At 43.8% G+C, this 45,492-nt stretch carries 58 protein-coding genes and 1 tRNA gene (1 of these 59 only partly in view); 37 read left to right on the top strand and 22 right to left on the bottom strand.

Annotated elements, in window-relative coordinates; translation table 11 throughout:
- Nucleotides 1–57: 57 nt before the first annotated feature.
- Nucleotides 58–384, bottom strand: coding sequence for a hypothetical protein (locus B0G85_RS08075; RefSeq protein WP_100379925.1), 327 nt, complete (start codon nt 382–384; stop codon nt 58–60).
- Between the two features lie 81 nt (nt 385–465).
- Nucleotides 466–1,068 carry a hypothetical protein gene (locus tag B0G85_RS08070; protein WP_100379924.1) on the bottom strand — a complete coding sequence of 201 codons (603 nt, stop codon included), beginning with the start codon at nt 1,066–1,068 and terminating at the stop codon, nt 466–468.
- Between the two features lie 217 nt (nt 1,069–1,285).
- Between B0G85_RS08070 and B0G85_RS08065 the strand changes: the two genes are divergently transcribed.
- Nucleotides 1,286–1,361 (top strand) — tRNA-Phe (locus B0G85_RS08065).
- Nucleotides 1,362–1,545: 184 nt separating this feature from the next.
- Nucleotides 1,546–2,400 (top strand): alpha/beta fold hydrolase, encoded by an 855-nt coding sequence (locus B0G85_RS08060; RefSeq protein ID WP_157799302.1) that lies wholly within the window; start codon nt 1,546–1,548, stop codon nt 2,398–2,400.
- Nucleotides 2,401–2,538: 138 nt separating this feature from the next.
- Here B0G85_RS08060 and B0G85_RS08055 read toward each other — a convergent pair whose 3' ends face one another.
- A complete protein-coding gene (locus B0G85_RS08055) occupies nt 2,539–3,495 on the bottom strand; it encodes an alpha/beta hydrolase (RefSeq protein ID WP_100379922.1) in 957 nt (318 codons plus the stop codon).
- 362 nt (nt 3,496–3,857) lie between these two features.
- Between B0G85_RS08055 and B0G85_RS08050 the strand changes: the two genes are divergently transcribed.
- Entirely contained in the window at nt 3,858–4,133 is a 276-nt protein-coding gene (locus B0G85_RS08050; protein WP_100379921.1) for a cupin domain-containing protein, read from the top strand.
- A 70-nt stretch (nt 4,134–4,203) separates the two neighbouring features.
- Here B0G85_RS08050 and B0G85_RS08045 read toward each other — a convergent pair whose 3' ends face one another.
- Both B0G85_RS08045 and B0G85_RS08040 read right to left on the bottom strand, forming a co-directional pair.
- Complete coding sequence (locus B0G85_RS08045) at nt 4,204–5,025, bottom strand: energy transducer TonB family protein (protein ID WP_198508759.1); 822 nt, start codon at nt 5,023–5,025, stop codon at nt 4,204–4,206.
- A gap of 3 nt (nt 5,026–5,028) precedes the next feature.
- Complete coding sequence (locus tag B0G85_RS08040; protein WP_100379920.1) at nt 5,029–5,709, bottom strand: ArsR/SmtB family transcription factor; 681 nt, start codon at nt 5,707–5,709, stop codon at nt 5,029–5,031.
- Between the two features lie 34 nt (nt 5,710–5,743).
- Here B0G85_RS08040 and B0G85_RS08035 point away from each other — a divergent pair, with 34 nt between their 5' ends.
- Nucleotides 5,744–6,169 carry a hypothetical protein gene (locus tag B0G85_RS08035; RefSeq protein ID WP_100379919.1) on the top strand — a complete coding sequence of 142 codons (426 nt, stop codon included), beginning with the start codon at nt 5,744–5,746 and terminating at the stop codon, nt 6,167–6,169.
- Nucleotides 6,170–6,289: 120 nt separating this feature from the next.
- A complete protein-coding gene (locus B0G85_RS08030; protein ID WP_100379918.1) occupies nt 6,290–6,904 on the top strand; it encodes a class I SAM-dependent methyltransferase in 615 nt (204 codons plus the stop codon).
- A gap of 537 nt (nt 6,905–7,441) precedes the next feature.
- Here B0G85_RS08030 and B0G85_RS08025 read toward each other — a convergent pair.
- Nucleotides 7,442–8,401 carry a sodium-dependent bicarbonate transport family permease gene (locus tag B0G85_RS08025; RefSeq protein ID WP_100379960.1) on the bottom strand — a complete coding sequence of 320 codons (960 nt, stop codon included), beginning with the start codon at nt 8,399–8,401 and terminating at the stop codon, nt 7,442–7,444.
- An 87-nt stretch (nt 8,402–8,488) separates the two neighbouring features.
- Here B0G85_RS08025 and B0G85_RS08020 point away from each other — a divergent pair, with 87 nt between their 5' ends.
- From B0G85_RS08020 to B0G85_RS07980, 9 genes are all read left to right on the top strand, one after another.
- The gene (locus B0G85_RS08020; protein WP_100379917.1) at nt 8,489–9,385 is read left to right on the top strand and encodes a LysR family transcriptional regulator; all 897 of its coding nucleotides are present in this window, start codon (nt 8,489–8,491) and stop codon (nt 9,383–9,385) included.
- A gap of 478 nt (nt 9,386–9,863) precedes the next feature.
- A complete protein-coding gene (locus tag B0G85_RS10280; protein ID WP_157799301.1) occupies nt 9,864–10,091 on the top strand; it encodes a hypothetical protein in 228 nt (75 codons plus the stop codon).
- 84 nt (nt 10,092–10,175) lie between these two features.
- On the top strand, nt 10,176–10,667 hold the full coding sequence (gene pal / locus B0G85_RS08010; protein WP_100379915.1) for a peptidoglycan-associated lipoprotein Pal: 492 nt from the start codon (nt 10,176–10,178) through the stop codon (nt 10,665–10,667).
- A 16-nt stretch (nt 10,668–10,683) separates the two neighbouring features.
- On the top strand, nt 10,684–11,187 hold the full coding sequence (locus tag B0G85_RS08005) for a hypothetical protein (RefSeq protein WP_100379914.1): 504 nt from the start codon (nt 10,684–10,686) through the stop codon (nt 11,185–11,187).
- Between the two features lie 281 nt (nt 11,188–11,468).
- Nucleotides 11,469–11,675, top strand: a complete 207-nt coding sequence (locus tag B0G85_RS08000) for a hypothetical protein (RefSeq protein WP_198508758.1) — start codon at nt 11,469–11,471, stop codon at nt 11,673–11,675.
- A 203-nt stretch (nt 11,676–11,878) separates the two neighbouring features.
- Nucleotides 11,879–12,694: a 4-hydroxy-tetrahydrodipicolinate reductase gene (locus tag B0G85_RS07995; RefSeq protein WP_100379912.1), complete on the top strand. Its 816-nt coding sequence runs from the start codon at nt 11,879–11,881 to the stop codon at nt 12,692–12,694.
- Nucleotides 12,695–12,950: 256 nt separating this feature from the next.
- A complete protein-coding gene (locus tag B0G85_RS07990) occupies nt 12,951–13,148 on the top strand; it encodes a BrnT family toxin (RefSeq protein WP_232725991.1) in 198 nt (65 codons plus the stop codon).
- Nucleotides 13,149–13,153: 5 nt separating this feature from the next.
- Entirely contained in the window at nt 13,154–13,363 is a 210-nt protein-coding gene (locus B0G85_RS07985; protein ID WP_028818794.1) for a BrnA antitoxin family protein, read from the top strand.
- A 306-nt stretch (nt 13,364–13,669) separates the two neighbouring features.
- On the top strand, nt 13,670–14,983 hold the full coding sequence (locus tag B0G85_RS07980) for an alpha/beta fold hydrolase (protein WP_100379911.1): 1,314 nt from the start codon (nt 13,670–13,672) through the stop codon (nt 14,981–14,983).
- Between the two features lie 102 nt (nt 14,984–15,085).
- Here B0G85_RS07980 and B0G85_RS07975 read toward each other — a convergent pair whose 3' ends face one another.
- Nucleotides 15,086–15,394, bottom strand: coding sequence for a helix-turn-helix domain-containing protein (locus B0G85_RS07975; RefSeq protein WP_100379910.1), 309 nt, complete (start codon nt 15,392–15,394; stop codon nt 15,086–15,088).
- The gene (locus tag B0G85_RS07970) at nt 15,391–15,714 is read right to left on the bottom strand and encodes a type II toxin-antitoxin system RelE/ParE family toxin (protein WP_100379909.1); all 324 of its coding nucleotides are present in this window, start codon (nt 15,712–15,714) and stop codon (nt 15,391–15,393) included. The genes B0G85_RS07975 and B0G85_RS07970 overlap by 4 nt, the downstream gene beginning before the upstream one ends.
- 228 nt (nt 15,715–15,942) lie before the next feature.
- Between B0G85_RS07970 and B0G85_RS07965 the strand changes: the two genes are divergently transcribed.
- The 13 genes from B0G85_RS07965 to B0G85_RS07905 all read left to right on the top strand — a co-directional run bounded on the left by B0G85_RS07965 (nt 15,943) and on the right by B0G85_RS07905 (nt 27,061).
- The gene (locus B0G85_RS07965) at nt 15,943–16,185 is read left to right on the top strand and encodes a type II toxin-antitoxin system Phd/YefM family antitoxin (protein WP_100379908.1); all 243 of its coding nucleotides are present in this window, start codon (nt 15,943–15,945) and stop codon (nt 16,183–16,185) included.
- Nucleotides 16,179–16,445: a Txe/YoeB family addiction module toxin gene (locus B0G85_RS07960; protein ID WP_232725990.1), complete on the top strand. Its 267-nt coding sequence runs from the start codon at nt 16,179–16,181 to the stop codon at nt 16,443–16,445. The genes B0G85_RS07965 and B0G85_RS07960 overlap by 7 nt, the downstream gene beginning before the upstream one ends.
- Nucleotides 16,446–16,894: 449 nt before the next feature.
- Nucleotides 16,895–18,193: a serine hydrolase domain-containing protein gene (locus B0G85_RS07955; protein WP_100379907.1), complete on the top strand. Its 1,299-nt coding sequence runs from the start codon at nt 16,895–16,897 to the stop codon at nt 18,191–18,193.
- 155 nt (nt 18,194–18,348) lie between these two features.
- Nucleotides 18,349–18,687, top strand: coding sequence for a c-type cytochrome (locus B0G85_RS07950; protein ID WP_157799300.1), 339 nt, complete (start codon nt 18,349–18,351; stop codon nt 18,685–18,687).
- A gap of 193 nt (nt 18,688–18,880) precedes the next feature.
- Nucleotides 18,881–19,885: a sulfurtransferase gene (locus B0G85_RS07945; protein WP_100379905.1), complete on the top strand. Its 1,005-nt coding sequence runs from the start codon at nt 18,881–18,883 to the stop codon at nt 19,883–19,885.
- Nucleotides 19,886–19,987: 102 nt separating this feature from the next.
- Complete coding sequence (locus tag B0G85_RS07940) at nt 19,988–20,866, top strand: DMT family transporter (protein ID WP_232725989.1); 879 nt, start codon at nt 19,988–19,990, stop codon at nt 20,864–20,866.
- A gap of 222 nt (nt 20,867–21,088) precedes the next feature.
- The gene (locus B0G85_RS07935) at nt 21,089–22,414 is read left to right on the top strand and encodes a cytochrome ubiquinol oxidase subunit I (protein ID WP_100379903.1); all 1,326 of its coding nucleotides are present in this window, start codon (nt 21,089–21,091) and stop codon (nt 22,412–22,414) included.
- Nucleotides 22,411–23,427, top strand: a complete 1,017-nt coding sequence (locus B0G85_RS07930; protein WP_100379902.1) for a cytochrome d ubiquinol oxidase subunit II — start codon at nt 22,411–22,413, stop codon at nt 23,425–23,427. The genes B0G85_RS07935 and B0G85_RS07930 overlap by 4 nt, the downstream gene beginning before the upstream one ends.
- An 80-nt stretch (nt 23,428–23,507) precedes the next feature.
- Nucleotides 23,508–24,191 carry a haloacid dehalogenase type II gene (locus B0G85_RS07925; protein WP_100379901.1) on the top strand — a complete coding sequence of 228 codons (684 nt, stop codon included), beginning with the start codon at nt 23,508–23,510 and terminating at the stop codon, nt 24,189–24,191.
- 440 nt (nt 24,192–24,631) lie between these two features.
- Nucleotides 24,632–25,186: a peroxiredoxin gene (locus tag B0G85_RS07920; protein WP_100379900.1), complete on the top strand. Its 555-nt coding sequence runs from the start codon at nt 24,632–24,634 to the stop codon at nt 25,184–25,186.
- A 115-nt stretch (nt 25,187–25,301) separates the two neighbouring features.
- Nucleotides 25,302–25,823, top strand: coding sequence for a superoxide dismutase family protein (locus B0G85_RS07915; protein ID WP_100379899.1), 522 nt, complete (start codon nt 25,302–25,304; stop codon nt 25,821–25,823).
- A gap of 163 nt (nt 25,824–25,986) precedes the next feature.
- The gene (locus tag B0G85_RS07910) at nt 25,987–26,739 is read left to right on the top strand and encodes a transporter substrate-binding domain-containing protein (RefSeq protein ID WP_100379898.1); all 753 of its coding nucleotides are present in this window, start codon (nt 25,987–25,989) and stop codon (nt 26,737–26,739) included.
- Between the two features lie 82 nt (nt 26,740–26,821).
- Nucleotides 26,822–27,061 carry an Hc1-related histone H1-like protein gene (locus tag B0G85_RS07905; protein WP_100379897.1) on the top strand — a complete coding sequence of 80 codons (240 nt, stop codon included), beginning with the start codon at nt 26,822–26,824 and terminating at the stop codon, nt 27,059–27,061.
- 44 nt (nt 27,062–27,105) lie between these two features.
- On the opposite strand, the gene B0G85_RS07900 is transcribed toward B0G85_RS07905, so the two are convergent.
- The 4 genes from B0G85_RS07900 to B0G85_RS07885 are packed head-to-tail and all read right to left on the bottom strand — an operon-like array spanning nt 27,106 to nt 28,961.
- Nucleotides 27,106–27,750 carry a histidine phosphatase family protein gene (locus B0G85_RS07900; RefSeq protein WP_100379896.1) on the bottom strand — a complete coding sequence of 215 codons (645 nt, stop codon included), beginning with the start codon at nt 27,748–27,750 and terminating at the stop codon, nt 27,106–27,108.
- A 27-nt stretch (nt 27,751–27,777) separates the two neighbouring features.
- Complete coding sequence (locus tag B0G85_RS07895; RefSeq protein WP_100379895.1) at nt 27,778–28,173, bottom strand: GNAT family N-acetyltransferase; 396 nt, start codon at nt 28,171–28,173, stop codon at nt 27,778–27,780.
- Nucleotides 28,170–28,679 carry a sulfurase gene (locus B0G85_RS07890; RefSeq protein WP_100379894.1) on the bottom strand — a complete coding sequence of 170 codons (510 nt, stop codon included), beginning with the start codon at nt 28,677–28,679 and terminating at the stop codon, nt 28,170–28,172. Before B0G85_RS07890 ends, B0G85_RS07895 begins: the two co-directional genes overlap by 4 nt.
- A 54-nt stretch (nt 28,680–28,733) precedes the next feature.
- Nucleotides 28,734–28,961, bottom strand: coding sequence for a hypothetical protein (locus B0G85_RS07885; protein WP_100379893.1), 228 nt, complete (start codon nt 28,959–28,961; stop codon nt 28,734–28,736).
- 126 nt (nt 28,962–29,087) lie between these two features.
- Between B0G85_RS07885 and B0G85_RS07880 the strand changes: the two genes are divergently transcribed.
- Both B0G85_RS07880 and B0G85_RS07875 read left to right on the top strand, forming a co-directional pair.
- A complete protein-coding gene (locus B0G85_RS07880) occupies nt 29,088–29,315 on the top strand; it encodes a DUF2798 domain-containing protein (protein WP_100379892.1) in 228 nt (75 codons plus the stop codon).
- Nucleotides 29,316–29,326: 11 nt separating this feature from the next.
- Nucleotides 29,327–29,575 (top strand): hypothetical protein, encoded by a 249-nt coding sequence (locus B0G85_RS07875; RefSeq protein WP_100379891.1) that lies wholly within the window; start codon nt 29,327–29,329, stop codon nt 29,573–29,575.
- Nucleotides 29,576–29,577: 2 nt separating this feature from the next.
- Here the strand turns inward: B0G85_RS07875 and B0G85_RS07870 are convergent, their stop codons facing one another.
- The 4 genes from B0G85_RS07870 to can are packed head-to-tail and all read right to left on the bottom strand — an operon-like array spanning nt 29,578 to nt 33,613.
- Complete coding sequence (locus B0G85_RS07870) at nt 29,578–31,197, bottom strand: peptide chain release factor 3 (RefSeq protein WP_100379890.1); 1,620 nt, start codon at nt 31,195–31,197, stop codon at nt 29,578–29,580.
- 59 nt (nt 31,198–31,256) lie between these two features.
- The gene (locus tag B0G85_RS07865) at nt 31,257–31,994 is read right to left on the bottom strand and encodes a pseudouridine synthase (RefSeq protein WP_100379889.1); all 738 of its coding nucleotides are present in this window, start codon (nt 31,992–31,994) and stop codon (nt 31,257–31,259) included.
- Between the two features lie 58 nt (nt 31,995–32,052).
- Nucleotides 32,053–32,940, bottom strand: coding sequence for an LpxL/LpxP family acyltransferase (locus tag B0G85_RS07860; RefSeq protein WP_100379958.1), 888 nt, complete (start codon nt 32,938–32,940; stop codon nt 32,053–32,055).
- 7 nt (nt 32,941–32,947) lie between these two features.
- Nucleotides 32,948–33,613 carry a carbonate dehydratase gene (gene can / locus B0G85_RS07855; RefSeq protein WP_100379888.1) on the bottom strand — a complete coding sequence of 222 codons (666 nt, stop codon included), beginning with the start codon at nt 33,611–33,613 and terminating at the stop codon, nt 32,948–32,950.
- Nucleotides 33,614–33,635: 22 nt separating this feature from the next.
- Between can and B0G85_RS07850 the strand changes: the two genes are divergently transcribed.
- Nucleotides 33,636–33,932, top strand: coding sequence for a DUF167 domain-containing protein (locus B0G85_RS07850; protein ID WP_100379887.1), 297 nt, complete (start codon nt 33,636–33,638; stop codon nt 33,930–33,932).
- A 3-nt stretch (nt 33,933–33,935) separates the two neighbouring features.
- Here the strand turns inward: B0G85_RS07850 and B0G85_RS07845 are convergent, their stop codons facing one another.
- A complete protein-coding gene (locus B0G85_RS07845; protein WP_198508777.1) occupies nt 33,936–34,832 on the bottom strand; it encodes an aspartyl/asparaginyl beta-hydroxylase domain-containing protein in 897 nt (298 codons plus the stop codon).
- A gap of 165 nt (nt 34,833–34,997) precedes the next feature.
- On the opposite strand from B0G85_RS07845, the gene B0G85_RS07840 reads away from it, so the two are divergent.
- Entirely contained in the window at nt 34,998–35,363 is a 366-nt protein-coding gene (locus B0G85_RS07840; protein ID WP_198508757.1) for a DUF8785 domain-containing protein, read from the top strand.
- Between the two features lie 109 nt (nt 35,364–35,472).
- Nucleotides 35,473–35,757 carry an HU family DNA-binding protein gene (locus tag B0G85_RS07835; RefSeq protein ID WP_100379884.1) on the top strand — a complete coding sequence of 95 codons (285 nt, stop codon included), beginning with the start codon at nt 35,473–35,475 and terminating at the stop codon, nt 35,755–35,757.
- A gap of 93 nt (nt 35,758–35,850) precedes the next feature.
- On the opposite strand, the gene rodA is transcribed toward B0G85_RS07835, so the two are convergent.
- From rodA to B0G85_RS07810, 5 genes are read right to left on the bottom strand one after another with little or no spacing between them, the layout of a single operon-like run.
- Entirely contained in the window at nt 35,851–37,002 is a 1,152-nt protein-coding gene (gene rodA, locus B0G85_RS07830; protein WP_100379883.1) for a rod shape-determining protein RodA, read from the bottom strand.
- Nucleotides 36,984–38,891, bottom strand: coding sequence for a penicillin-binding protein 2 (mrdA, locus tag B0G85_RS07825; RefSeq protein WP_100379882.1), 1,908 nt, complete (start codon nt 38,889–38,891; stop codon nt 36,984–36,986). The genes rodA and mrdA overlap by 19 nt, the downstream gene beginning before the upstream one ends.
- Before the next feature lie 8 nt (nt 38,892–38,899).
- A complete protein-coding gene (mreD, locus tag B0G85_RS07820; RefSeq protein ID WP_100379881.1) occupies nt 38,900–39,424 on the bottom strand; it encodes a rod shape-determining protein MreD in 525 nt (174 codons plus the stop codon).
- On the bottom strand, nt 39,421–40,350 hold the full coding sequence (mreC, locus tag B0G85_RS07815; RefSeq protein ID WP_100379880.1) for a rod shape-determining protein MreC: 930 nt from the start codon (nt 40,348–40,350) through the stop codon (nt 39,421–39,423). Before mreC ends, mreD begins: the two co-directional genes overlap by 4 nt.
- A gap of 24 nt (nt 40,351–40,374) precedes the next feature.
- Nucleotides 40,375–41,418 (bottom strand): rod shape-determining protein, encoded by a 1,044-nt coding sequence (locus B0G85_RS07810; RefSeq protein ID WP_100379879.1) that lies wholly within the window; start codon nt 41,416–41,418, stop codon nt 40,375–40,377.
- A 61-nt stretch (nt 41,419–41,479) separates the two neighbouring features.
- Between B0G85_RS07810 and gatC the strand changes: the two genes are divergently transcribed.
- The 5 genes in view from gatC to B0G85_RS07785 are tightly spaced (at most 28 nt apart) and all read left to right on the top strand, a layout consistent with a single transcriptional unit that may run on beyond the window.
- Nucleotides 41,480–41,773 carry an Asp-tRNA(Asn)/Glu-tRNA(Gln) amidotransferase subunit GatC gene (gene gatC / locus B0G85_RS07805; RefSeq protein WP_100379878.1) on the top strand — a complete coding sequence of 98 codons (294 nt, stop codon included), beginning with the start codon at nt 41,480–41,482 and terminating at the stop codon, nt 41,771–41,773.
- On the top strand, nt 41,770–43,287 hold the full coding sequence (gatA, locus tag B0G85_RS07800; RefSeq protein WP_100379877.1) for an Asp-tRNA(Asn)/Glu-tRNA(Gln) amidotransferase subunit GatA: 1,518 nt from the start codon (nt 41,770–41,772) through the stop codon (nt 43,285–43,287). The genes gatC and gatA overlap by 4 nt, the downstream gene beginning before the upstream one ends.
- Nucleotides 43,287–44,756 (top strand): Asp-tRNA(Asn)/Glu-tRNA(Gln) amidotransferase subunit GatB, encoded by a 1,470-nt coding sequence (gatB, locus tag B0G85_RS07795; protein ID WP_198508776.1) that lies wholly within the window; start codon nt 43,287–43,289, stop codon nt 44,754–44,756. Before gatA ends, gatB begins: the two co-directional genes overlap by 1 nt.
- A 28-nt stretch (nt 44,757–44,784) precedes the next feature.
- Nucleotides 44,785–45,459, top strand: coding sequence for a DUF484 family protein (locus B0G85_RS07790; RefSeq protein WP_100379875.1), 675 nt, complete (start codon nt 44,785–44,787; stop codon nt 45,457–45,459).
- Nucleotides 45,440–45,492 carry the beginning of a tyrosine recombinase XerC gene (locus B0G85_RS07785; protein WP_100379874.1) on the top strand. It continues 949 nt past the right edge of the window, so 53 of the gene's 1,002 nt are visible here — the first part of the coding sequence; its start codon is at nt 45,440–45,442; its stop codon lies beyond the right edge, outside the window. The genes B0G85_RS07790 and B0G85_RS07785 overlap by 20 nt, the downstream gene beginning before the upstream one ends.

Genomic DNA, 45,492 nt, shown 5'->3' with positions numbered 1-45,492 from the left:
TGAACTCTTCAGTAAATCGTTGACGCTTACTCATAACACCTCCTAATAACCTAAATATTAGGCTAGAAAGTGTCTACAGAAGTGGTAGCGATTCAGCTCTCTATTGGCTAACCTTTGTAATGCTTCTTCAGCCCTATGCTTGGCAATTAAATACCTAGCCCCCGTTTTGCCAGTTACCCATATACGTAAGTAGCGTTTACCAGTCCTAATGTCTACATACCATTCAATATGCTTCCATTTAATATTGAGGCTTTCTTTACCGCTACGCATGCCAGTTGCCGCAAGCAATTCAATATAGTCACGGCTAAGTAGCCGCATTTCTTTTGCCAACGCACTATGCCCGCCTAAGCTGTAGTCAGCTAAAAAGTTAAGTAAGTATTCCAATTCACTCCGACTAAAAGCGGGGCGTGCAACACCTTTAGCGCCTCGTCTGCTTATATGTGCCAGTGGAACTTGTGCACTTATCTAGCCACGCTGTACTGCTGTGCCAATTATTCTGTTGTATGCACTTGAGTGAGTAGCTAAGGTGCTAGCTAGCGGTACTCGCTTCATTAAGTTATTTCGCCATATTTCATATTCACGCATGTGCTCACTACTAATATTCTCTAAATAGCGTTGTCCAAAAAATGGAATGAAGTACTTATTAATGACTCGAATGTAGTCGATATTTGTCATGGGCTTAATACCCGCTTGAGACTCTGCCTCTAATTCTTTAATTGTGGCTTTGGCAATAGCTTCAAATTTTCTGCGTATGTGGCTTATACCCATACGTTCCCGAAAGCGTGCCTCGTCGTATATTTCACAAGCCGCACGGCTAGCAAATTCAAGGTTGTAATGCTTGGTAGAAACAGAGTGCCACTTCTTGTCATACAGCCTAAAACGAGCTTGCCATACAGTGCTTCTTTCCCGCTTATAAAGCACTACTTCACCGTCCCTTAAATGGACGGTACTTAGTGTTGCCTTTTGCGTGGGCACTACATAGAGCTTTTGTAGATTGCTTTGTCGTTGTTGTATTTCTTCTGTACTTAACAGTTGAGTAATGCTTAAAACTTGTGAATTCTTTCGCATTGCGGACGCCAAAAATGTAAGCGTAGTTTCACCTTACAGGACTGGGCAAGCGAAATTTTTAGTGCGAGTGCGGTACAAACGAAAAAGTGTTTGGGCTACTGAAATTACGGTACAGCTAGCGTTTACGGGCATAGTCGGGCACATTTACGCAGAAGAAAACAAAGTCAGTGCAGTTTCTAGCAGAGTACAAACAGTTTCATTTATAATTCTTACTCTTGGCCTGGTAGCTCAGTCGGTAGAGCAGAGGATTGAAAATCCTTGTGTCGGTGGTTCGATTCCGCCCCGGGCCACCAAGATCTCGGAATAGCCCACATGTTGGGCTATTTTTTTGGTTCTATACCGGGCACATGGTTTACACACGGTCCTCTCATTCGCTGTCTAGCGAATCTCTAGACTAGTCCAACTATAAAAATGTCGTTTTAAACGACAAAATACTGATACGATCCTCTATAGCCATTTAAGCGATACAGAGATGCCATGAACAGAAATATATTGAGACTGGTTTGTGCCATCATTTATTTAGCGATGGGGCATGCACATGCTCAAACTATTAACCCCATTCTCATTGAGGTAGATGCTGGCCGTGAGATGGGATTATTTTCAAAGTCACCAGTTGTTCAAAGGGCGATTCTTCTAAAATCAGCAGTTCCTTCTGATACAGCACTACTTTTTTATCGCGGCTGGTCAGGTATTGCGAATATCAAAACAGAGAATGATTGGCAGCGAAATTTAAATTATCTTCGAAACAATGTGGACTTATTTTCTCAAGCGGGAATATCACTTGTAGTAATGGATTGTCCAAGTGATGAAAACTCTGTTGCCCCTGGTAATACTCCTATCGGGTGCAATGACGACTATCGGTCATCGATAAAACATGCTGATGATGTCAGAAAAATCATTGCTGTATTAAAAGAAAAATATGGCATGAAGAAGATTTTCGTAATGGGACATAGTTATGGAACTATTTCTTCAAAGTGGCTTGGTAAAAATCTGGGAAATGAAATACAGGGAAGTATTCACTCCGCCTCTATGACTCATGCGAATACCCGAATGCGGGCTTATGGTTATTCAGTAGAGTCATTTGATATGACCGCCATAAAAGCTCCTGTCTTAAACATTCATCATGGTGATGACCAATGTGTCCACACTCCGTATGCCACTGTAGTCGCTTACTCTAAAAATAATCTAATTACCGTCAAGGGTGGTGAGGGCACAGGAGATGTTTGTGGTGGAACCCACTTACATTCTATGGGCGGTAGAGAAGAGCTTAGTTCAAAAGCAATTATTCAGTGGATTAAAACAGGGCAAGTTCAAACTACTATTGGAGAATAGCCATTTAGATGCTATTGATCCTACAAGTGGGGATGTCTTACTCTGTCTCTAGACTAGATCGGCGATAGAAATGTCGTTTAAAACGACAAATATCAATTTATCCTTGCGTTGGTCAAGCGTCAATTTAAACGACAATCACTACACAAGATCCATCATTGCTAATGTCGCTTTAATCACTTGATTATTATTTTCAGTAAACAAAGAAGGCATTTGGTAGTGATTGTGATTAGCCACTCGGTATGAGCCTGCAAGTCGGCTATGTGATCTTAATTTCTTTGCCCATATCTCTGATTGCATTTGCATATAGGGGCTTTCTAATGCTCCATAGGCAACGATGACGGGACAGGTAACATTCTGTGCATAATCCACAGGACTAAATTGTTTGATATCTGCAGGCTTAAGTTTCAAATACTGCTGTCGGATAGAAAGTGAGTCTGGATATAAGTTTGTCCAACCGCTAAGCACGACACCACCTTTAAATAGGTTGGCAGGCAACCCTTGTTTTTGCCATTCAGTCACTAGCATCATGCTGGTTAAATGGCCGCCAGAGGAGTGGCCAGATACGTACATCTTATTTTGATCCGCTCCAATTTGTTTGGCATTTTTAAAGACCCATTCAATAGCCCTACGGACTTGACCCACCATCCCTGAAATCGTATTTGGTGGAATATTATCAAAACCAAGAACTACGCAAATAGCATTGGATTGTAAAAATGGGGCAGCTAGAGATGAGTAAGCATCTTTAGTGCCAACATTCCATTCGCCGCCATGAATAAAAATCATCACTGGCAGGTCCTTTGCGTTTGCTGGGGCAAATACATCTAACTTTTCCGCATTAGACGATCCATAGGCGAATGTTTTAGGTGGGTGCTGGGCTCTGAATTTTGAGCTTTTTTCGGAAAAATCAGTTGCAAACCTCTGAAGTTCGGGCGCAGAAGGTAAGTACGGGCCTTGATTTAGCTGATCATTTAACTGACTGTAAGTCCAGTCCATGAAGACTTTCTTCTCTTGAGCCATTAAACCAAGAGTTGGCATTGCCGCAAGTACTGAGCCAGCGATTATGAATGTTCTACGTGAAATATTATCAGTTGTCATAAATGACCTTTTTTATGTATACATGTCATCTTATCAGTGTAAGTGAGGGCCTATCCTATCAAGCCTCGGTCGATAGGGGATATGTAATCCTGATGCCCTGGTCGATTCCGCCCCGGGCCACCAAGAATCACTAAGCTCTCAGAAATGAGGGCTTTTTTATTTCTAGCTACCCTACGGAAATCTCACTCGCCGTCAGGCGGATGAATGATTTCCTTATGCTGTTTGATCCTAAGTCTAGGATTTCGAATCCTGCTTACACCACTAAACTTTTTCTCCACCCACACAGCAATAAGCAATCCTTGGGCCGGTCAAAATTGGCTGTTCTTCATGACATAAAAATATGGCTAGATTAAAATATGTACATGAATCAAGAAAAATTTATTGAAGTATTAGCAAAAGAAGGCTTTCCTGAGTCAATCATTGTTGAGAAAGAGCCTCATGGCTATATTGATCAACATGCCCACACGTATGAGGCAAAGGCCTTGGTGCTCAGTGGCCAAATAGACATTGCCATTGATAGAAATCGAGCCATATATCTCGCCGGCGATGTATTTCATCTACAAGCAAATCAAATTCACTCAGAGTCTTATGGATCTAAGGGTGTTAAGTATTTGGTGGGGCGGAAAGAACTCGGCTAGTTTGAAATGTCGTTTAAAACGACATTTATAGATACTGATGTATGCGTATATACGAATATATCTATAGTGATTATTTCTGAAGATTAGGTTTGCTAGAACGCCATTGTTCTATCTGTCTTTGATTGCTTGCCGCTTCACCCTCAATAGAGTCTTGCGGTAACTGCTTTAGGCACTCTGCTAGTGCTTGGGGATCTAGTTTTTCTGGTGGCTTTGTTTTAGCAACTGTTTGAGCTGATTTACCATCCCAAGCAAATGGATTGATAAATTGGGGTGGATCAGGAATACAGTCATCTCTATACAGCGGCGTGTCATCGCTCGCAAAGGGTGAGAAAGAGATAGTTCTTTCAAAAACCAGCGGTTTCCCATTAGGGGTAGGTGGTAAGGCTGGCATTTTACTTACCGCATCACGAGCAAGCTTTTCAGCAACACGAGATGTTGACCACAAAGTGTCTATGGACACTAACTGGCCATTAGGGGCAATCTCAATACGAAAGCGCACTTCGCCTTGATCGGGTCCTTCAACAGCAGTACCCATCATGCTTCGTACTTGTTTGCCCCAAGAGTGTCTATAGCCTTTACTATTTTTAAGCGTGTATTGGCTAGCAAATGCCCATTCTTGCGCAGTGGGGGCAGATGGGGCCGCTTGTGTGGCGGGGACTGTATTGGTTAATGTACGTACAGTACGTACCGTAGGTACAGGGGTAGTTTTTTGTTGCGGTGGTTCGGGTTGCTCAAGCTTGATAACTACAACCGTTTGCTCTATTTTGTTGGGTGTCTTTGATTTGGGTGGAAGATATAGGATGAGTAAGCCAATATGAAGGCTTATAGAAATAGCTAGCGCGGTTTTAAAAGCAGATCGCGGGCTTTGAATCAGTCTATTAAAAAAAGCCAAGTCTTAGTCTTCTTGCTTGACGAGCTTGATTTTTGTATTAAGCCAATTTGGAATACCATCTTCAGTACGAACTGCTTTAAATCCTCTAAGTCGCAGCCTTTTTACTGCCTCATAAGACAAGATACAGTTAGCCCCTCTACAGTAGGCAACAACCATTTTTGATTTGGGCAAGTCTTTAAGGCGCTCTTCTAACTCTTCAAGGGTGATATTGATTGCGCCACTTAAGTGAGAGTAAGCATATTCGTCTTGGGGACGAACATCTAGTAAGGTAATTTCACCACGCTTAGCCAATTTCAGAACTTGATCTACTGGCAATCCATCAAGGCTGTCTTTTGACGTCAGATACTTCTCTACTAATTGATCTACCTCATCAATATGTCGTTGACCCACTTGCTGTAACTTGAGAAACAGCTCGATGACATCAGTGTCGCTAATTTCATAAACAATAGATTTACCTTGCCTCGTTGTTTGAACAATGCCCACTTGTTTTAATACTTGTAGATGTTGTGACACATTAGCAATGGGTAAATTAACCTTCTTTGCTAGATCCTCAACAGCGGTAGGGCGCTGAATGATCAACTCGAGTAGATCAAGTCGAATTTCAGAACCTAGGGCTTTTCCGAGTTTGGCAAATTGTTCAAACAGTTTTTGCTTGAAGCTTGGCTTTAATATGGGCATAATCATTCAATCATTTTATTGAATATAAAGGGGTGGGTAAATGGTTAAATCACTTATCGCAGGAATGCTCTCACTATTGTCGGCGATCTGCCTAGCAAACACTCCAGTGCCACAGCAGATTAACGGACAAAAGGCATTGGTGTTTATCAACCAAGATCCCCCGGGCACACGATGTAATACCAATATTCAAATTGCCGCAGAAATTGCTAATGCGTATAGATTACCTATTTTAATTCTTCCACAAACAGCCGTTCCTCCGTTAACACCTGCTCCATCTGTTTGGTTCAATGGGGAGAATATTGCCGCTTCTGGAGGCGCACACAATGGAATGGTCAGCTATCAAATCATTGCTGACATTCTTGAGTTAGAAGGTACTAATAAACAAAAGAAACAGGGCAAGCTGTTTAACGATAGCGTGAGACCTGAGTTTGATAAATTAAAGTCAACGATTAAAACAGGCAGTTAAACAAAAAAGTATTGTTGAAGTTTGTGACTGCCTTGGCGATCACAGCAGTTATCAAGAGTGGAGCAATAAGAGTGATCGATGTCTATAAGTAAGTAGCCAAAACGTTAAAAGGATCGCATTATGGATAACAAGGCGCATTGGGATAAAGTTTATGGAACTAAAGCGTCAGAGTCAGTCAGCTGGTATGCGCCCCATCTTCAAATTTCCCTTAATTTTATTCATGAGGCTGGCGGTGATAAAAATACAGCCATCATAGATATTGGTGGTGGTGAAGCTACGCTGGTTGATGATTTATTGGCTCAGGGCTACGCAGACATCAGTGTTCTCGATATCTCTCAAAAAGCAATTGATGTCGCTAAGGAGCGTATTGGAAAAGATGCTGAAAAAGTCCATTGGTATTGTGCTGACATTACTCTGGCAACACTACCCCAAAACTACTTTGATATTTGGCATGACAGGGCAGTATTTCATTTTTTGACACAAGCAGAGCAAAGAGCCAAATATGTAGAGCAGGTCATTCGCTCTGTAAAGCATGGTGGTCATGTGATTATGGCTACCTTTGGTCCTGAGGGTCCAGAGCAGTGTAGCGGCCTAGACGTGATGCGGTATGACGCGGAGCATCTACATACTGAGTTTGGCAAGACATTTACATTAATCAAAAGCTCTACAGAGATTCACCAAACTCCAATGGGGACTACTCAGCAGTTTCTTTATTGCTTTTGTAGGATGGAGTGAAGATACTCAATTAATAATATGTCGTTTTAAACGACAAATATTATTTCAATCCTTGCGTCAGTCACTGGATCATATTTTTCTGTATCAGCACAAATCAAACATGTGCCGGTCAATTAGTTTCGCAAAATCAATCACTTAGATACTGCTGTAGAAACGGCGTGTAGTACGAAGTTTTCACACGGTGGTGTAACTCTTTGAGATCCAAGCGAATTCGGTCTATCGGAGGATGCTTGAAAATCCTTGTGTCGGTGGTTCGATTCCGCCCCGGGCCACCAAGAAACACTAAAACCACCTTCGGGTGGTTTTTTCATTTGGGCCTATACCGAGCACATGGTTTACACACAGTCTTCCCACTCGGATCCAGCGTTGCTAATTCTCATGCTTGAAATCCTAAGGGTGGGGATGTCCTACTCTGCTTCTAGACTAGGCCCTCGATAGAAATGTCGTTTAAAACGACAAATATCAATATATCCCTGCATCAGTCGATGTCGTTTAAAACGACAATCTCAGCAAATAGATCTTAAAGGTTTTAATAGCTCAGTTAAATTTCTGAGCCATCCAAATATATGCTGGAATTCCAAGAATGATGTTGAGTGGAAACGTTATCCCAATAGAAAGCCCAAAATAAATCGACGGGTTCGCTTCTGGAATGGCGTAACGCAAAACTGCTGGTACAACAATATATGATGCGCTAGCTGATAAAACCATTAGCAAGATAGTGTCAGAAGTTGTGACCCCAAATAGAATACACAGTCCTAAGGCGATTACCGCATGTACTAATGGACTAATCGTCGCATAAGCTATTAAAGCGGTTGAATTCTTGGAAGCATCTTTCAAATTTTTAGCAACCATCAGACCCATATCTAGCAGGAAAAAAGCCAGCATTCCTTTAAATAAATCCCCGGAAAAAGGTTGCATCATGGTTTTACCAGCTTCACCGCTAAGGAAGCCCACCACCATCGCGCCTAAAAGTAATAAGTGTGCCCCATCGGTAAATGACTCATGCAATATGGCTTTTAATGATGGTCTTTTTGTTCCCGAGGTCTCAGAGTTATGCCTGAGCATATTCGCCAGGAGAACGACCATGATGATTGCTGGTGATTCCATTAAAACCAATGCTATTGCCATGTAACCGTTTGGGTTTAGTTGACTTTGCTCCATGTATTGAATGGCGGTTACAAATGTCACTGCGCTAACAGAACCATAAGATGCGGCAATTGCGGCTGCATCAAACTTATCAATTTTATTTTTTAGGAATAGATAGCCTATTGTTGGTACAAGAAAAGCCATCGCGATCGCAATAGTCATACTGAGGGCAATTTCCGAATTTAGGCCTGTCTTAGCAAGAGCAAACCCACCTTTAAGTCCAAGCGCCATTAACAAGTAAAGCGATAAAAATTTAGCGATGGAGCGTGGAATTTCAAGATTAGAGCGAATCAGACCAGCAAAACAGCCAAAGACAAAGAAAAGGATTGCAGGATCAAGTAAGTTTTTCATGGGTTCTCCAAATTTAGGAGCAATCTTAGAGATCCCTATGCATAAAGTAAAATCGATATTAATAGACTTATATATAGGTAAAAACTGATGAATATCACCTTCAGACAATTAAGGCTCTTTTTGGCTCTTGCCGAGACTGGAAGCGTGAGTGCGGCGGCGCGGATGGTCCACGTTACTCAGCCCACTGCCTCGATGGGATTAAAAGAGATAACGGATGCTATTGAAGTGCCGCTCTACGAAGTGGTTGCCAGAAAAGTGCATTTAACTCAGATGGGTCAGGAATTGGCTAAAACGGCCAGAGCTATTTCTACTCAGTGGGAATCCTTTGAGCAAGAGGTTCATGGAGTCAAAGGATTAATGCAGGGCAAGTTAAAGGTTGCAGTGGTGAGTACTGCTAAGTATTTCATTCCTAGAATATTAGGTGCCTTTTGTGCGAAGTATCCTCAAATAGATATTTCTTTAGAGGTCCTTAATCGTGATGGTGTTGTAAAAAGATTAGAGGAGAACTTAGATGATCTTTACATCATGTCTCAACCACCACTTCATCATGATATAGACGATGAGGTGTTTATGCCAAACCCTTTGCTGTTGATAGCATCTAAGGAGCATATTCTTGCTAAGAAAAAGACAGTTGACCTTACTTCACTTAAGAGCGAAAAATTTATTTTTAGAGAAAAGGGCTCTAGTACTAGGATGTCAACTGATGCTCACTTCAAAAGATTTAAACTTAAGCCGAATATTAGATTAGAGCTTGGGAGCAATGAAGCAATTAAGCAGGCAGTCATAGGCGGTCTAGGTATAGCGGTTTTATCTAGGTATTCTCTGGGCGATAAATCTGCTCAAGAAGAGGTTGCCATCTTAAAATGCAAAGAATTTCCCATTAAATCAAGTTGGCACATAGTGAGCCCTAAAGGTAAAAAGTTATCTCCAATAGCAACAATATTTAAGAAGCATTTGTCTCAACAAGCTAAAGGGTGGAAATAGAGTCAGACATCCTCGGCCCTGGTCGATTCCGCCCCGGGCCACCAAGAATCAAAAAGAGAGCTTCTAGCTCTCTTTTTTCATTCCTATCCTAGTTATTTGAGTCTAATTTGGTTACGGTGGATTTACTCAGATCCAGCGTGACTACTGTTCTCATGCTTGAGGATCCTAAGGTTGGGGATGTTCTACTCTGTATCCAGACTAGGCCGGTGATAGAGATGTCGTTTAAAACGACAAATAAAGCATTCATCTTCAGGCTAGTGAAATCGTAATTCACATGTGTTGATGAATAGGATTGATTTTTAGGCACAAGCGGTATTTGTCAGCTAAAGAGCAAATCGGTTATAGTAGTTTTATGTATTTGAGTAAAAAGTCATTGATTGTCATAATTTGCCTGTTCGTAATCTCTTTTAAGGTTGCGGCAGGGGGTATATTCATTCAAAGTGCTATTGAAAGAGCTCACCTTCTCAGCACTACTTGTATGAGTCTGGAGATACAGCAGACTATCAGTTCAAACGATGGCGGAGATGATAAAAGCCCCATTCATTCCATGTACTTGATGTCACATGTCATTGCCGCATTAGATGAAGCGGTTGTCATCATGCCCATCCTGCCTGAGCATCAAATGAAATACGCCACCCCTGGTGATCCACGGCACGCAGATAATATTCCCGACTCTGCCTACAAACCCCCCAAAAATACCGCTTAATTTCTTTAGGCTGGAGGCGCACGATTAAGCGCTTCCTCTGTATTCATTAGCCACATCTATGCGACTGTATTTGGGAGTAGCACCATGCTCAACTTTATTAAAGTATTCGCGCTTGCGTTATTCGTAATCACCATCTCCGCTTGTAGTAGCGTCAAACTTGACGATACTAATGGCGTAGCCTCTGTCAACGCGAATAGCTCTATGAGCTATGACCCTATTAGCGATCCCAAGTCTAGTGTCTATGGCAAAAGAGTCATTTATTTTGAGTTAGATAGCTATTCTATTAATCCAAAATATGTCTCTGTCATTAGCGCCCATGCTGAGTACTTAAAGTTTACAAAAGCCCATAAAGCGCACATCATTATTCAAGGCAATACCGATGATCGTGGAACCACAGAGTACAACCTTGCTTTAGGGCAGCGTCGCTCAGATGCAGTTCGCAGGGCATTAATGGCACAAGGTGTGAGTGAGTCTCAAATTGAGGCAGTGAGCTTTGGAAAAGAAAAGCCTGCCAATCCTGCACAAACCGAAGCGGCTTATCAAGAAAATCGCCGCGCCGAGTTCGTCTACCAATAATTTAAAGGTTTAACCAATGAAAAATAGATACAAATTAATCCTTGTAGGGTTAGTGGCATTAAGTGGCTGCGCAAGTAATGCGCCCGTGAATAATCCTGTTCAAGTAGCTAAGGCACCAGCACCAATTCATACAGAATCCGTTAGGCAAAAGTTAAACGACTGTATAGTGCGAACGAATCAAGGTGCTGATGCCTTCTTGGTGGATAGTCAAATTATTTCAGTGACCAGAAATAACTCCCATGCTAAGGATTTATTTAATTCCGCTAATAAGTTAACTGATCAACAAGCCACTGCGCTAACGAATTACCTTGCTCAAGCAAATCAATGCCGAGTATTTGCTATTGAGGGCATTAGTCCAAAAATTAATACGATCTATCAAGAGTTCTTTAAAAATCTAGATCAGGTTTACGCTGATCTGATTGCTAGAAAAATTACCATCGGAGTAGCAAATCAAGAGCGTCAATTGCTTATCCAAGATGCCCGCATGAAGCGACTAGATGCGCAAAAGATTAAGGGCTAAAGGAATCCAAATGCCCAGATATCAATTTAAATGTAGCGCTTGTAAGCATGAATGTGTCGGCTCTATTGGCGCAGAGCATGGAATCAATTGTTCTAAGGTCTCGATGCTCTGTGGCCAATGCGAGGTAATTGATATATTCACTGTTCCAAAAAAAGGAAGTATTGATCACATGCTTGTGAGCGATGCTATTTGTAAATCCTGTGGTTCGGATAAGCACCTAAAACCTTGGGATGGGCTTACTTGCCCGCATTGCAAGGGGGCAATTCGTGCAATTGGTCCCGATGTTGATATACCCAGGCCTAGTCGCTTTAGATGGTGATGGAGCTCAACACTTAATGATCTTGTTTAATACGATGAATAAGGATGAGCCATTAGTGTTTTATAAGTGCAATAAAAATGATATGGTGACATTAATAGGCGGTGGAGGGGGCAGTCTCAAATCATTACGCGCCGATAGTCGCTCACTTGAAGCGATATGTGCTTTTTAGATCGCAAGGTAATTATTTTTAACTATAGGTATCAATAGCTTAGGCAGATCTCCATGATCATCCAATTACTATGTGCTAAGGTGTATTTAAGCAAGTCAAAACTTAACTTACTTTGTAAGTACCCCTCAATGACTAAGCGAAGAGCCATTTAATAAAAAGCTGGCTATTCAATTTTTCTGTCAAATTTCATTTAGGAGTCAAGTATGAAAGTAGGCCTCATTGGTTTTGGAAAAACAGGTCGAGCTGTTGCTTCAGTTTTACTGGAGTCTAAATCTACAAACTTGCAGTGGGTTGTTAGGCAGTCCACAACGCTAGAGCACCGCTCAGTCCCAGAGTTCTTAGGAATACAGTCTGATGAGCCGGGGTTAATTTATTCTAAGGATGAATTTACTGCAGATCAATTATTGGATCACATGCCGGTAGATGCCATTATTGACTTTTCTCATGAGTCTGGGCTTGAATACTATGCAGAAGCTGCCGCAAAGCGAGGAATCATCATCGTTAGCGCAATTTCTCATTATGAGCCAGCGGCGCATGCCAAGCTAAAAGACCTGAGTAAAAAAACGGTAGTAATGCATTCACCTAACATTACTTTGGGAATCAATTTTTTAATGATTGCGGCGAAGATATTAAAAAATATTGCCCCCTATACCGATATTGAAATCATTGAGGAGCACTTTAGAAAAAAATCAGAAGTTTCTGGTACCGCTAAAGTGATAGCAAGGGAGCTTGACTTGCCTGAGGATGCGATTAAGACGGTCAGAGCAGGCGGCATTATTGGTACGCATGAAATTTTGTTTGGCTTTCCCTATCAAACTGTACGACTTAAGCACGAAGCTATTTCTCGTGAAGCCTTCGGAAATGGTATTTTATTTGCAGTGGAGCAACTTATTGGCAAGCCCAGCGGCCTTTACTCCATGGAAGATTTACTGCTGCCTTATTTTAGGCTTCAAGAAAATGAAGTGGAAACTATTGCGGACAATAGAAAGCCTTGGTGGAAATTTTGGATTAAAGGCTAGTGTTTTATAAATTCTAGGCCCTCTGGTTCGATTCCGCCCCGGGCTACCAAGAACTACAAATAGCCCACTGGTCGCGCTATTTTCTTTTGGGGTGGCGGATGAGCACATGGATTACATAGACCTAACATCAAGGTAGTTGCTTATCTTTTTAACGTATGTACAATGTACATATAATTTTACTAAAATTTGAATGGAAACCTCGCAAAGCTTCGGCTAATCTAAAAAATATGGTGTTTCATTTGAAGAAGCTAAATCAGTGTTTTATGATGAAGGTGCCAAGTTAATTGATGACCCCGAGCATTCTGAGAATGAAGAGCGATTTATCCTATTAGGACTTAGCCACTCTCTTCGTGTAGTTTTGGTGTGCCATTGTTATCGCAGTGAGGGTAATGTCATTCATATTATCTCGGCTCGTAAGGCAACTGCTAAAGAGTCAAAGAATTATCAAAGGTGATGAATATGCGTAAAGAATATGATTTCTCCAAAGCTCGTAAAAATCCTTATGCTTCTATGCTAAAGAAGCCTATTACGATCCGTTTGGATGAAGATTCGGTAAGCTACTTCAAATCAGTGTCGGAAGAGGTTGGCATTCCTTATCAAAGTCTTATCAATCTCTACTTACGAGATTGTGCCGCCACGCATAAAAAATTGAATCTTAGCTGGAAGTAGCCTTGAAGTGGGATGAGAATCTCCTGAGACCCTGGTCGATTTCGCCCCGGGCCACCAAGAATTACAAATAGCCCACTTGTTGGGCTATTTTCTTTTGGTCAGTTGGATGAGCACATGGTTTACATAAGGTCTCCCTACTCAGACTCAGCGCGACTACTGTTCTCATGCTTAAAATCCTAAGGGTGGGGATATCTTACTCTGCTTCTAGACTAGGCCGTTGATAGAAATGTCGTTTTAAACGACATTCCATCTCAGTAGGGATGTCCTTTATTATTACTGATACATAAGTTCTATTTGAGGATATCTATGCCTTTTCAATTCCAACAAGCATTCGTTGCCGCTTTTATTTTCACCAGCGTCTCTTTCTCTGCTTTAGCCCAACCAGCAATGCCCCCTTTTTATGAGGCGGTTACCAAACTAAAAGCAGAGGGTAAGCTAGGGCAGGTGATTAAAAAGGAGTCTATTAAGACCAATATTCCTGGCGCTCAAGCTTGGCGCATTGCTTACATCTCATCAGATGTCAGCAATAGAAAAACAATCTCTACTGGACTCATTGTTGCTCCTATTGGCAAGGCATCATCTGAAGGGCGACCTGTTATGGCGTGGGCACATGGAACAACGGGAACGGCACAAAGCTGTGGACCATCACAAGTATTTAATCCTGCCGTTGATCTTAACGAATACTTCTTGGTAGGTGGTAATTCTTGGACAGATTATGGTTTACCAAACCTAGAGACCTTCATCAAAGAGGGTTATGTTGTTGTTGCGACCGACTATCAAGGTCTGGGAGGCGGCGGTAAGCACCAATATACGGTTGCCGCTACTCAAAGCCAAGACTTAATTAATTCAGTCAGAGCGGCGCACTCAATGATTGAAGTGAGTGCTAGCAAAAAAGCAATTGCTTATGGTTGGTCACAAGGTGGTGGCGCCGTTATCGCGGCTGCTAGTCAAAAAGAATACATTACTCAAACAGGCACTGCGGCCGATGGGATTGAATTTTTGGGCTTTGTTGCTTTAGCGCCATACGATACAGGGATCTCACTAGCAGGTAAGAAATTGGATGTTGATAGTGCCAATCAATTGTTTACTGGGCTCAATGATGTATTTACAAATAATATTTTTAACTTCACTCACTTTTCAATGAATTTATGGGGAACGCAGGCTGCCTTTCCAAGCTTGAGTCTGTCTGATTTTTTTACAGATGAAGGTGTCAAAGTATTAAATGATGTTTATTCTAATAAGTGTGTTCATGCGGCTTCTGATACTTTGAATTTTGTCTTTGGTGAGAAATACAAATCCTTAATGAAGCTACAGCCAAGCAATACTTTGGCATGGGCACAGGCGATGGTAAAAGGAAGTGTTTTGCCAGCCAAGCCAGTAGCACCCGTAGCAATTTATTGGGGCACAGCAGATACGGTAGTGCCACCACCCATGGGCCAAGCTTATCGTCAGCAAATGTGCGGGCTCGGCGGCAACGTTGCGCGCTTTCAGTTACCAGGTCAACAAACACATTTCACAACACCACCTGTGGCAGCGCCGCATTATTTACCCTGGATTAAAGACAGGATTGCTGGAAAAGTACCCGAAAATGGATGCTTAAGCGAGATTGTCCTGAAGTAGGATCAGGCATCCTGGGCCGTGGTCGATTCCGCCTCGGGCCACTAAGAAATACCAAAACCACCTTAGGGTGGTTTTTTCATTTTGGCAGGCGGATGAAGTTTTTTAAACTAAGTGAAGCTCAACCCTTTTACCTAAGGCCGCCGCATACTTTCTGAGAGTACTTAAGCTTGGTGAATGTTTTCCAGTGGCTAAAGCACTCTCAAGTCTAGCGATGGCAGGTGCCTGTGTTCCCATACGTTTAGCAATTTGAGCTTGAGAAAGCCCCGCCTCTTTTCTGGCTGCAAGAATCTCATCCAAAATGGCGAACTCCTCACGATTGAGCTTATCCACCTCTGCTTTAACGGCTGAATTCTTGAGCATCTTGCTGACCATTTGTTTGTGGGTCAGAGGCTTGGTAATTTTTAATGTCATTTCTTTAACTCCTTCATGCGTTGCTTCGCAATTTTTAATTCTTTCTCTGGCGTCTTTTGGGTTTTCTTAATAAAACAGTGAAGCATGACAATTTCTTGCCCTACCATCGTACAAAAGAAAACCCTCGCAATACCTTCAGCACCTTTAAGTCTTAGTTCAAATAAGCCGCCACCAAAAGCATCGGTATGCGGTAATCCTAAATTAGGGCCATGCTCCATCATTCGATCAGTTAAGCCAATATAGCGTGCTTGCAGTGTGACTGGCAAACCCATAATTTTAACTTGTACATCTGCGTTGTAATAAGTAATGAAATAAGCCACAAATGATCATAACAAATTTGTTACTATCATGCAAGTGTAAAATTTTTGCTGACTGAATAGTTAAGAAACAGAGTGAGACATCCTCAGTCCTTGGTCGATTCCGCCCCGGGCCACCAAACTCAAATAATGCCCTGCTTCGTGCAGGGTACTTTCTTTTGGTTGGGTAGATGAGATGACTATTTGACAAAGCGTACGCTTTTACGTACTATTTTGAAAAGGAGTGAAATCATGACCACAATAACCGCAAGTGAAGCTCGAGCTAGTCTCTATCGTTTGATTGATCAAGCGGCAGAGTCACATAAGCCAGTAGTCATCTCTGGTAAGCGAGCAAATGCTGTTTTAGTTTCCGAAGAAGATTGGAGTGCTATTCAGGAGACGCTTTATCTATTAGCAATTCCAGGAATGCGTGAGTCAATTAAAGACGCAATGGCTGAGCCTATTGCTAAAAGTAAAAGGGCATTGAAGTGGTGACTTGGAATTTAGCGTATTCCAAATATGCCATTAAGGATGCTAAAAAACTATCTGCCGCGGGACTGAGAGATAAAGCCCAGGCTTTATTGGATATTTTAGAAGTGGACCCTCTTCAAAATCCACCACCTTATGAGAAGTTGGTAGGCGATCTAAAAGGCGCTTACTCACGCAGAATTAATATTCAACACCGCTTAGTTTATGAAATTTTGCGCAAGGAGAAGGCGGTTCGAATCTTAAGAATGTGGACTCACTACGAATAGTAGTAGGTCTTAGTCTCATGGCAAATGAAGACATCCTCGACTTTGGTAGATTCCGCTCCGGGCCACCAAGAATAACGAAGCTCTCAGAAATGAGGGCTTTTTATTTCCGTATACCCTACGGACACCCCTCCACCATCTAGCGGTTGTACAGTTTTTTGTGCTGATGTATTCCTATTCTAGGATTTTGAATGCTGTGATTGCCGGCATACCTGACCTCTACAGTAACTCTGCTGAAGCTGTATTGGTTTAGACGATAACCTCACTATTTATTCCGCATGGCAGTAATGCTTACCAATTCTCCATAGAGGCTTTACTTACACTTCACCTATTTAAAAAGAGTTGTTAAGGAATGACTTATATAGCTATGGGGAAACTAGTCCAGATTTAACAGAATTTGTATTAAGATTGAATCCTATAAGAAAATAATTAAAAATATTTTGGGAGTCCGTATGAAAAAATTATCCTTACATAGTGCTTTAACGGCCTTTTTTATTGGTACCGCTGGCATCGTTGGGCTTACAGCTGGCTCATTAGTAAGGGCGCAGAGTGTGAGGCCTCCACTCCCAATCGCTGCAGGCCAAGGTTTTTCTCAAGAGGGCTTAAAGCGAATTGATAATTTCTTTGCGGAACAAATTGCAAGCAATCAAATGCCGGGCGCTGTTTTAGCTGTAGCAAAAAATGGCAAACTCAGTATCTATAAACCTTACGGATATATGGATAAGGCTGCCCAAAAGCCAATGCCTACAGATGCGATATTTAATCTAGCATCCATGACAAAGGTCATGGCAACAGTTGGAGCATTGACATTCTACGAAGAAGGTAATTTACCTCTAAATGCCCCAATTTCTGATTGGCTTCCGCAGTTTAAGAGTATGAAAGTAGGTCATGTCGATGCAGAGGGTAAGTTGACTACTACACCGGCGACTAATCCCATTACTATTCAAGATCTGATGCGCCATACTAATGGGCTTACCTATGGTGGTCGCGGATCTACGCCAATTCATAAATTCTATCCAGCTGGCTCAGCACCAGCAGCAATAAATTACTCTGCTGCTGACTTTATAGATAAGCTAGCTGCAGCACCATTACTGTATGAGCCCGGTACTAGTTGGGATTATGGTTTTGGTTTGGATGTCCTGGGCATTATTCAGGAAAAGATTGCTGGTAAGCCATTGGGCGCTGTCTTGCAAGAGCGTGTTTGGAGTAAGGTAGGCATGCCGAGTACTACTTTTCAGCTTGCTGATAAAGATCGCAATCGTTTGGCTCAGCCTTTGCCGATAGATCCTCTCAATGGCAAGTCACAACAGGTAGAGATACTCTCCAAACAAGTCAAGTTTGATTGCGGTGGATCGTGCGCCTATTCTACTGCTGGAGACTATGTGCGCTTTGGCCAGATGCTCCTCAACGGTGGAAGTCTGGATGGCAAGCGAGTACTCGGCCCACAAACTGTTGCATTTATGACCTCAAATCATCTAGATAAGGGTATTAAAAATAATGTGAGTGGCACAGAACCAGCCCGCTTGGGTTATGGTTTTGGCTTAGGTGTTGCCGTAAGAACAGAGCGAGGCCTTTCTGCAAACAATGGCAATGTGGGGGACTATTCATGGAATGGTGCCTACGGTACGATTTTTTTTGTTGACCCAAAAGAGCAAATGGTCGTTGTGATGATGGGTGTTGCTCCTGGCGAGATCCGGAAGATTCATCGCGAGAAGTTAAATGCTTTGATTTATGGCGCACTTGAGAAATAGTATTTACTGAGCCAAAGTAATTTTTTCTGTGGATAAGTGGCTATAGCTGGATAAAAATATTAATCGGCCACTCTACTCCGCCCCGAGCCACAATAAAGTTGAGCATGATCTAAATAAGATTGAGACTAATTCTAATGAAGCTATGTATAACCTTAATGATGCTCGCATTTTCCTCGGCGACGCTTGCTATAAGCGGCGAAGAAACTTATAAAAACCAATGTTTTAGCTGTCATGCTCAGGGTTTGAATAATGCGCCCAAATTAGGCGATGTTAAGAGGTGGTCTTCATTGATTAAAGAGGGGCAGGAACATATTACGGCCGATGGATATCATGGCGTAAAAGCAATGCCCCCTAAAGGCGGAAATCCTAATCTGAGCCTTGCTGATTTTGCTAACGCAGTTGTTTACATGGCAAATCAATCCGGCGGCCGCTGGGAAGAGCCCAATGCTGACATGCTAAAAAATATAGCAATGCGCATCTCCAAGAAAAAATAAAAAATTGAAGGCTATGATGGGTTTTCGGTTGACGACAGGCTATTTTCTGCTGAGCTTGCGGTCGTCCTTTTTAAGCCCAATCTGGGTTTAGTTCCCAAGTTAAGCGATCGTAGCCGCTAATACCGCGTAATATAGACTGAGATTGGATAAATATTATTTTATCCCTTAGCAAACCCGATTGATAAGGCCTCATATGCTCGCTTTCCTGAAAAAATATCTTGTATTACTAGCCTTAGTGCTACTGTCAGTAAATACTTTTGCACAAAAAAATGATGCTATTTTGAGTACAGATCAGGTGCAAAAAGCCATTGAGCGCGGAGCTATCTTGTGGGATGTTCGAGATGAGAAGAGTTATTTGCGCGGACATATACCGGGAGCTATAAACTTTGGAGAGGTAGGCCAAACCTTAAGAGATCCCAATAAGGAAGACTACATACCAATTGAGCAAATACAAAAATTGTTTAATGCTGCTGGCTTAGATATCAGTCGTGAGATAGTTGTGTATGGAGGGCGTGGTAATCCTTATGCTTATTTTGGCATGTACACCATCAATTATTTTGGTGGCAAACAAGCAGAAATTTATCACGATGGCATCGATGGTTGGAAATCTGCAGGACTTTCCATTTCAACAGAGCATCAAACTTTAGCGCCGGTTGCAATTACGCTTAAGGAGCAGCCTCAAATGAATGTAACTAATGCAGAAATGCAAAAGTTAATACAGGCAGGTCGCGCACAAATTATCGATGCACGTACACCTGATGAGTATGCGGGTAAAGATATCAGGGCTATTCGTGGCGGACATATTCCGAATGCCATCAACATTCCCTTTGAAGATAATTGGCAAGAGCCAGAGACAGCAATGAAGTTGAGTAAAAAGCAGGTTTCGGACAATGCTGGAATGGCTCTAAAAAGTACAGTGGATTTGAAAAAGCTGTACTCCAAACTAGACCCCGATAAAGAAACGGTAGTGTATTGCCAGAGCGGCGTTCGTGCTGCTGAGACTGCTGTTGTTCTTAAGAATCTCGGCTTTAAGAAGGTGAAGGTGTATGACTCATCTTGGCTTGGATGGGGAAATAATCTTCAGGCCCCTGTGGCTGAGGAGACCTTTCTTAATGTTGGTGCTCTGAATGCCAAAATTGCAGCTTTGCAAGGTAAGATCACCCAGCTAGAGGAAGCCCTAAAGACAAAAAATAATTGAATTTTCAATGACATTAGGTTAGTGAGCCCTCTAAAAGTGAGGGCTTTTTAATGCCTTCCTCACCAGTGCATATAATTTCTTAAACAATAAATAAGGGTGCAAGTGAATAACGAAAGCAAGGGTATGCTGATTGGGTTCATCGGCATTCTCATCTTTAGCTTAACCTTGCCGGTCAGTAAGATTGCTGTTTTAAGTTTCGACCCTTATTTCATTGCATTCGGAAGGGCGGCATTAGCAGGTCTAGTGGCCTTGGCTTATCTTTTATTTAAAGAAGAGGCTATGCCTAGTAAGGTTGATCTTGTGAAGTGTGGCGTAATTGCTCTAGGCGTTGTTTTTGGGTTCCCAATTTTCACCACTGTAGCGATGACGCAGGGCTCATCCTCCCATGGTGCTGTGATCCTAGGCATGATGCCCCTAGCGACTACCGTTATTGGGGTGATTCGATTTAAAGAGCGACCCTCCTTAGGGTTTTGGTTGGTCTCGTTACTAGGTGCTGCCATTGTCATGACTTATGCGGTAATAAAAAATGCCGGTGGGTTTACTCGCGTAGACATTTTATTAGTGCTTGGTGGCATCTCTGCCTGTATAGGGTACGTTGAGGGGGGCGAGCTATCCAGAAAGATGAATCCAAGAGCAGTCATTTCATGGGCATTGGTTATTTCACTGCCAATCAACCTGGTGGTAGCGTATTACTTATTTGACCAGGCATACACGAGCGCTGGAAGCGCTGCCTGGCTCAGTTTTATTTACCTAAGTCTATTTCCTATGTTTTTAGGTTTCTTCTTTTGGTACGAAGGCTTGGCTATGGGCGGCATTGCCCGCGTAAGTCAAGTACAGTTAATCCAACCTTTTTGTACGCTTCTGGCCGCCAGTGTTTTGTTGGGGGACTCTCTGACTTGGACGAATCTTTTATTTGCGGCGCTAGTCGTTTCTACCGTAATCTTAGGAAAAAAGATGCTGGTAAAACGTAGTCCTTCATGAATTTTTAATTGATGGGAGAAGATAAAAAACATTTTGGGCTTGAGTAGCAAATAGCAAACAGCAAAGAGTAAATCAACACTAGCTTAAGGGCCCGCGCATAAGAGGGGGCTTTCTTTTTGCCCCACTTTAATCCTGAGGAAAAAGGTCGGCATTAAGAAAGGCCACATTTCAAGTGGGCGAGGACTACACTGAATACTCATTTGACCGTTAGGTTGCTTAAAAATGTTAGATACCCTCGTTCTCAGCCGCATTCAATTTGCTAGCAATATTACTTTTCATATTTTATTTCCAACGATTACGATCGCTTTAGGGTGGTTTCTGTTCTATTTCAAGCTGAAGTTTATTCGTACTAATGATGCAGTTTGGAACGATGCTTATAAATTTTGGGTGAAAGTCTTTGCCTTAACTTTTGCACTGGGTGTCGTCAGTGGCATCACAATGAGCTTTCAGTTTGGAACAAATTGGCCTGGCTATATGAAAACTGTAGGCAATGTTGCCGGCCCTTTGCTGGCGTATGAAGTGTTGACGGCATTTTTTCTAGAGGCTACCTTTCTGGGCGTAATGTTATTTGGAAGCAACCGCGTAAGCCAAAAGACACACTTAGTCGCTTCTTTTTTGGTTGCTTTTGGTACCAGCCTGTCAGCCTTTTGGATCATCGTCTTAAACTCGTGGATGCAAACACCACAGGGTTACAGCATCATAAATGGGATCGTGCATGCAGATAGTTGGATGGAAATTATCTTTAATCCATCAATGCCTTATCGATTAGCGCATATGATGACAGCCTCATTCTTGACAGCAGCATTTTTTGTTGCCGGAATATCGGCTTATCGATCTCTCAGAGGATCAAGTTCAGCAGCCAATGCATTGACACTGAAGTTTGCCGTAACCGTTGCGGCTGCTTTAATTCCAGTGCAGATTTTGTTGGGCGATATGCATGGGCAAAATACTCTGGAATATCAGCCGGCAAAGTTAGCTGCAATGGAGGGTATTTGGGAGACATCCAAAAACGTTCCTGCAGTATTGTTTGCCATTCCAGATGCATCTACTAAATCTAATTTATATGAGATTGCAATTCCGAATTTGGCTTCACTCTACTTAACGCACTCTTGGGATGGTGAAGTCAAGGGCTTAGATGCGTTTGGCAAGGATATCCCTCCTGTACTGCCAATATTCTTTGCATTTCGAATCATGGTGGGTGTGGGAGTGTTGATGCTACTTATTTCTTGGGTAAGTTATTGGCGGATGAGGGGTCGATATGAGTTGCCAAAGTATCTCAAGATTGCATTAGTGGGAATGACCTTTTCAGGATGGGTTGCAGTAGTTTCGGGATGGTATGTGACTGAGATCGGAAGACAGCCATTTTTAGTTAGTGGTGTTTTGAGAACGGTGGATGCGGTGACCACCGTCTCTAACTCCATGGTATTTAGTACTTTGTTTATGTATCTACTGCTTTACGTAGGCTTGCTTAGTGCTTATATCTGGATCGTTTTCTATATGGCTAGAAAAGCAGATTTACCAGAAGCAACATTGGGGAATGCGACATGATGAATTTAGACTACTCACTCGCTAGCAATTGGTTGCCATTATTCTTTTTTGGCGCCATGGGGGTTTCATTCCTACTGTATGTCGTCTTAGATGGCTACGATCTTGGTGTTGGCATTCTGTTGCGCCGAGCCGGGGATGAGGATAAAGATGTCATGATTTCCTCTATCGGCCCTTTTTGGGATGCTAATGAAACCTGGCTTGTATTGGCGGTGGGCCTGCTTCTAGTGGCCTTTCCCTATGCTCATGGGGTAATTCTTACAGAGCTGTATTTGCCAGCAGCCCTAATGTTAATGGGACTAATCTTACGGGGCGTTTCTTTTGACTTCAGGGTTAAAGTCAATATTGAGCAAAAGCCTTTATGGAATTTTTTATTCTATTTTGGAAGTCTCGTAGCCTCTTTAATGCAGGGAATCATGATTGGTAGAGTAATTATTGGTTTTGAGTCCGGCTGGCAGGGCTGGCTTTTCTCATTATTCGTAGCCTTGTTTTTGCCGATTGGCTATTCATTATTGGGCGCTTGTTGGCTGATTATGAAAACAGAAGGTGCGCTACAGAAAAAAGCGGTTCAGTGGGCTAAGGGATCATTGTGGTTAAGTGCATGTGGTATTGCATTAGTCTCCATTGCAACCCCTTGGTTTAGTCCAGAAATTTTTCACAAATGGTTTACTTTCCCTGCCTTCTATTGGCTAATGCCGATTCCGATTGCCACCGGCCTGCTATTTATTTTGATGCATCAGATTTTGTTTAATTTTGACCATAATCACTATCATGCCCAATGGATCCCATTTGTATCTACGGTAGGTATTTTTTGGTTGGCTTTATTAGGAATTGCCTATAGCCTATTCCCATACTTGGTAATGGATCAGGTGACAATTTGGGAGGCTGCTGCCTCAACAGATTCTTTGTGGATGATTTTTTGGGGCGCTGTAGTAGTACTTCCAATGATCCTTGCCTACACTGCTTATTCTTACAAAATTTTCTGGGGAAAAACTGAGGAGCTCACCTATCATTAATGTGCTTCTTTTGGCTTGAAAAGTTATTGGTAAGTAGTGCTTTGTTGTGAAAAAATAAAACATACGTATTGGAGACAAATTTGTACAAATTGATCGCCTTTGATGCCTACGGCACTTTATTTGATGTGTACTCTATGGGGCAGCTGGCTGAATCGATCTTTCCGGGCCAGGGAGAATCTCTTGCCATCATGTGGCGGGATCGTCAGATTGAATACACCCGCCTTGTCACTATGAGCGATCCCAACCCAGCGGGTAGTCAGTATTACTTGCCCTTCTGGGAGTTGACGATTCGTTCATTGCGCTATGTATGTAAGAGGATGAAGCTAGACTTAAATACAGCCACTGAGAATCGTTTAATGGATCAGTACGCTAAGCTTACTGCGTTTGAAGATAGCCTTTCAGTATTAAAGCAACTTAAGGAACTGGGAATGGCGACGGCTATTCTCTCTAACGGTAGTCGTGAAATGCTTGAGACAGTTGTACAGAGCAATCATCTTAAGCCTTATCTAGATCAAGTAGTTACCGTTGAAGAGGTAAAGCTTTTTAAGACGGCGCCGCAGAGTTACCAACTCTTATTGGATGCTTTTTCAGTCAAAAAAGACGAAATACTATTTGTATCGAGTAATGCTTGGGATGCGGTAGGCGCCTCTTGGTTTGGTTTGGATGTTTTCTGGGTTAATCGCCAAGGCTTGCCTTTTGAAGAGATTGGTAACAAGCCTAATTTCGAGGGCAACTCTTTATCAAAAGTGTTGGAGATTTTTTAAAGCGACTCCGTAGGTTGAGGGACACATATCCTCAAGGTACTCAAGGCGCTCAAGGTACACCCGTGTTTTAATGAGTCAAGATGGCTTATCAGAGGCCGATCGACAGCGGGTGAAGAATGACTTTTGGGGTGAGCATCAAGGTAGCGCTAAGGACAAAGCTAGCGCATCAAAAAACTGACATGCCCAAGCAATCATGTATATTTTTGTAAAAAACAGCAACGTTCAACTTATGCCAAAATTCTGTAAATAAGACGAAGAGAGCCGAATGAAAAATATCCTTAAGCCATTTGCCGTACTTTTGGCATCCATAGCGTTGTCAGCGTGCTCTGCAAGTAGCACTTCGCCGATAGGTGTAAATTGCGACTACGCACAAGAAAAGCCCTTAAGGGATATGCCCTTAGCTTGCCAAGGCAGATGAGTTATTTTAAAAGGAGCCGTGCTTGATTGATTTATCCAAAACCCCAGATGATTTGCCGATCCCTTTGGACGATGGTGCCGCCAAGCATCTTATTGGTATGTCCTTGCCCAATATTACATTAGCCAGTACCAATGGAAAGTCTATTGCACTTGCTTCATATCCCCAGTTTTTAGTGATTTACTGTTATCCAATGACTGGGCAGCCTAATGTGCCATTGCCAGAAGGTTGGGATCAGATCCCTGGCGCCCGTGGATGCACCCCTCAAAGCTGCTCATTTAGGGATCATTATCAAGAATTAAAAGCTTTAAATGCGGATGTGTTGGGTCTTAGTGCTCAAACTACCGAGTACCAAAAAGAAATGGCGAGCAGACTCCATTTGCCATTCCCGGTGGTCAGTGACGCAGATTTTCAGTTGCAGAAAGCCTTAAATCTGCCCACTTTTACTGCCGCCGGAATGACCTTGCTAAAGCGGCTAACGATCATCGCCCAAGCTGGAAAAATTGTTGCGGTGCATTACCCTATCTTCCCTAGTGATAGTGATCCTGCATGGGTGATGGCTTATCTCCGAGGGCGCTAGTAGTTGCCCTGATTTGCGCATTCAGTACATAGTAATGTCAAGCTCAATGCCACAAAGTATGCAAGAATTGATTGGTATTTATAACAATGATTAATATTCAAGGAGAGCAACAAGTATGAAACCTATTTCTTTAGCTATCGGAGTGGCAGCAGTAATGTTGCTCGGTGCATGTCAATCTATGGAGCATGGTACTGGGCAAAAAGCATCTTCGACATTAGACCCTCGCTCTGGATCTAACACAAAAGGGACAGTCAATTTTGTATGGCAGGGCCATGACGTATTGGTTACTGGTAATTTTTCTGGACTCAAGCCGAATGCTGAGCAAGGATTTCATGTTCATGAAAAAGGGGATTGTTCAGCTCCAGATGCTACCAGTGCAGGCGGCCACTTCAACCCTGACACTAAGTATCACGGCATGCCAAACTCAGATGCAAGCCATGCAGGCGATATGCCTAATATAAAGTCTGATGCCAACGGAAATGCAGTGTATTCGGCGAAGCTGAGTGGATTTTCTGTGAGTACTGGATCAAACGGAATATTGGGAAGATCTGTTGTAATTCACCGCGACCCCGATGACTATAAGTCTCAACCAGCTGGCAACTCTGGACCTCGAATTGCTTGCGGATTAATTAAGTAACATACATCGTATTTGTATTTCAATTGATTGATGCTTTTAGAATAAACAAGCCCTCATTTGGGGGCTTGTTTCTTTAGTGCGTCCTTGATAACTTTGGCGCTCCAGATACCAGTCGTGACTGCTTTTCCACTAGGGCCCTGATCAGGAAATCGACTTATTACTTATGAAGAATATGCGCCTATTAGCCCTAGTCTTATTTATCACATTCACCTTGGGGGCCTGTTCTGATCAGGGCTCAAACAGTACCATTAAAGTTGCTGTATCCCCAACCATTCCACCAATGTTGTTTGAGAAGGATGGAAAATACACTGGCGTAGACCTAGAGATATTTGAGGGCTACTGCAAGTCACGTGGCTGCAGTTTTAAAATGACTGCCTATGATTGGCTGGGTATGTTAGGCGCTGTTTCGAGTGGGCAGGCAGATGTGGCTTTTTCAGGTATATCTATTACCGATAAACGCAAAGAGGCGATGGATTTTTCAAATCCTTATTTCATAAGCACTTGGCAGTTAATCGGATTGCAAAATCGCCACATTAAGATTAATGATTTATCTGATTTAAAAAAATACAGCATTGCATATCCAACGGGGAGTGTTTTTGATGATTACGTCAAAACAGTATTGCAGCCCAAGGGCTATTATTCAGTTGATCAAGTAAAGCTCTATCCTTCGCCCACAGAGGCGCTATTAGCATTACAAAATGGCTCTGTAGATTTAGTATTTGTCGATAGCGTCATGCTAGAGAGCTACCAAAAGTCTTTCAATTTACCGGTAAGTAGTAGTTACCAGGTGAATGGTTTCGATAATCTAGGCTTCGTTTTTAAAAAAGGATCTGCATTGCGGGATGACTTTAATTTATATTTAGCGGAGCTTGGCCCTGAAAAATTAAAAGTCATTATTGAGCGTTGGACAAAATAATCGCCTATTGAGCCTTGAATATGAGTTAAAGTTTGTATTACGTATATTACGCAGATTACTTCAATAATAAATAAGGATAAATATGTCTCACCACGACAACTTAATGGCCGCCTTCGAAACATACCAGGCAGAGAATGAAAAGTTTCACGGCAAGGGCATTAAAGCTTCGGCCGCTAGAGCGCGTAAAGCACTTCAAGAGATCGCTGGTTCTTGCAAAGAGCGCCGTAAAGAAATTACTGCTGAAAAAGAATCCCTCGAGGGCAAGCCAAAAGGTGAAGGCATGTCTCAGGATGCGGCACGTCACGCTCATATTCGAAAGTAGTCTTAGTGCTTCCGAAGAAAGCCGCCTATTAGGCGGCTTTTTTATTACAGATCAACGTTTTCGAGAGCGGGGCCCTCTAGATGGCTTGTGTCCCCCCAGCGCTCTACGGCCCAGCCAAACGCATTGTGGGTAATCCAGCTCAGCGAGGCATTGGGTACAGACACTTCCCTAGCTGAGTTTAAGGACTGCTTGCTAGCAATGCGATACATCATGTCCATGGTTCCGCCATGACTCACTATCAAAATAGTTTGTCCAGAATGCTTCTGTCCAATTTTTTCTAAGACACTTTTTACGCGAAATGCTAGCTGGGAAATACTTTCCCCACCCTCGAGTTCATGATCTTGTTCGCGAGCAAGATGGGCTTGCCAAACATGAGGCTGCTTTGAGGGGGCCTCGTCAATAGTGATGCCCTGAAGAACTCCAAAGTGGCGTTCACGTAAATCATGATCAGCGCTCATTGGCACATCAAAAACAGCTGCAATTGCGGCGGCTGTATCAGAAGCTCTTTTGAGATCGCTGGTGTACAACACATCGAACTTCAAGTGGGCTTTTTTAAGAGAGAGGGCAAGCTGTTGCGCTTGTAATTGACCTCTAGCATTTAAGGGGATGTCAGTATGGCCCTGAAGCCGTCTCTCGGTATTCCAGAATGTTTCGCCGTGGCGGATAAGACAAAAGCGCGTTGTAGTCATCCCTTAATCATATAAGAATTATTTTCTTTATTTTTTGAGTACCCAGGCGCGCGAGTGATGTTCAAACCCAATATGCTCATAATAAGTATTTGCCTTGGGTGCGGCCAATAAAACGATCATGCATTTAGGACCTAGCCTCATTTTCGTTTCTTCAATTAGTCGCTTGCCTATCCCTTGTTGTTGATAGGCCTCGTCTACAGCAAGGTCAGCCAAATAGGCGACATAAGAAAAGTCTGTGAGACTGCGACTGATGCCGATTAACTTTTCCGCATCCCAGGCGGTAATTAGTAGATTCGCATTCAGAAGCATATCGTTAAAGCTTGCGACATTGTCTACTGGGCGTCGTTCACCTAGAGTGGATCGCTCATACAGATCAATAGCCTGTTCAGCGCTGATAACGGCGCTATCGGAGTAAACAATCATAGCGAGTTTGGCCTAACAATACTTAGAGTATTTCCGCAAGAAAGCACTCCAGATTCATATGCCTCAGCCCTCAATCCACCTCTATTTTCAAATGCGTCAAGAAAATGTATTCTGCCCAATAGCTTGGCCGGTCTTTCGCAGGGCGTACATAATTCAATTCCTTTAAATTTAAGGCGGCCTAGGTAAAAAACGACCCCAACCAAATCATTTAGATCTTGAGCGGAGATATTTTGCATCACAATATTTCGACGTGTCTCAGCCTCTAAAAAGGGCTTTGATATTAAGTTCTTAAGTGCTTGATTTGCATCATCAATGCCTGAAGTGGCAATGAGGCTAATATGGCGAATTTTTGTAGGGATTGAGCCCGAAAATGCACCCTGGCTAGTGGCATAGCGGTCACCTTTGATTCCCTCCCCAGCAATAATTTCTGCAGAGGGAATTTGCAGCATCGCTTTTCCTGCAAAAGGCGCAATATAAATCGAGTGAATGTGGGGCAATAGCTTCATATTTAAAGCATATTACCCAAGAAAAAACCCCAAGGTACTTTTGGGGTCGATCTATTACGCTGCTGGTGCTGACTCTGTTGCTGCTGGGGTTGGAGCAGGGGCAACAGCTATCGGCCCTCTTTTGTTCAGGGCGCGCTGAATTTTGCCCTTTTCTTTAGGCTTGCTGCTGGAGTCAAGCAATTTTGTTAATTGCGCAGCATTGAGTGGGCCTAATCTGGCTTTACCAGTTTTAGTAAGCATGGAATCGTTTTTTCTATTTCTTTGATTTTGGCCGGCAGCCATATAGTTTTCCTAGGGAGTTGAAATGATGGATTTCTGAGTCTACTCAAAAACCCCCCTGACTAGGGCGCGGAATAGTGATCACGATTCAGAATAACAGCTAAGCCGTTCAAGCGCTATGATTACCGGATGCCTAATATTCCAAATCTTATTTTCGCGCTCATTATGGGTGCGTTAATGTCTTTCACTATTACATTGGTCACTACATTCGTGCGGGTAGGGTCAGCTGAGAATTTTCTATGGGTTTGGCTTGAAGTGTGGGTCTTTGCCTATCCTGTTGCCATAATAGGAATATTGGCCTTTCGGTCTTTTGCTAGCAAGCTCACTGCCAGAATTGTAGAAAAGTTAACACATTAGAAAGATTTAGGATGAAGCGTTTAATAATTTCGCTGTTGGTTTTAATGTTCGGCTTAAGTGCTTGTGCGGCAGTTTATACAGACGCATCAGATTCAGATCACGTCACTTTTTTCAATAGTGATGGCGCTTCTATTGCATCGTTAACTCAGCAAGCAAATGCTTATTGCGCTCAATATGGCAAGCTTGCCACCTTTAGAAAAAATGACACTGCCTTGGTAGCGGTATTTGATTGCCGTTTTGCTAACCAGGCACCGCGTTAAATTTAGCCAGATAGGTCGGATTGATAGATCAGGCCAGCATGCTCTCTTAAGGCATGGAACTGAATAGATTCCCAGCGCTGTTGGGCTACATCAAGCTCGGATTTGTGCGAAGCTAAAAAAACAGAGGCCCCTACAACATCTTCCGCGATGCGGTGGATATTTTCTTGAATGAATTTCTTTAATGCAACAGGATCATCAGAGCTAACCCAGCGTGCAAGGTTGTATCGTGCCGGTAGTAAGCGTACCTCAGCCCCATACTCGCTTTGTAGGCGGTGGCTAACAACTTCAAATTGAAGTTGTCCAAATGCACCCAGCAGCATTGTTCCACCCATCATGGGGCGAAACACTTGAATAGCGCCTTCTTCGCCTAGCTGCATGAGTCCTGTACGAAGCTGTTTAGAGCGCAAGGGATCAGCGGATTCAACCATGCGAAATATTTCAGGGGCAAAAAATGGTAAACCAGTAAATTGCAGCTGCTCTCCTTCAGTCAGCGTATCACCCAGTCTAAGCAGTCCATGGTTAGGCAGTCCAATGATGTCGCCTGGAAAGGCCTCATCCAAAATATCGCGACGTTGGGATAAAAATGAGAGCGCGTTATTCGTGCGCACCTCTTTACCATTGCGACAAATCTTGAGCTTCATGCTGCGTTTGAAATGCCCAGAGCAGATGCGTAAAAACGCAACGCGGTCACGATGCGCAGGATCCATATTGGCCTGAATTTTAAAGACCACCGCCGTGAATTTATTTTCAGCAGGGCTTACTTCTCTTTGTAGCGCTTTTCGGGATCCTGGTGAGGGCGCTAACTCAACCAGAGTATTTAGAATCTCTCTAACACCAAAGTTATTGATGGCAGAGCCAAAAAATACGGGCGACTGACGGCCCGCCAAAAATGCTTCACGGTTAAACGCGGGCATCGCATTCTTAATGAGCTCTACTTCGGCTAGTGCATTTTCTAGATCAGTGCCTAAGCGCTCTTTAAGGGCGGGATCATTAACATCAATAATGACGTGCGAATCTTCAGTGACACGATCTTCGCCGGATTTAAACATGCGCATTTGCATTTTGGCAATGTCGATTACGCCAGCAAAAGATCTTCCCATGCCTACTGGCCAGGTAAAAGGGACTACTTCAATGCCAAGCGCCGTTTCGATTTCATCCATGAGTTCCATGGGCGGTTTGACTTCGCGATCCATCTTATTAATAAAAGTCACGATAGGCGTATTTCTGGCGCGACAAACCTCTAGCAAGCGCAAGGTCTGTGACTCAACACCATTCGCGGCATCAATGACCATCAGCGCGGAGTCGACTGCAGTCAATACGCGATAGGTATCTTCTGAAAAATCTTGGTGTCCGGGGGTATCGAGCAAATTAATAATGCAGTCTCGATACTCCATTTGCATGACTGAGCTGGCAACAGAAATGCCCCGCTGCTTTTCTATCTCCATCCAGTCTGAAGTAGCATGTCTACTGGCTTTGCGTGCCTTTACGCTACCGGCAATTTGGATGGCGCCTGCGTACAGCAATAATTTTTCTGTGAGGGTGGTCTTTCCAGCATCTGGATGGGAGATGATGGCAAAGCTGCGACGCCTAAGGACTTCTGCGCCTGGAGTGCTGGTGGAGATGGTATCGATGGTAATTCTGCGCTTATTCTAGTAGACAGAATTATAAGCGGGCACCGTGTTTAAAACTGCTCATCGGGCCTGACAAAGCGCCATTTTCCAGGGGGGAGTGGCCCCAAGGAGAGACGCCCCATGCGAACCCGTTTTAGGCCAAGCACTTTTAGGCCGACCATTTCGCACATGCGACGAATCTGACGCTTACGGCCTTCCCGCAACACAAAACGGAGTTGATCCTCATTCTGCCAGCTCACTTGAGCGGGTTTAAGGGTGACCCCATCCAACTCAAGGCCATGCTTGAGGCGGTCCAAATCATCAAAAGAGAGCGCACCCTCTACTCGTACTAAGTATTCTTTTTCAATGGGGCTATTTTCCCCAATCAGGAGCTTGGCAATGCGACCGTCTTGCGTCAACACTAGCATTCCAGTGGAATCAATGTCTAGACGACCGGCAGGTGCAAGCCCTCGTGTATTAAAGCGAGGGCTGCGGCCCCTATCCAAGGGGCTAGGAAAGTAGTTTTCAGGGGTAATGAGGGATGCAGCGGGCTGATACTCCTGCTCATCATCAAAGTGCGAGATAAAGCCTACGGGTTTATTAAGAATCACCGTAATTCGAGATGCTTGCTGTACCTTGGCACCAGACTGCAGCTCAATCTTTTGATTGCGAAAGGCGCGCGAGCCTAGTTCACTGACAACTTCGCCGTCAACAGTCACTAAGCCCTGCTCAATATAGGAATCTGCCTCGCGACGAGAGCAAAGACCTAATTCTGATAAAAGCTTTGATACACGAACTTTTTCTTCCATCTTCACATTATCAGGCAAGTGCCTTATTTAGGTCTACTTGATTGCTGGCAGGGCAAGATTAATACGGGCTTGCCTCATTCAATGGGCGGTTTTTAAACCGTTTATGGACCCAATAGTATTGAGCTGGCCTTAAACGAATTTCTGCCTCAAAGATTTGATTCAGTCTTGCGGTGTCGACCACAGGATCATCGCTAGGAAAATTCTTGAGAGGTCTACTGATATGGCAAATATAACCAAGCCCATCTGGTTTCAGGGTGGTGATCATCATGCAGACTTGGGCGCCAGTTATTTTGGCTAATCTTGAAACAGCAGTAATGGTATTGGTCTGAATATTAAAAAAAGGTACGAAAGTAGAATCTTTTAGACCTAAATCGATATCTGGGGCAATGATGATGAAGCTACCTTTGCGGATCTCTCGGATGAGCGCAATAGTATTGCCTTGGCGATCAATGGAGTTCCCGCCAAAACGGTTACGCCATGCAATAATTTTTTTATTAAAGAAAGGATTTTTCATTCTTTGAAAAAATCCTGAGGTACGTGGCCATCCTTTTTCTTGCGCAAGGGCACTTAAGATAATGCTGCCTTCAATTCCGACAAAATGCATGTTCACTAGAATACGAGGCTGCCTATCACAAAGATCAACTTCCGATTGGACCTCAATCATTTCAGCAAGTTGTTTTTTAGTGCCAAGCCAAATAATACTTTTCTCGACTAAGCTTCTTCCTAACAACCGCCAATGTTGCTTACGTAGCCCATTTATTTTTTGAGCGCTTAATTCTGGAAAGCAGAGCGCGAGATTTGTTTGTACTACCCGATTACGTTCACTTGGTATCAGTGCCATCAGAAAGCCTAAGCCATAGCCAAGTCGGACTAAAACCTCATAGGGTAGCGCTACCAGGATTCTTAGTACGGCAACACTTAGGTAGTTAGAGAAATTGCTAAACAAGATCAATTTATGTGGCTTGATAGCGCGTTAACGATGTGGCGTAGCGAGCGTTCATTTCATCGGAAGAGTTAATCGACATTCCCAAATCGTTTACCAGACCAGTTTCAAGTCGATAGGCCCAGCCGTGTACGGTGAGCTCTTGACCTCTAGCCCAGGCATCTTGGACGATAGTAGTTTCGCAAACGTTCACCACTTGCTCGATAACATTGAGCTCACACAAACGATCTTGGCGTTTAGGGGTAGGTATTGCCTCACCAAGATAGCGCTCATGTTTTTGGTGAACATCCTTCACGTGCCTTAGCCAATTGTCCGCCAATCCAATGCGCTTATCAGCAAGTGCCGCATGGACGCCAGAGCAGCCATAGTGACCCACAACTAAAATATGCTTCACCTTTAGTAAGTCAATTGCAAACTGAATAACCGATAAACAGTTGAGATCTGTATGAACAACAACATTAGCAACGTTGCGATGAACAAACAGTTCCCCCGGCTCTAAATTGACGATCTCATTGGCGGGAACGCGGCTGTCGGAGCAGCCAATCCATAAATACTCTGGAGCTTGCTGTGCTACCAAGCGTTTGAAAAAATCGGGATCTTGTGCAACCATGCTGCTTGCCCATTCGCGATTATTGTCAAATAGGTGGTCTAAAGCGGAAGAGTTCTTCATAATCATCTTTTGAGTTTAAAGTACTTTGATGAACCCTATTTGGTTAAAACAAACACCCGGCGGAATTGTGCTCAATTTGCATTGCCAGCCAGGAGCAAAACTGACTAAGGTCGTCGGTTTGCATGATGGCTGCTTGAAGATATCCCTGCAAGCGCCGGCTTCAGAAAATCAGGCTAATGAAATGCTATTGGCCTGGCTTTCAAAACAACTCAGAATTCCTCAAAAGCAAATTCAGTTTTTGTCTGGACAAAATAGTCGTCAGAAGCGGCTGGAAATCTGGGGCTCAATCACCCCAGAGCAGATTATTCAAATCCTGGGGCCTTAGGACTCACCAAAAGATTGCCCACAAGATTCCTAAAATAAGCACCCATTTTCCAAGGTAATAGACGCTACGGTGTTTGGCTTTTAGTTTTTTTGCCTGCGCTCTTAGGTGGTAAAAATACTTAAAGAGAACGTTTACAAGCCCAACCTTCTCGCCCTCCACATTCTGAGAGGCTGCAGCACTCATTACATAGCGCCCAAACCAGCGGTTAAAAAGTTGCATCGGCTTGGTATAGACAGGACGTTCTATGTCGCAAAACAACACAATGCGCTGATGATCTGTTTCGTTTGCCGCAAAGTGAATATAGGTTTCATCAAACATGACGGCCTCGCCATCCTTCCAGTAATAGCGCTCTCCATCCACATCAATAAAGCATTGAGGATCATTGGGGGTTACTAGGCCAATGTGATAACGCAAGGAGCCTGCATAAGGATCCCTATGGCGTACTAAGGTTGCTCCTGGCGGCAAAGAGGCAAACATGGCTGCCTTAACTGAGGGAATCGCTTTCAGAATTGCCACTGTTTTTGGGCAACTTGCTTGAGCAGAGGGCATTTCTTTGCCATACCAATAGAGATGAAAGCGCTTCCATCCCGTTCTAAAGAAAGAGTTAAATCCAATATCGTTGTACCCGGTAGCCACCGCAATAGCGCCATCGGCGTTTAGGGCAAGAGCTTCGTCTCGAATGATTTCCCAATTATTCTGAATCAGCTGCATTTCTGGAAAATCTTTGGTTGGAATATAGGCGCCCGCCTTGGTTTTCGAAAACAGATAAAGCAGGCAATTGATGGGGGCTAACAGCACCTGATAATCCATCAAAGAACGAACTATACCGAACCGCACTTTGCCTCTGTAATAGACATAAATAGCGGACAGTATGAAGATAAAAAAAATCAGGTGACGTATTTGCATAAAGTTTACCAATGGGTACTAATGCTCATATTTTATTTGAATGCTCAAGCGTTCTCAGCCTATTTTTAGCCTATTTACCCATATACTGAACAACACTGTTGAGGCCCTAAATAGAAGCGTCAAGATGGGGCTCTTTACTGATCTAAAGAGGAAATGGGAATGAAAACATTCATTAAATGGCTTTTAAGCCTGGTTTTAGTCGGCTCGCTTGGCCTGGCTGCCTATACCTGGATTATGCTCAATTGGAGCTATGGCAGTGGCGAGCGTGCTGGCTATGTGCAAAAATTCTCAAATCGAGGCTATGTTTGCAAGACCTGGGAAGGGGAGTTAGCTATGGTTTCGATGCCTGGAACGATGTCTGAAAAATTCTTCTTTACGGTGCATGACTTAGCGGTTGCACAGAAAATTAATGATAATTTGGGGAAAAAGGTAGCCCTCAAGTATGACCAGCACATTGGATTGCCCTCTAGTTGTTTTGGCGATACAGAGTATTTTGTATCTGGCGTCACCGTTTTAGAGCAATAAAAAAGGAATAATAAAAAATGCTGTGTCGCAACTATATTTTTGTAGTTTTTTATGGTTAAAATCAATCAAGCGCAATGTGTGCTGACATCAATTAAATAAGGAGTTTCACTTGAACAAAGCAGAACTAATCGCAGCGATTGCTGGCGATGCTGAAATCTCAAAAGCTAAAGCTGAATTTGCATTAAATTCCGCTATCGAAACTATCATTAAAGCTGTTACTAAAGGTGACTCAGTTCAACTGATCGGTTTTGGTACATTCTCTTCTGGTAAACGTGCTGCACGTATGGGCCGTAACCCAAAAACTGGCGAGCCACTCAAAATTGCCGCTGCTAAAACAGTGAAGTTCTCAGCTGGTAAAGCATTTAAAGATTCAGTAAACAAGCGTAAGAAGTAATCTTTACTCTTGTAAATGAAAAAGCCCGGCATGCCGGGCTTTTTTGTTATTTAAAGAACTAGAGCAGCCGCCTGCCGAAACAGAAAATACTATTTAGCTCTGCACCAGTCGTCGATGGCGATGAATGCTCATTAATATACCCGCTCCAAATCCAAGGGTGACTAAAGCAGTACCCCCGTAGCTAATAAAGGGAAGTGGAACGCCTACGACCGGCAGTAAGCCGCTCACCATGCCGATATTAACAAAGGCGTAGGTAAAGAAAATAAGCGTCACAGAAGCGCCTAATAGGCGAGTAAATAAATTCGGCGCACCAGCGGAGATTGCCAAACCTCTTTTAACAAGGGCAAAGAACAAGGCTAACAAAATTAAATTTCCAAGAAGCCCAAACTCTTCTGAGAAAACAGCAAATACAAAGTCAGTATGTTTCTCAGGGATAAACTCAAGGTGGGATTGCGTTCCTTGAAACCAGCCCTTGCCAAAAAAACCACCAGAGCCGATAGCAATCATTGATTGAATGGTGTGGAATCCTTTACCGAGGGGATCGCTACTAGGATCCAGCAAAGTGCAGACACGATGTTTTTGATAGGTATGAACAAAAGGCCATGTAATGTCAGGCGCACAAATAGTGTTACCAAAAATAATGATGAGAACAATTCCAAGCGCAGCAATGCCAACAAAGGGCAAAATCCATTTCCACGGCATGCCTGCCAAAATGATCACATACATACCGGCGGCAAAAACCAATAAAGCAGTGCCTAAGTCTGGCTGACGAGCAATCAACATTACTGGAATGAGAAGAACAATTGCGGCTACGCCGTAGTCCCAAGTTTTGAGAATGCCTTCCCGTCTTTGAAAATACCAAGCCAACATTAGTGGCATGGCAATTTTCATAATTTCTGAGGGCTGAATAATCAACCCAATATTTAACCAGCGCCGCGCTCCTTTTTTAATCAGTCCAAATATGGCTACTGCTACGAGCAAAGCAACACCAATTCCATAAATCCATATCGCTGCCATTTCTAGCCACTTAGGAGGAATGCGAGAGACAATCCACATGACCAAAAATGAGAGTGCCAGGTTACGTAGTTCATCCCCAATTCGAACGGGTGTATTTTGGCTTGCGGATAAAAAAGTAATAAAGCCAACAACGGCTAACCCAAGTAAAATAAGGCCTAGCTGACGATCAAAGCCAGAAAAAATACTGAAAAATAATTTCTTAGCTTTGCTTATGGCGCTCTTTTCCATTCAGGAATCTCCTTAGGCCATTTACCTTCAATATAAAAATCAAGCGCCTTACGCGCAATTGGTGCAGCATACTGCGCCCCAAAGCCTGCATTTTCCACCACCATTGCGATCACAATAGTAGGCTTATCTGCAGGAGCAAAAGCAATATACAAAGCATGGTCCCGTAAAAACTCCGCAGTGGCGCTGTGTTTATATTCCTTTGAGTTCAAACTGAATACTTGTGCTGTACCTGTCTTCCCGCCAACTTGATAGCCGGTCCCCTTAAATACAGATGCCGATGTTCCAGAATTATTGACCTCAACCATCGCTTTTTTGATGACCTCAATATTTTCCTGATTGAGATCAATTCGATAGCTTTCTTTTGGGGTGGTCAAGACACGATTTCTGGTGAAGGGGTCTTCAACTGCCTTCACCAGATGCGGCTTCATCACAACACCATTGTTAGCCATATTAGCCATCCCATGTGCCAACTGCAAAATAGTAAACGCGTTATAGCCCTGTCCAATTCCTAAAGAAATCGTTTCGCCTTCGTACCATTTCTGCTGTTCTGGTTTTTTGAAGGTATTTTTTTTCCACTCGGTAGATGGTAGGATTCCTCGAGATTCACCCTTTAAATCAATGCCTGTAATTTGACCAAAGCCAAATGGCTTCATGAAGTCATGCATCATGTTTACGCCCATATCGCGCGCAAGTAGGTAGTAGTAAGTGTCGCAGGATTCCACGATAGACTTTTGCATATCCACAATGCCATGACCACCTTTTTTATCGTCGCGGAAGGTATGGTTGCCAAAATCAAAATAACCAGGATCAGAGATGGATTGTGATGGCGTACGTTTTTTAGTCTCTAGAGCGGCTAACGCCATAAATGGTTTGTAAGTGGAGCCTGGTGGATAGATGCCTTTCAGTGGTCGGTTATAAAGCGGCTTTTGAGGAGAGTCATTTAACTCTTTCCAGGTGACTGAATCAATGCCTTCAACAAAATCATTGGGATTAAAGTTAGGCTTTGAAACAAACGCTAATATGTCCCCCGTTTGAGGCTCGATCGCAACAAATGCACCGCGGAAATTTCCATAGAGTTGCTCTACTAAATACTGTAATTTGATGTCAACCGATAGCACGATATTCTTACCCGGCACAGATGGGGAGCTTGATAACGTTCTGACTGGTTTACCACCCGCGGTGATTTCTACTTGATCGTATCCTGGTGAGCCGCGTAATACATTTTCATAGCTTTGCTCTAAACCAATTTTTCCAACGTACTGAATGCCGGGCAGAAAAGATGTCTGAAGGGCATCAGGATCATCGGCCTTAGCGCTCTCTATTTCAGACTGCATGCGCTCTTTATCCTTAAGAGAAACGCGCCCGATATATCCAATAAGGTGGGAGGCTAGTTCGTTATAGGGGTACTCTCTAAAGCTGCGTGCCCGAATCTCCACCCCGGGAAATCGGTAGCGATTTGCCATGAAACGCGCAGTCTCAGCCTCTGTCAGCATCGATCGAAGGGGAAAAGTACCCATTTTTCGTGAATCTTCAAGCGACCGCTTGAAATTACGACGATCTCTAGGGGAAATCAATACGATTTGAGAAATTTCGTCGATCAATTCATCCACATTCCCTTTGATTTCGCTAGCATTGACGTCAAGGGTTAGTGCTGAGTAATTTCGACCAATCACAATCCCGTTGCGATCTATGATCAGGCCTCTATTGGCTGGCGCAGGAACGATGGCAATGCGATTATTTTCGGCCTGTAAGGCATATTTACCATGGTTGACTAATTGCAGCCATACCAAGCGTGTTACTAGCAATAAGAAGCAGAATGTGACAAACAAGGTCGCAATATGTATGCGCTCTTGAAATGAATCGAGATTTGGTTTTTTAAATGAAACCATGCCAATAGTTAGAGGGGGCGATTGTGATCAACATCGATTGGTCGACGTTGTGGAGACAACAAAACGCGAGTTGCCAATGGCCACAAGAGAGCCTCAATAACAGCCTGAACAGTACCAGTGAGTGCCCACCAATAAATCTCACCGCTGAGAATCCAATGCGCCAACACGGGGCACAGAGAGACTAGTAAGAACATAGGTAGCACATGCAGTGCTTGTGTTGGGGCTGTCAACGCAACGATGCGTCGATGCCAAGAAATCGCAAGATAGGCTACTAATGTGTAACTGAATGCGTGCAGGCCCAACAGATCAGAATGATGAACATCCATCAGGAGGCCGAGGATGAATGCGGTAATAACGCCCACATAACGGTGTTGATGGATATTCCAAAACACAATACAAATAATGAGCCAGTCTGGCACCCAGCTGTAATTACCAATGGGTAAAAGATTTAAAAGTAGCGCGCAAAGCAAGCTAAAGTAAATAAAGAACGGATTAACCGGACGCAGAATATAGCCGCTTTGAAAATCAATCATTGCATTCCTCGCGCACGAGTTTGGCGACGTCCTGGCGCATTGGTTTGGACTGCCCCTGAATTATTGCTAGCTGCTGATGCTTTTGCATCCCACTGAGGGTCATAGAGAAGAGCGAGAGCTTGGCGATATCGATTGACTGGGGCGGCGGGAATACAAAATACGTTTGCAGAATTTTTATCGGCGTTGCGCTCGATACGACTTATGACGGCCACTGCAAATCCTGGTGGATATATTCCGTCGATACCCGAGGTAATCAACACATCCCCCACCTCTAAATCACTGGCTATCGGAAGGTAGCGAAGCTCAAGAGGGTTTCCTCGCCCCGCTCCAAAGACTGCAGCTCTGAGGCCATTTCGAGCTATTTGTACGGGTACAGCGAAGTCACGATCTTCAAGAAGAGATACTTCGGCAGAGTTTTCATATAGGCGAACAACCTGACCCAGGATGCCTTCATCATTTGCGATTGGATTGCCGAGCTTGAGTCCATCACCACTACCGCGGTTCACAACAATTCGCTGTGAGATGGGATTGGGCGGATTAAATAAGATTTCAACTGGCAATGTTTTAAATGGCACTTGTTTTTGCAGCCCCATTAGTTGACGCAAATTTTGATTTTCAACTAATAAAAATTCAGATTGGTTGGCAAGTAAAGATAGCTCAGCTTGACGCACTCTCATAGCTTGATTTTCTTGATCCAGTGTGCCGCGAGTAGTGAAATACTCTGATGACGCCTCATAAGCATTCCGGGGCATCATCATTGCATATTCAAGTGGGCGTAATAGCCAATTGAGATTGTTGCGAATGGGATCAAGTGCCTTAAATCGAAAATCAATCAGCATTAATGCTGCGCTGACTGACAGGCAAACAATCAGTTTGACTAATGCAGGAATGCCTTGCCTAAAAAGCGGAGGAGCGTTATTTCGCAATGCCCGGATCGACGCGTAAGCCGATTACTCTTGAGAGAACACTCCACCCAACTTGTCCATGCGTTCGAGGGCGATACCGCAACCACGAGCGACGCAAGTAAGGGGGTCTTCTGCAACATGGATTGGCAATCCTGTTTCTTCAAGTAGTAAGCGATCCAGATCGCGCAACAACGCGCCACCACCGGTCAACATCATGCCGCGCTCCGCAATATCAGAGGCTAACTCTGGAGGAATTTGTTCCAAGGCCGCCTTGACTGCAGTCACAATTTGATTCAAGGGGTCGGTCAGCGCCTCAAGGACTTCGTTACTAGTGACCGTAAAGCTACGTGGGATACCTTCAGCGAGATTGCGACCCTTGACTTCCATCTCGCGCACCTCGGCACCCGGAAACGCGGAGCCAATTGTTTTCTTGATGAGTTCGGCAGTTTGCTCGCCGATTAACATGCCATAGTTACGTCGAATGTAGTTTGTGATGGCCTCATCAAACTTGTCGCCACCAACACGTACTGAGCCTTTGTAGACCATGCCACCAAGTGACATCACGCCAACTTCAGTTGTGCCGCCACCAATATCCACCACCATAGATCCAGCCGCTTCAGAAACAGGCAGACCTGAGCCAATAGCAGCTGCCATTGGCTCTTCGATCAAGAACACCTGTGAGGCCCCTGCGCCTAGCGCTGATTCACGGATAGCGCGACGCTCAACTTGGGTCGATCCACAAGGAACGCAAATAATGATGCGCGGACTTGGTCTTAAGAGTTTGCTCTCGTGTACCAGCTTGATAAATTGCTTGAGCATTTGCTCGGTAATTGTGAAATCGGCAATGACGCCGTCTTTCATGGGGCGAATAGCCTCAATATTGCCCGGAACACGCCCTAACATCGCTTTTGCTTCCTTACCAACGGCTAAAATGGTTTTTTTGCCATTTGGGCCGCCCTCAGTACGAATTGCCACAACGGAAGGTTCGTCAAGCACAATACCCCGTTCACGCATGTAAATTAAGGTATTAGCGGTGCCTAGGTCAATGGCTAGGTCATTAGAAAAGTAGCTGCGAAAAAAACCGAACATGATGTAGTGGGAGAATAGTAAGTGTTAAAAAATATATATATGAATGATACCCCAGCACCCCATGAAACTTGATGACGTTCAGCGCATTGCGCACCTTTCCAGTCTTGAATTAAGTCAAGCAGAAGCCGAGGCGGTTTTACCCCAGTTACAGGCTATTTTTTCGCTAGTGGAGGAGATGCAGTCCGTAGACACCAGTGGCATTGAGCCCTTAGCTCACCCTATCCTCTTCCTACGCGATTTGGCTCAGCCCCTTCGTCCAGACCAAGTGACTGAATCAGACCAGCGTAGTGAAAACATGCAGTCTGCCCCCGCCACCCAAGAGGGTTATTTTTTAGTTCCAAAGGTGATTGAATGAGCTGGCACCAAACCCCGATTGCACTAATGGCAAAAGCGCTGGCTGCTAAAGAAGTGTCTTCTACCGAGCTGACCCAGTATTTTTTAGACCGTATTGAAGGCGGAAAGCATTGGAATGCTTATCTTGATGTAAGCGCTCACTTAAGTTTAGAGCAAGCATATGAAGCCGATAAAATATTGTCATCCGGTAATGCTGGGAAATTGACCGGTATTCCCATTGCCCATAAAGATGTCTTTGTTACCCGCGGCTGGAAGTCGACAGCCGCATCCAAAATGCTCGAGGGATACCTCAGTCCGTTCGATGCAACCGTAGTCGCAAATTTAGGAATTCCGAATGAATCGAATCCTAGGGGTGCCGGAATGGTTTGCCTAGGCAAGACCAACATGGATGAATTTGCTATGGGATCTTCAAATGAGAACTCAGCCTATGGACCAGTGCTAAATCCGTGGAATTCAAAATACGTAGCGGGTGGCTCTTCGGGTGGTTCGGCTGCAGCGGTGGCAGCTGGATTGGCGCCCATTGCCACCGGAACCGATACCGGCGGATCTATTCGACAACCTGCCGCATTTTGTGGTTTAACTGGCATTAAGCCTAGTTATGGGCGCGTTTCTCGTTATGGCATGATTGCATATGCATCCTCATTGGACCAGGCTGGTCCAATGGGTAAGACAGCAGAGGATTGCGCTTTAGTTCTGACGGCAATGTCATCGCATGATCCCCGTGACTCCACTTCATTGGCGGATTCAGGTGAAGATTACGGGCGCTATTTAAATCAGACTTGGGGAACAAAAAGCATAAACCCCGCAAAACCACTAGAAGGTTTGAGAATTGGCTTGCCGAAAGAATTTTTTGCAGAGGGTCTTGCCCAAGACGTTGCCAATGCCGTTAATGCAGCGACGAAAGTATTGCAGGATTTAGGGGCGACACTAATCGAAGTTAGTTTGCCGAAAACTAAGCTGTCCATACCGGTCTATTACGTATTAGCGCCAGCAGAAGCATCAAGTAACCTTAGTCGTTTTGATGGCGTGCGCTATGGGCACCGAGCTAGGGAATACCGTGATTTATCAGATATGTATAAGAAGTCTCGTACCGAGGGTTTCGGAGCTGAGGTAAAGCGACGTATTTTAATAGGCACCTATGTTTTGTGTCACGGCTATTACGATGCCTATTACTTACAAGCGCAAAAAATTCGTCGCATTATTGCGGCAGACTTTCAGGCTGCATTTCAGCAGTGTGATGTCATTCTTGGCCCTGTCGCACCGGATGTTGCATGGCGCTTAGGGGAAAAATCTCAAGATCCAATGCAGATGTATCTAGAAGATATATATACGCTTTCTACCAACTTAGCAGGCTTACCAGCGATGAGCGTGCCCTGTGGCTTTAATCAAAATAATCTACCGATTGGCATGCAATTGATTGGCAATTATTTTTCTGAGGCGCGCTTATTGCAAGTCGCGCATCAATATCAATTAACTAGTGATTGGCATTTGCGTCAAGCAAGTGAGGCGTCATGATGCAATGGGAAATCGTCATTGGTCTAGAGACCCACGCACAGCTACAAACAAAATCGAAAATTTTTAGCGGTGCAAGTACGCGCTTTGGTGCCGGACCAAATACGCAGGCCTGTGCAGTAGACTTAGCTTTACCTGGAGTTTTGCCTGTGTTGAATCGCCAGGCAGTTGAACATGCAATTCGTTTTGGTTTAGCGGTCAATGGCAAGATTGCACCAGCAAGTATTTTTGCGCGCAAGAATTATTTTTATCCAGACCTTCCCAAAGGCTATCAAATTAGCCAAATGGATTTGCCGGTTGTTATTGGTGGACATCTAGAAATTCTGGTGGGTGACCAAGTGAAAGTTGTTGAACTTACGCGCGCTCATATGGAAGAAGACGCAGGTAAGTCTGTTCACGAAGAAGGCTTTTTAGGGCCGCATGGCGAAGTATCTAGCGGGATAGATCTGAACCGTGCCGGCACCCCTCTATTAGAAATCGTAACCGAACCAGTTATGCGAAGTGCGGCGGAAGCAGTTGCTTATGCCAAGGCTTTGCATACCCTAGTAGTTTGGTTGGGTGTGTGCGATGGCAATATGCAGGAAGGTTCTTTTCGCTGTGATGCCAATGTTTCAGTCAGGCCCATGGGTCAAGCAGAGTTTGGTACTCGCTGTGAAATCAAAAATCTCAATTCATTTCGCTTTTTGGAAGAGGCTATTCAATATGAAGCACGACGCCAAATTGAGTTGATTGAGGACGGCGTTAAAATAGTACAAGAGACCCGCTTGTATGACCCAGATCGCCAAGAAACCCGAAGCATGCGTAGTAAGGAAGATGCCAATGACTATCGTTACTTCCCAGATCCTGATTTATTGCCAGTTGTGATTGATGATGCATGGATCTCAGAGGTGCGAAGCCACATGCCAGCCCTGCCAGCGCAACTGCGCGAGCAATGGCAAAGTGAGTTTGGCTTGAGTGCCTATGATGCTCAGTTACTCACGCAAGATCGTGACACTGCAAATCTTTTTGAAGAGTTATTAGTGCTTGTAGGAAAACCTTTGGCAAAAGCAGCGGCCAATTTAATTTCGGGAGAGCTTGCTTCGGCATTAAACCGTGCAGGTATTGCTGGCGCCAAGTCGCCATTAAAGGCCGTGCATTTAGCGCCCTTACTGACCCGTGTTGCAGACGGCACAATCTCCAATAAGATTGCTAAAGATATTTTTGCAATTCAATGGGGGGAGGCTAGTAATGGCCAGGCCATCAGCACCGTTGATCATATTATTGAAAGTAAAGGCCTAAAGCAGATTAGTGATAGCGGCGCACTTGAAACCATCATTGATCAAGTGTTGGCCGCGAATGCAAAATCTATTGAAGAGTTTCGCTCTGGTAAAGAAAAGGCCTTTAATGCATTAGTGGGCCAAATCATGAAAGCTTCGCAGGGTAAAGCGAATCCAGGGCAGGTGAATGAACTACTGCGTAAAAAGTTAGGTTGAATCCTGCTAAAAACAAGGAAATAGATAAATGAGCGTAATAGATTCGAAGCAGGCTGAGCAAGAGGAGTTGGTAGCGGAGTGGTTGCGAGCTACGCCAGGCTTCTTCGAGCGCTATGCTCATCTCTTAAATGAGATCCGCCTAAAGCATCCCCATGAAGACCGTGCGATTTCATTGCAAGAGCGCCAGATGACTTTGTTGCGCACCCAGAATCAAGAGCTGAACCGTCGTCTGAGCGAGATGTTGCACTTTGGTAGTCGAAACGATAAAACTCAACAAAGCCTGGTTGCCTGGTTGCTCCGCCTCATGGGCGCAAACAGTAAGGCAGATGTTGAAGTGGCTGTCAAAACAGGCTTAGCAGAAGTGTTTGAGGTGGAGTCAGTACAAATACTAGATCCGCATTCAGCTTTTGAGCCATGGATTAATGCGCCCTTATGCGGCTCCGCAAAAGAGTTGTCTGCTGCCAGTGTTGATCTACTGGCAACTCAAGTGAAGATTGATGCTGAGTGGCAAAGTATGGTTGCCATTGGCTTGCCTTTAGGTAAGAGTATTGGAGCTACACAATTACCGGCAGTTTTGTTATTAGCTAGTAAGGACGAAACCCGCTTTACGGCCGATATGGGAGCCTTCTACTTACGTCAGATTGCTGAACTAGTTGCTGCTGCCTTGGATCGTATTCAGGCCTATGAGCCAAGCGTTAGCTGATCTTCATCCACTCGTTCAAGAGTATTTACAGGA

It is taken from the genome of Polynucleobacter brandtiae (assembly GCF_002797575.1).
GTDB lineage: Bacteria > Pseudomonadota > Gammaproteobacteria > Burkholderiales > Burkholderiaceae > Polynucleobacter > Polynucleobacter brandtiae.
The sequence above is the reverse complement of the archived record's forward strand: the minus strand, read 5'-3'. Positions and strand labels throughout refer to the sequence as shown.

Excerpts from the sequence above, each read along its gene's own strand:
- pal (WP_100379915.1), top strand. The coding sequence starts at position 10,176 with ATGCTCAACTTTATTAAAGTATTCGCGCTTGCGTTATTCGTAATCACC.
- can (WP_100379888.1), bottom strand. The coding sequence starts at position 33,613 with ATGATTATGAAGAACTCTTCCGCTTTAGACCACCTATTTGACAATAAT.
- B0G85_RS07935 (WP_100379903.1), top strand. The coding sequence starts at position 21,089 with ATGTTAGATACCCTCGTTCTCAGCCGCATTCAATTTGCTAGCAATATT.
- B0G85_RS07930 (WP_100379902.1), top strand. The coding sequence starts at position 22,411 with ATGATGAATTTAGACTACTCACTCGCTAGCAATTGGTTGCCATTATTC.
- gatB (WP_198508776.1), top strand. The coding sequence starts at position 43,287 with ATGCAATGGGAAATCGTCATTGGTCTAGAGACCCACGCACAGCTACAA.
- B0G85_RS07955 (WP_100379907.1), top strand. The coding sequence starts at position 16,895 with ATGAAAAAATTATCCTTACATAGTGCTTTAACGGCCTTTTTTATTGGT.
- B0G85_RS07945 (WP_100379905.1), top strand. The coding sequence starts at position 18,881 with ATGCTCGCTTTCCTGAAAAAATATCTTGTATTACTAGCCTTAGTGCTA.
- B0G85_RS07850 (WP_100379887.1), top strand. The coding sequence starts at position 33,636 with ATGAACCCTATTTGGTTAAAACAAACACCCGGCGGAATTGTGCTCAAT.
- B0G85_RS08055 (WP_100379922.1), bottom strand. The coding sequence starts at position 3,495 with ATGACAACTGATAATATTTCACGTAGAACATTCATAATCGCTGGCTCA.
- B0G85_RS07895 (WP_100379895.1), bottom strand. The coding sequence starts at position 28,173 with ATGATTGTTTACTCCGATAGCGCCGTTATCAGCGCTGAACAGGCTATT.
- B0G85_RS07910 (WP_100379898.1), top strand. The coding sequence starts at position 25,987 with ATGAAGAATATGCGCCTATTAGCCCTAGTCTTATTTATCACATTCACC.
- B0G85_RS07995 (WP_100379912.1), top strand. The coding sequence starts at position 11,879 with ATGAAAGTAGGCCTCATTGGTTTTGGAAAAACAGGTCGAGCTGTTGCT.
- B0G85_RS07905 (WP_100379897.1), top strand. The coding sequence starts at position 26,822 with ATGTCTCACCACGACAACTTAATGGCCGCCTTCGAAACATACCAGGCA.
- mreD (WP_100379881.1), bottom strand. The coding sequence starts at position 39,424 with ATGATTGATTTTCAAAGCGGCTATATTCTGCGTCCGGTTAATCCGTTC.
- B0G85_RS07840 (WP_198508757.1), top strand. The coding sequence starts at position 34,998 with ATGAAAACATTCATTAAATGGCTTTTAAGCCTGGTTTTAGTCGGCTCG.
- B0G85_RS08005 (WP_100379914.1), top strand. The coding sequence starts at position 10,684 with ATGAAAAATAGATACAAATTAATCCTTGTAGGGTTAGTGGCATTAAGT.
- B0G85_RS07975 (WP_100379910.1), bottom strand. The coding sequence starts at position 15,394 with ATGACATTAAAAATTACCAAGCCTCTGACCCACAAACAAATGGTCAGC.
- B0G85_RS08040 (WP_100379920.1), bottom strand. The coding sequence starts at position 5,709 with ATGATTATGCCCATATTAAAGCCAAGCTTCAAGCAAAAACTGTTTGAA.
- B0G85_RS07900 (WP_100379896.1), bottom strand. The coding sequence starts at position 27,750 with ATGACTACAACGCGCTTTTGTCTTATCCGCCACGGCGAAACATTCTGG.
- B0G85_RS08050 (WP_100379921.1), top strand. The coding sequence starts at position 3,858 with ATGAATCAAGAAAAATTTATTGAAGTATTAGCAAAAGAAGGCTTTCCT.
- B0G85_RS07965 (WP_100379908.1), top strand. The coding sequence starts at position 15,943 with ATGACCACAATAACCGCAAGTGAAGCTCGAGCTAGTCTCTATCGTTTG.
- B0G85_RS07980 (WP_100379911.1), top strand. The coding sequence starts at position 13,670 with ATGCCTTTTCAATTCCAACAAGCATTCGTTGCCGCTTTTATTTTCACC.
- B0G85_RS07915 (WP_100379899.1), top strand. The coding sequence starts at position 25,302 with ATGAAACCTATTTCTTTAGCTATCGGAGTGGCAGCAGTAATGTTGCTC.
- B0G85_RS08070 (WP_100379924.1), bottom strand. The coding sequence starts at position 1,068 with ATGCGAAAGAATTCACAAGTTTTAAGCATTACTCAACTGTTAAGTACA.
- mrdA (WP_100379882.1), bottom strand. The coding sequence starts at position 38,891 with ATGGTTTCATTTAAAAAACCAAATCTCGATTCATTTCAAGAGCGCATA.
- gatA (WP_100379877.1), top strand. The coding sequence starts at position 41,770 with ATGAGCTGGCACCAAACCCCGATTGCACTAATGGCAAAAGCGCTGGCT.
- B0G85_RS07885 (WP_100379893.1), bottom strand. The coding sequence starts at position 28,961 with ATGGCTGCCGGCCAAAATCAAAGAAATAGAAAAAACGATTCCATGCTT.
- B0G85_RS07865 (WP_100379889.1), bottom strand. The coding sequence starts at position 31,994 with ATGGAAGAAAAAGTTCGTGTATCAAAGCTTTTATCAGAATTAGGTCTT.
- rodA (WP_100379883.1), bottom strand. The coding sequence starts at position 37,002 with ATGGAAAAGAGCGCCATAAGCAAAGCTAAGAAATTATTTTTCAGTATT.
- B0G85_RS07880 (WP_100379892.1), top strand. The coding sequence starts at position 29,088 with ATGCCTAATATTCCAAATCTTATTTTCGCGCTCATTATGGGTGCGTTA.
- B0G85_RS08060 (WP_157799302.1), top strand. The coding sequence starts at position 1,546 with ATGAACAGAAATATATTGAGACTGGTTTGTGCCATCATTTATTTAGCG.
- B0G85_RS07875 (WP_100379891.1), top strand. The coding sequence starts at position 29,327 with ATGAAGCGTTTAATAATTTCGCTGTTGGTTTTAATGTTCGGCTTAAGT.
- B0G85_RS07790 (WP_100379875.1), top strand. The coding sequence starts at position 44,785 with ATGAGCGTAATAGATTCGAAGCAGGCTGAGCAAGAGGAGTTGGTAGCG.
- B0G85_RS08035 (WP_100379919.1), top strand. The coding sequence starts at position 5,744 with ATGGTTAAATCACTTATCGCAGGAATGCTCTCACTATTGTCGGCGATC.
- B0G85_RS07985 (WP_028818794.1), top strand. The coding sequence starts at position 13,154 with ATGCGTAAAGAATATGATTTCTCCAAAGCTCGTAAAAATCCTTATGCT.
- B0G85_RS07950 (WP_157799300.1), top strand. The coding sequence starts at position 18,349 with ATGATGCTCGCATTTTCCTCGGCGACGCTTGCTATAAGCGGCGAAGAA.
- gatC (WP_100379878.1), top strand. The coding sequence starts at position 41,480 with ATGAAACTTGATGACGTTCAGCGCATTGCGCACCTTTCCAGTCTTGAA.
- B0G85_RS10280 (WP_157799301.1), top strand. The coding sequence starts at position 9,864 with ATGAGTCTGGAGATACAGCAGACTATCAGTTCAAACGATGGCGGAGAT.
- B0G85_RS07890 (WP_100379894.1), bottom strand. The coding sequence starts at position 28,679 with ATGAAGCTATTGCCCCACATTCACTCGATTTATATTGCGCCTTTTGCA.
- B0G85_RS08020 (WP_100379917.1), top strand. The coding sequence starts at position 8,489 with ATGAATATCACCTTCAGACAATTAAGGCTCTTTTTGGCTCTTGCCGAG.
- B0G85_RS08000 (WP_198508758.1), top strand. The coding sequence starts at position 11,469 with ATGTTGATATACCCAGGCCTAGTCGCTTTAGATGGTGATGGAGCTCAA.
- B0G85_RS08030 (WP_100379918.1), top strand. The coding sequence starts at position 6,290 with ATGGATAACAAGGCGCATTGGGATAAAGTTTATGGAACTAAAGCGTCA.
- B0G85_RS08025 (WP_100379960.1), bottom strand. The coding sequence starts at position 8,401 with ATGAAAAACTTACTTGATCCTGCAATCCTTTTCTTTGTCTTTGGCTGT.
- B0G85_RS07810 (WP_100379879.1), bottom strand. The coding sequence starts at position 41,418 with ATGTTCGGTTTTTTTCGCAGCTACTTTTCTAATGACCTAGCCATTGAC.